The organism is Parapedobacter sp., assembly GCF_035556095.1.
Lineage (GTDB): Bacteria > Bacteroidota > Bacteroidia > Sphingobacteriales > Sphingobacteriaceae > Parapedobacter.
Window position 1 is genome coordinate 57,672 of record NZ_DATMFT010000010.1, and the last position, 42,991, is coordinate 100,662.

At 48.2% G+C, this 42,991-nt stretch carries 36 protein-coding genes, 5 tRNA genes and 1 pseudogene (1 of these 42 running past the window's edge); 18 read left to right on the plus strand and 24 right to left on the minus strand.

Features of this window, described 5'->3' with window-relative positions; all coding sequences use genetic code 11:
- The 3 genes from VNQ80_RS04615 to VNQ80_RS04625 all read left to right on the plus strand — a co-directional run.
- Positions 1-3,363, plus strand: partial view of an alpha-2-macroglobulin family protein gene (locus tag VNQ80_RS04615; RefSeq protein ID WP_325636283.1) — the 3' portion only. The gene continues 2,682 nt to the left of window position 1, outside the view; the window shows 3,363 of its 6,045 coding nt (coding positions 2,683-6,045); its start codon lies off the left edge, out of view; it ends in the stop codon at positions 3,361-3,363.
- A gap of 8 nt (positions 3,364-3,371) precedes the next feature.
- Complete coding sequence (locus VNQ80_RS04620; protein WP_325636284.1) at positions 3,372-4,349, plus strand: YafY family protein; 978 nt, start codon at positions 3,372-3,374, stop codon at positions 4,347-4,349.
- A 96-nt stretch (positions 4,350-4,445) separates the two neighbouring features.
- Complete coding sequence (locus tag VNQ80_RS04625; RefSeq protein ID WP_325636285.1) at positions 4,446-5,348, plus strand: VOC family protein; 903 nt, start codon at positions 4,446-4,448, stop codon at positions 5,346-5,348.
- A 9-nt stretch (positions 5,349-5,357) separates the two neighbouring features.
- On the opposite strand, the gene VNQ80_RS04630 is transcribed toward VNQ80_RS04625, so the two are convergent.
- Positions 5,358-5,825, minus strand: a complete 468-nt coding sequence (locus VNQ80_RS04630; protein ID WP_325636286.1) for a DinB family protein — start codon at positions 5,823-5,825, stop codon at positions 5,358-5,360.
- Between the two features lie 153 nt (positions 5,826-5,978).
- Here VNQ80_RS04630 and VNQ80_RS04635 point away from each other — a divergent pair, with 153 nt between their 5' ends.
- From VNQ80_RS04635 to purU, 4 genes are read left to right on the plus strand one after another with little or no spacing between them, the layout of a single operon-like run.
- On the plus strand, positions 5,979-6,185 hold the full coding sequence (locus tag VNQ80_RS04635) for a hypothetical protein (protein WP_325636287.1): 207 nt from the start codon (positions 5,979-5,981) through the stop codon (positions 6,183-6,185).
- A gap of 7 nt (positions 6,186-6,192) precedes the next feature.
- The gene (locus VNQ80_RS20925) at positions 6,193-6,477 is read left to right on the plus strand and encodes a type II toxin-antitoxin system RelE/ParE family toxin (RefSeq protein ID WP_414692977.1); all 285 of its coding nucleotides are present in this window, start codon (positions 6,193-6,195) and stop codon (positions 6,475-6,477) included.
- A 22-nt stretch (positions 6,478-6,499) separates the two neighbouring features.
- Positions 6,500-8,359: a DNA topoisomerase IV subunit B gene (locus VNQ80_RS04640; RefSeq protein WP_325636288.1), complete on the plus strand. Its 1,860-nt coding sequence runs from the start codon at positions 6,500-6,502 to the stop codon at positions 8,357-8,359.
- A 6-nt stretch (positions 8,360-8,365) separates the two neighbouring features.
- Positions 8,366-9,208 (plus strand): formyltetrahydrofolate deformylase, encoded by an 843-nt coding sequence (gene purU / locus VNQ80_RS04645; RefSeq protein WP_325636289.1) that lies wholly within the window; start codon positions 8,366-8,368, stop codon positions 9,206-9,208.
- A 68-nt stretch (positions 9,209-9,276) separates the two neighbouring features.
- Here purU and VNQ80_RS04650 read toward each other — a convergent pair whose 3' ends face one another.
- From VNQ80_RS04650 to VNQ80_RS04660, 3 genes are read right to left on the minus strand one after another with little or no spacing between them, the layout of a single operon-like run.
- Entirely contained in the window at positions 9,277-10,194 is a 918-nt protein-coding gene (locus VNQ80_RS04650) for a class I SAM-dependent methyltransferase (RefSeq protein WP_325636290.1), read from the minus strand.
- Between the two features lie 7 nt (positions 10,195-10,201).
- Positions 10,202-10,954 (minus strand): ABC transporter ATP-binding protein, encoded by a 753-nt coding sequence (locus VNQ80_RS04655; RefSeq protein ID WP_325636291.1) that lies wholly within the window; start codon positions 10,952-10,954, stop codon positions 10,202-10,204.
- 22 nt (positions 10,955-10,976) lie between these two features.
- Positions 10,977-11,711: an ABC transporter permease gene (locus tag VNQ80_RS04660; RefSeq protein WP_325636292.1), complete on the minus strand. Its 735-nt coding sequence runs from the start codon at positions 11,709-11,711 to the stop codon at positions 10,977-10,979.
- On the opposite strand from VNQ80_RS04660, the gene VNQ80_RS04665 reads away from it, so the two are divergent.
- From VNQ80_RS04665 to ispG, 6 genes are all read left to right on the plus strand, one after another.
- A complete protein-coding gene (locus tag VNQ80_RS04665; RefSeq protein WP_325636320.1) occupies positions 11,688-11,897 on the plus strand; it encodes a hypothetical protein in 210 nt (69 codons plus the stop codon). The two genes, VNQ80_RS04660 and VNQ80_RS04665, sit on opposite strands and share 24 nt — an antisense overlap.
- A 21-nt stretch (positions 11,898-11,918) precedes the next feature.
- Entirely contained in the window at positions 11,919-12,638 is a 720-nt protein-coding gene (locus VNQ80_RS04670; protein WP_325636293.1) for an SDR family oxidoreductase, read from the plus strand.
- Positions 12,639-12,651: 13 nt separating this feature from the next.
- On the plus strand, positions 12,652-13,251 hold the full coding sequence (locus VNQ80_RS04675) for a PspC domain-containing protein (RefSeq protein WP_325636294.1): 600 nt from the start codon (positions 12,652-12,654) through the stop codon (positions 13,249-13,251).
- Between the two features lie 10 nt (positions 13,252-13,261).
- Positions 13,262-14,215 carry a LiaI-LiaF-like domain-containing protein gene (locus VNQ80_RS04680; protein ID WP_325636295.1) on the plus strand — a complete coding sequence of 318 codons (954 nt, stop codon included), beginning with the start codon at positions 13,262-13,264 and terminating at the stop codon, positions 14,213-14,215.
- Between the two features lie 3 nt (positions 14,216-14,218).
- A complete protein-coding gene (locus VNQ80_RS04685) occupies positions 14,219-14,836 on the plus strand; it encodes an RDD family protein (protein WP_325636296.1) in 618 nt (205 codons plus the stop codon).
- 83 nt (positions 14,837-14,919) lie between these two features.
- Entirely contained in the window at positions 14,920-16,926 is a 2,007-nt protein-coding gene (ispG, locus tag VNQ80_RS04690) for a (E)-4-hydroxy-3-methylbut-2-enyl-diphosphate synthase (RefSeq protein WP_325636297.1), read from the plus strand.
- A gap of 27 nt (positions 16,927-16,953) precedes the next feature.
- Here the strand turns inward: ispG and VNQ80_RS04695 are convergent, their stop codons facing one another.
- The 3 genes from VNQ80_RS04695 to VNQ80_RS04705 form a co-directional block, all read right to left on the minus strand.
- Positions 16,954-17,409, minus strand: coding sequence for a T9SS type A sorting domain-containing protein (locus VNQ80_RS04695; RefSeq protein ID WP_325636319.1), 456 nt, complete (start codon positions 17,407-17,409; stop codon positions 16,954-16,956).
- A gap of 249 nt (positions 17,410-17,658) precedes the next feature.
- Positions 17,659-19,359 carry an amino acid permease gene (locus VNQ80_RS04700; RefSeq protein WP_325636298.1) on the minus strand — a complete coding sequence of 567 codons (1,701 nt, stop codon included), beginning with the start codon at positions 19,357-19,359 and terminating at the stop codon, positions 17,659-17,661.
- 107 nt (positions 19,360-19,466) lie between these two features.
- Positions 19,467-20,141: an ACP phosphodiesterase gene (locus VNQ80_RS04705; protein ID WP_325636299.1), complete on the minus strand. Its 675-nt coding sequence runs from the start codon at positions 20,139-20,141 to the stop codon at positions 19,467-19,469.
- 123 nt (positions 20,142-20,264) lie between these two features.
- Between VNQ80_RS04705 and tyrS the strand changes: the two genes are divergently transcribed.
- Positions 20,265-21,548 carry a tyrosine--tRNA ligase gene (gene tyrS / locus VNQ80_RS04710; RefSeq protein ID WP_325636300.1) on the plus strand — a complete coding sequence of 428 codons (1,284 nt, stop codon included), beginning with the start codon at positions 20,265-20,267 and terminating at the stop codon, positions 21,546-21,548.
- A 22-nt stretch (positions 21,549-21,570) separates the two neighbouring features.
- On the opposite strand, the gene VNQ80_RS04715 is transcribed toward tyrS, so the two are convergent.
- The gene (locus VNQ80_RS04715; protein WP_325636301.1) at positions 21,571-22,311 is read right to left on the minus strand and encodes a DUF4397 domain-containing protein; all 741 of its coding nucleotides are present in this window, start codon (positions 22,309-22,311) and stop codon (positions 21,571-21,573) included.
- A gap of 210 nt (positions 22,312-22,521) precedes the next feature.
- On the opposite strand from VNQ80_RS04715, the gene VNQ80_RS04720 reads away from it, so the two are divergent.
- Both VNQ80_RS04720 and VNQ80_RS04725 read left to right on the plus strand, forming a co-directional pair.
- Positions 22,522-25,068 (plus strand): DNA translocase FtsK, encoded by a 2,547-nt coding sequence (locus VNQ80_RS04720; protein ID WP_325636302.1) that lies wholly within the window; start codon positions 22,522-22,524, stop codon positions 25,066-25,068.
- Positions 25,069-25,145: 77 nt separating this feature from the next.
- Positions 25,146-25,805: an outer membrane lipoprotein carrier protein LolA gene (locus tag VNQ80_RS04725; protein WP_325636303.1), complete on the plus strand. Its 660-nt coding sequence runs from the start codon at positions 25,146-25,148 to the stop codon at positions 25,803-25,805.
- Between the two features lie 24 nt (positions 25,806-25,829).
- On the opposite strand, the gene VNQ80_RS04730 is transcribed toward VNQ80_RS04725, so the two are convergent.
- On the minus strand, positions 25,830-26,642 hold the full coding sequence (locus VNQ80_RS04730; protein ID WP_325636304.1) for a lytic transglycosylase domain-containing protein: 813 nt from the start codon (positions 26,640-26,642) through the stop codon (positions 25,830-25,832).
- A 587-nt stretch (positions 26,643-27,229) separates the two neighbouring features.
- Here VNQ80_RS04730 and VNQ80_RS04735 point away from each other — a divergent pair.
- Both VNQ80_RS04735 and VNQ80_RS04740 read left to right on the plus strand, forming a co-directional pair.
- A pseudogene (locus VNQ80_RS04735) lies at positions 27,230-27,946 on the plus strand (pseudouridine synthase); the annotation flags it as partial.
- 39 nt (positions 27,947-27,985) lie between these two features.
- A complete protein-coding gene (locus VNQ80_RS04740) occupies positions 27,986-28,462 on the plus strand; it encodes a nucleoside triphosphate pyrophosphohydrolase family protein (protein ID WP_325636306.1) in 477 nt (158 codons plus the stop codon).
- A 4-nt stretch (positions 28,463-28,466) separates the two neighbouring features.
- On the opposite strand, the gene VNQ80_RS04745 is transcribed toward VNQ80_RS04740, so the two are convergent.
- The 15 genes from VNQ80_RS04745 to VNQ80_RS04815 all read right to left on the minus strand — a co-directional run bounded on the left by VNQ80_RS04745 (position 28,467) and on the right by VNQ80_RS04815 (position 42,904).
- Positions 28,467-29,420 carry a TIGR01212 family radical SAM protein gene (locus tag VNQ80_RS04745; RefSeq protein ID WP_325636307.1) on the minus strand — a complete coding sequence of 318 codons (954 nt, stop codon included), beginning with the start codon at positions 29,418-29,420 and terminating at the stop codon, positions 28,467-28,469.
- Between the two features lie 176 nt (positions 29,421-29,596).
- Entirely contained in the window at positions 29,597-33,877 is a 4,281-nt protein-coding gene (rpoC, locus tag VNQ80_RS04750) for a DNA-directed RNA polymerase subunit beta' (RefSeq protein ID WP_325636308.1), read from the minus strand.
- 34 nt (positions 33,878-33,911) lie between these two features.
- Positions 33,912-37,721, minus strand: coding sequence for a DNA-directed RNA polymerase subunit beta (gene rpoB / locus VNQ80_RS04755; protein ID WP_325636309.1), 3,810 nt, complete (start codon positions 37,719-37,721; stop codon positions 33,912-33,914).
- Between the two features lie 180 nt (positions 37,722-37,901).
- On the minus strand, positions 37,902-38,282 hold the full coding sequence (gene rplL, locus VNQ80_RS04760) for a 50S ribosomal protein L7/L12 (RefSeq protein ID WP_325636310.1): 381 nt from the start codon (positions 38,280-38,282) through the stop codon (positions 37,902-37,904).
- 76 nt (positions 38,283-38,358) lie between these two features.
- Positions 38,359-38,877 carry a 50S ribosomal protein L10 gene (gene rplJ, locus VNQ80_RS04765; protein ID WP_325636311.1) on the minus strand — a complete coding sequence of 173 codons (519 nt, stop codon included), beginning with the start codon at positions 38,875-38,877 and terminating at the stop codon, positions 38,359-38,361.
- A gap of 2 nt (positions 38,878-38,879) precedes the next feature.
- The gene (rplA, locus tag VNQ80_RS04770) at positions 38,880-39,578 is read right to left on the minus strand and encodes a 50S ribosomal protein L1 (RefSeq protein ID WP_325636312.1); all 699 of its coding nucleotides are present in this window, start codon (positions 39,576-39,578) and stop codon (positions 38,880-38,882) included.
- Positions 39,579-39,600: 22 nt separating this feature from the next.
- Positions 39,601-40,044, minus strand: a complete 444-nt coding sequence (gene rplK, locus VNQ80_RS04775) for a 50S ribosomal protein L11 (protein WP_325636313.1) — start codon at positions 40,042-40,044, stop codon at positions 39,601-39,603.
- A 189-nt stretch (positions 40,045-40,233) separates the two neighbouring features.
- Complete coding sequence (nusG, locus tag VNQ80_RS04780; RefSeq protein ID WP_325636314.1) at positions 40,234-40,779, minus strand: transcription termination/antitermination protein NusG; 546 nt, start codon at positions 40,777-40,779, stop codon at positions 40,234-40,236.
- 17 nt (positions 40,780-40,796) lie between these two features.
- Positions 40,797-40,991, minus strand: a complete 195-nt coding sequence (gene secE, locus VNQ80_RS04785) for a preprotein translocase subunit SecE (protein WP_325636315.1) — start codon at positions 40,989-40,991, stop codon at positions 40,797-40,799.
- A gap of 16 nt (positions 40,992-41,007) precedes the next feature.
- Positions 41,008-41,078 (minus strand) — tRNA-Trp (locus VNQ80_RS04790).
- A 78-nt stretch (positions 41,079-41,156) separates the two neighbouring features.
- Entirely contained in the window at positions 41,157-42,344 is a 1,188-nt protein-coding gene (gene tuf / locus VNQ80_RS04795; protein WP_325636316.1) for an elongation factor Tu, read from the minus strand.
- A 62-nt stretch (positions 42,345-42,406) separates the two neighbouring features.
- Positions 42,407-42,478, minus strand: a tRNA-Thr gene (locus VNQ80_RS04800).
- A 78-nt stretch (positions 42,479-42,556) separates the two neighbouring features.
- Positions 42,557-42,629, minus strand: a tRNA-Gly gene (locus VNQ80_RS04805).
- A 111-nt stretch (positions 42,630-42,740) separates the two neighbouring features.
- Positions 42,741-42,821 (minus strand) — tRNA-Tyr (locus VNQ80_RS04810).
- Positions 42,822-42,831: 10 nt separating this feature from the next.
- Positions 42,832-42,904 (minus strand) — tRNA-Thr (locus VNQ80_RS04815).
- Positions 42,905-42,991: the final 87 nt, after the last annotated feature.

The window sequence follows — 42,991 nt, forward strand, 5'->3', positions numbered from 1 at the left end:
AATTACATGAATTGGGCTGTCGGTAAAACGAGCTGGTCGGCCACTACCCATACCGGAAAACAGCAACCCATAGAACTACCCACCTCAGCTTGGAAGTCGGAGGGATGGCATGTGATCACGCTCACCACGGCGGACCCCCAGGGCAATGAAATCATCGAGAAACTATATACCTATGCGGCCAAACCGGTAGCGGATGCCAAACCGCAACAGCCCCTACTGGTATTGGCCGACAAAACGTCGCTGGAGCCGGGCGACACGCTGGACCTCATCGTGAAAACCGGCTTTGATAGCACTTATGTACTGGAAACAAACACCGATATCAAACCCGAATTCACGACCTTTTCCGAACGTCGCAGCATTAACCGCCCCATCGTTGAGGCGGACCGCGGCGGCCTAGGCTTCGGTTGGTTATATGTGCACAACAACCGGGTATACCAAAGTAATAAACAAGTGGATGTACCCTGGTCTGATCGTGACCTTCAGTTGGAATGGGCAACCCACCGCGACAAACTATTACCGGGGGCTGCTGAAGAATGGCAATTGACTATCAAAGGAAATAAAAAGGAAGCCGTCGCGGCAGAGCTGTTGGCAGGCTTATACGATGCATCGCTGGATGCCCTGAAACTTCATCGTTGGAACTGGAACCGACTCACACCCAACCGCTGGTTGCGAACCCACTGGGGAACCAACTGGACATTCACGACCGTTACCGGTAACCTGTGGCTGAATAGTATCAATGGAGATCTGCCCACCGCTTACGAAAAACGATACGACGAACTGCTCAATTATCCCGTGCAACAGGTTCTCTCCAAACAACACGGCAATTTCATGATAAGAGGTGTAGCAGCAGCGGCACCAGCAGCACGGGAAGAAGCTGTTTTCCAAAGTGTGGAGCTCTCCAATGGGCGCCAAAACGAAAATAGCCTCGATGAAGTCGTGGTAGTGGGATTTGGGCGACAGGAAAAGCAGGCAGTTGTCGGTTCCGTGACGGTGGTTGAGACTGAACAACCAACGATATCTATACGGGCCAACTTACAGGAAACTGCCTTTTTCTTTCCCCAACTGCAAACGGATGCCGAGGGCAACGTCACCTTTAAATTCACCATGCCCGAAGCACTCACCGAATGGAAGCTGATGGCTTTCGCTCATACCACCGATTGGAAAACGGGCTACCTAGAAGGAAAGATCAAAACCCAAAAAGACTTCATGGTGATGCCCAATCTACCCCGCTTCCTGCGGCAGGGTGACCGCATCAGCATCAGTGCAAAGGTGAGCAACATCAGCACGCAAGCCTTGCAGGGCACGGCTTACGTGGAATTGCTTGACGCCACTACATTGCAACCGCTTTCGGACATTGGCAACGGTCTGGAAAATCAAGATTTTGCCGTAGATGCGGAACAAAGTACCGATGTGGCTTGGACATTCGCCGTTCCCGATAACCTCTTCAACGCCGTGGTGGTACGGATCTCCGCCAAAGCGGGCAACTTCACCGATGGCGAGGAAACCACCCTACCGGTAGTAACCAACCGCACATTGGTAACCGAAACCCTGCCATTGCCTATTCGCGGTAATGAAAGCAAAACCTTTACGCTGGATAAGCTAGCGAACACGACGAGTGAGACCCGGGTAAACCATGCACTCACCGTGGAGTTTACGGGCAACCCCGCATGGTATGCCGTGCAAGCACTCCCTTACTTGATGGAGTACCCCTATGAATGTGCGGAACAAATTTTCGGCCGCGTGTATGCCAACGCACTGGCCGCCCACATCGTTGACCAGGCACCGCGCGTGAAAGCTATTTTTGAACAATGGAAAACCAGCGATACTACCGCCCTGCTTTCCAACCTGGAAAAAAACCAGGAGCTTAAATCGGCTCTTCTCGAAGAGACACCGTGGGTGATGGAAGCCAAGAATGAGCGGGAGCAGAAACACCGTATCGCCCAGCTGTTCGAAAACCATAAGCTTGCGCATGGCCTTCAAGAAAACCTGACCAAACTGGCAGAGATGCAGCTTAGCGACGGCAGCTTCCCGTGGTTCAGGGGGATGTATGGCAACCGTTACATCACGCAGTACATCACCACGGGCATCGCCCGGCTACAACGGCTGGGTGTGGAGGCCGCCGCATCGGAAACGGCCAAGCAGATACTCACAAAAGCGGTGGATTACTTAGACCTTCAGGTGAAAGACGATTACGACTATCTGATGAAGAATAAAATGGACCTCAGCCAACGGCACCTGAGGTATACCCATGTCCACTACCTGTATATGCGCAGCCTCATAGCGGATCTGCCGATACGTCAGCAAAATCGTGTAGCTTACGATTTCTACCTCGAACAGGCCGCTAAATTCTGGAACACCTTCAACCCATACCTAAAAGGGCAGCTCGCGCTAGCCCTTCATCGAGCGGATGACGGCCAAACAGCCGAAGCCATCATCGCGTCCCTGCGTGAAACAGCCGTGCAAAGTGAAGAAATGGGCATGTACTGGAAGATCATGCCCCGCGGTTATTGGTGGTATGAAGCACCTATCGAGGCCCAGGCTTTGCTTATAGAGGCGTTTGCCGAAGTAGCATCTGACCAACAAGCGGTAGACAACCTGAAGGTCTGGCTCATCAAGCAGAAACAAACCCAGCATTGGAATACCACCAAAGCGACAGCCGATGCGATCTATGCACTATTATTGCAAGGAAGCGATTGGCTCGTAAATGAACCCGAGGTAACCATTGCATTGGGCAAGGAAACCATCCGGTCTACCGAATTGAAAACTGAAGCAGGTACCGGCTATTTCAAAAAACGCTTTGATGGCGATACGGTGACTCCCGGTATGGGCAACATCTCCGTAAAAGTAGCTAAAGCCGAGAATGAAGGAGTAGCTTGGGGTGCCGTGTATTGGCAGTATTTCGAAGACTTGGATAAAATAACTAAGGCGGAAACGCCCTTAAGTTTACGCAAACAGCTTTATATCCAACGGAATACCGACCGCGGGCCGGTTTTGGAGGAAATCAACGCGGACAACCCTTTGCAGATAGGCGATAAGGTGACCGTACGGATTGAATTGCGCGTAGACCGCGACATGGAATATGTACACCTCAAAGATATGCGGGCCGCGTGTTTTGAGCCTATAAACGTATTGAGTGGTCATCGCTACCAGAACGGGCTCGGCTACTACGAAAGTACGCGTGACGTGGCAACCAATTTCTTCTTCGATTACTTGCGTAAGGGCACCTATGTGTTTGAGTACCCGGTATTCGTATCGCAAGCGGGCGACTTCTCCAACGGCATCAGCACCATCCAAAGCATGTACGCACCGGAGTTCAGTAGTCATAGTGAAGGAATCAGGGTACAGGTTAAACAAAAACAATAGCCTGCACCATGGCTGTTGATACGACGAAGCGATTCGACCGGATTGTGAGCATTTATATCCAGCTCCAATCCAAACGCGTGGTAAAGGCACAGGAACTCGCCGACCGGTTCGGCGTGAGCCTACGCACGATTTACCGCGATATCCGTAGCTTGGAACAGGCAGGGGTGCCGATATTCGGCGAAGCCGGCGCGGGTTACAGCATTGTGGACGGTTATCGGCTCCCGCCCGTGCTCTTCACCCAGGAAGAGGCCATGAGCTTTGTAGGTGCCCAGAAATTGATGGGCAAGTTCATGGATCGTCGGCTGCAGGAGCATTACGAAACAGCGCTCTATAAGATCAAGGCGGTGTTGCGGATGAGCGAGAAGGACTCGTTATCCGCTATCGAATCAAAGATCGTGATGGCGAAATCGGGGTATGAGGTCTTTAACAGCAACGTACCCCATGCGCTTAGCAGTTTAATTGAAAGCATTGCCCAACGGCGGCAGGTGTTTTTATCATATAAGGGAGTGAATGATGAAAGACCGAAGCCACGTACTATTGAACCAGTAGGGCTTTTCCATGAAATGAACTTTTGGTACGTATATGCATATTGCCACACCCGAAAGGATTACCGCCAGTTCCGGGCCGATAGGATTGCACAGCTACACCTCCTCGACGGACCGTTTGAGCGCGAACATCCCTCGCTTGGCGAATTTATGGCTGAACGGGAGCGTGCGCACAGCAACCTCCCGAAAATGACGATCCGCGTCCGCGTAGAGAATCCTTTTGCCGCCCATATGAAATGGGACCGGCGCTATTGGGGGTTCGTCTCCGAACACGATTGCGGGACATATACCGAAATGGTATTCGAAACACGGGACTTCCAAGAGGGTTTTCCGCGTTGGCTCCTCATGTACGGTGATGGCGTACAGGTACTCGAACCGGACGCTGTACGCCAACGCGTTGGTGAACTGATTGAAGCCGTCGCTGCGAATTTTCGGAAGTAATCGTCGCAAACACCCCCCAAAATTGGCATTTATGCCCTTAACGTTTCTTTTAGTTGCGCCCTATATTTGTAATAGAATAATAGAAAGGAGCTTATCATGCAAAAAATCATGCCTCATTTGTGGTTCGACCGGGAAGCGAAAGAAGCGGCCGAATTTTATACCACGATATTCCCCGAATCACGCATCACCGGTATTACCACGCTGAGCGATACGCCGTCAGGCGATGCCGACGTGGTGTCTTTTCAGCTTTGGAACTATTCCTTTATGGCCATAAGTGCTGGGCCCTTATTCAAATTCAACCCGTCCGTTTCCTTCATGGTCAATTTTGATCCATCGCGCGATGGGGAAGCGGCAAACCGGATAAATGACATTTGGGCAAAGCTCTCCGATGGTGGAAAGGTATTGATGCCGCTCGACACATATCCTTTCAGCGAGCGGTACGGATGGATACAGGATAAATACGGTCTTTCGTGGCAGCTGATACTTACCGATCCGAAAGGTGAGGAACGCCCACCGATCATTCCAACGCTATTGTTTGTCGGCGATGTTTGCGGAAAAGCGGAAGAGGCTACTGATTTTTACCTTTCGGTATTTCGGGACACGCAGCGCGGTAACATTGCCCGCTATCCATCGGGCATGGAACCCGATCAGGAAGGTACCGTGATGTTCTCGGACTTCCAGCTCCAAGGCCAGTGGTTTGCGGCGATGGACAGTGCACGGGAGCGCGGCTACGCCTTCAACGAGGCCGTTTCGTTGATGGTTAATTGTGACACGCAGGAGGAGATTGATCACCTTTGGGAAAAGCTATCGGCCGTGCCCGAAGCGGAGCAATGTGGCTGGCTGAAAGACCAGTTCGGCCTATCCTGGCAAATATCGCCTGCTATCTTCGAGGAGATGATGCAAGACCCCGACCCGGAAAAAGTAGCCCGGGTTACCCGGGCCTTTATGCAAATGAAAAAGTTTGATATCGAGCAGTTAAAGGGTGCTTACCGTGGGTAAGCCCATACGCTATCGTTCCCAGAAAAATGGTGGCTGGATGCCCAGTGCCCGGAGATACACGTAGCCCTGTCCCCGGTGATGGATTTCGTTGTCAATAAAATACAGGATATTTTCAATGATCGGAAAATTGAACTGCCCGAAGAGGTTGAATGTTTCGTGGAAATCAGTTTCTGGAATCCGGTTGAACAACGCATCGATTTGAGGCGTGTCTTCATCCCATTTCTGCAACAGTGCGCCTTTGGTGGTAACCCCACCCAGTCCGCCCTCGGTGTAGGCCCCCTCACCGCGGTCAACAATACCCTGTAGGCCGGGCACGGCGATAGCCAGTAGTTCTTTTGCCAGTTCGCCGAAAGGCCGCATGCCAGCAACGGAAAAAGTAAACAGCTCCTTCTCGGGAAATGCCTCGATAACCCGCCGTGTCAATGCGCGGTGCCCTTGCCAATGTTTCAACAACTCGTCTTTGGTGATGATGCTCATGATAATTGATAATTGATAGTGGATAATTACTTTGTTCACTGCAAAGAAACGAAGTGTTGTTGACAGCGTTTTGTCAATAGCATCAGAAAAAATGGAAAATGGAAAATTGAGATAATTTAGTAACTTTGGCTAAATCAAACAATGCAGGTGACCATGGATACGCAAGCAGACATCAAATGGATACAGCGTGAGTTGAGCAAGGTTAGGGGCCCAGATTTGATAGAAGTTTTCAAACGGCTATTGCAGTTCAGAAAAAAAAATATGGCGGCTACAATCCAGGAATACAACGACGATATCGAAGCGTCTGAAAAGGATATTAAAGCTGGCAGGTTTATTCCCAAAACGAAGTGGATAAACTAAATGAAGTATGGAAGAGATCACTGTAATTTGGACAGAAACAACCAAGAAGCAATTACAGGAAATATATTTATACATCGCTGAAGAATCCATACTACAGGCAGACAAGGTTTTCAATAAACTTGTTGAATCTACAACAGGGCTATCCAATCATCCTAAAAAACATCCGTTGGATAAACACAAGATTAACAACAACGGAGATTACAGGGCCTACGAACTATTCCATTACCGGATTTCGTACCGAGCAGCTGATACTGCAATATACATACATTGTCCGAATAAGGAGTACCCATAAAAATCCAGAAGAATATTAATACATGACCGCATATAACGAAGATAGTATACGCTCGCTCGATTGGAAAGAACACATTCGGCTCCGGCCGGGGATGTATATCGGCAAGCTGGGTGATGGTTCAGCGTATGACGATGGCATCTACGTATTACTCAAAGAAGTGGTGGATAACTCAATCGATGAGTTTGTGATGGGCGCCGGGAGAACCATCGACATCAACATGAGCGAACAGAAGATTGCCGTGCGCGACTATGGCCGGGGTATCCCGTTGGGCTCGGTGGTAGATGTGGTGTCGAAGATCAATACAGGGGGTAAGTACGACAGTAAAGCCTTCCAGAAATCGGTCGGCCTCAACGGCGTCGGTACCAAAGCGGTCAACGCACTTTCCACATCGTTCACCGTGCAGTCGTACCGCGATGGGAAGACCCGGATTGCCGAGTTCGGCAAGGGAGAGCTGGTAAGGGACGAAGAGAAAACGACCACCCAACGAAACGGGACTGCCGTGACGTTTTACCCCGACGATAGTATTTTCAAAAACTACCACTACCGCGCAGAGTTCGTGGAAAACATGATTTGGAATTATGTCTTCCTCAACTCGGGGCTAACCATCAATTTCAACGGCCAGAAATTCGTGTCCGAAAACGGGCTTAAAGACCTACTTGAACGGAATATCGATGCGGAGTCCATGCGTTACCCCATCATCCACCTTAAGGGCGAGGATATCGAAATTGCGATGACCCACGGCCAGCAGTATGGAGAAGAGTATTACTCGTTTGTAAATGGGCAACATACCACGCAAGGGGGCACACACCAAGCGGCTTTCCGCGAAGCATTGGTGAAGACGGTGCGCGAGTTTTACAAGAAGGATTACGATGCGTCCGATATCCGGGCCTCCATCATTGGGGCTGTTGCCATCAAGGTGCAAGAGCCCGTATTTGAATCGCAAACGAAAACCAAATTGGGCTCGCAGAGCATTGGTCCCGAAGGCCCAACCGTCCGCACCTTTATCAACGATTTCCTCAAAAAAGCGCTCGACGATTACTTGCACAAGCACAGTGAAACGGCCGACGCTTTGCTGAAACGGATCATGCAGTCGGAACGCGAACGGAAAGATATCGCCGGCATCAAAAAGTTGGCCAACGAACGTGCCAAAAAGGCTTCGCTGCACAACCGTAAGTTGCGCGATTGCAAAGTGCACTATGGTGACAAGCATGAGTTAGCCCAGGAAACCACCCTGTTCATCACCGAGGGTGATTCGGCGAGCGGGTCGATTACCAAGTCGCGCAACGTGCAGACCCAAGCCGTATTCAGCCTCAAAGGCAAGCCGCTCAATGCATTCGGCCTCACCAAAAAAGTGGTGTATGAAAATGAGGAATTCAACCTCCTCCAGCATGCGCTCAATATTGAAGACGGATTGGATGGGCTCCGTTATAACCACATTGTCATCGCCACCGATGCCGATGTGGACGGCATGCACATCCGCCTGCTGTTGATGACCTTCTTCCTCCAATTTTTCCCCGACCTCGTGAAAGCGGGACATGTATCGATTTTACAAACGCCGTTATTCCGGGTGCGCAATAAAAAGGAGACCATTTATTGCTACAGCGATGAAGAGCGCCAACGTGCCATTATGAAATTAGGAGGCAAGCCGGAAATCACACGTTTTAAGGGCTTGGGAGAGATTTCGCCGGAAGAGTTCGGGCTGTTTATCGGCGAAGATATGCGACTTGATCCTGTCATCCTTTTAAAGGAACTGAAAATAAAGCAACTATTGGAATATTATATGGGCAAGAATACCCCCGACAGGCAAAAGCACATCGTAAACAACCTACGTGTAGAAATGGATATCGCCGAGGAATCGAAAACCGAAGAACTGGTGGCTTAATAGATCATGATAAACCAAACCCTTATTCTTATCCAGTGCCACGATGCTGTGGGACTGGTTGGCCAGATTGCCAATACGGTAGCACACCATTCCCTCAACATCGTCACCATGCGCGAATACGTGGACGAAGCAGCCGAACGTTTTTACGTGCGGATTGTGTGCGCCGGGAAAGCAGAAAACAACGAGCTGCTCACCGCCGACCTTATCGAGGCATTGCCAGTAGGCGCTACAGTAACGGTTAACCCACCGCAGCAGAAGCGGCTGGCCATTCTGGTAACCAAAGAACACCATTGCCTCGGCGACATCATTGTTCGTTACTTTTTCAATACGTTGGGTGCCGAAGTATGCTGCGTGGTGGGAAATTACGACGAGTTGAGTGCATTTACCCAACGATTTAACATCCCATTTTACCATGTAACCCACGAAGGGAAATCCAAAGCGGAATTTGAGTTGGAGATTGCGCACCTATTGGATTCGCACCGCCCGGACTACATCGTACTGGCTAAGTTTATGCGGATACTTTCGGCCGATTTCGTCAATCGTTATACAGGTCGTATTATCAATATCCACCATTCGTTTCTTCCAGCGTTCATTGGGGCCAGCCCATATAAACAGGCACACCAACGGGGCGTGAAGCTGATTGGCGCTACGGCCCATTTCGTGACCAGTGACCTCGACCAGGGTCCAATCATTGCGCAGGATATACGCCCTGTAAACCACAGCTACACCGTAAAAGATATGGTACGCGCTGGCAAGGAAGTCGAGAAATCGGTACTAAGTAAGGCATTGCGGCTGGTCATCGAAGACCGGGTTATCATTACGGGGAATAAGACGGTGGTTTTTGAGTAGGATAAAAAAATTGGACGCGGATTACACCCGATTAAGTGGATTTACACAGATTTTGCGGGAGCGACCCGTTAGCCTAACTTTTTAAACTTTCCAAATACGCCCAACGGCAACTTACTCCCTGCAGTAGACTGCAAATATAGCTCGCCCGTTTCGAGGTTTTGTACATCCGGCAACGCCGCCTTGATCAGGTTTTCGACAATGACCGACGAGAATCCTAATGAATACGTGTTCAAGATCAAAAAATGCTCTTGCGGGTCGAGTAGCTGGACAACATCGCGCATCATCTCGGCAATATGGTCTTCCAACTTCCATTTCTCACCCTTCGGTCCGTGCCCGTAGGCCGGTGGGTCGAGGATGATGCCGTGGTACTGGTTGCCACGCTTCAGCTCGCGCTTCACGAATTTAAGTGCATCTTCGACAACCCAGCGCGTATCTGAGAGGCCTGACAGCTCCTGGTTTTCGTTGGCCCACGTAACCACCTGCTTAATGGAGTCCACGTGTGTGGTAACCGCACCCGCAGCACGCGCAATCAGGGACGCCCCGCCGGTATAGGCAAACAGGTTGAGCACCTTGGGGCGCGGCGTACGAAATGATTTTATAGCCCCGGAAATATAGTCCCAATTGACCGCCTGTTCGGGAAAAACCCCGACATGTTTGAACGAGGTAAGGCCGAGGCGCATTTTGATGGCAACATCGTGATTACGGTAGCTAATATGCCAGCGGTCAGACAGCTTAGGATTTTTTTTGATCCAATCGCCACTGGTGGCGGACCGTCCCCTAAATCGGATATCGTGCCTTTTCAGCCATTCCGCTTCTGCAAGTCCCTTCGCCCACACCGCCTGCGGTTCGGGCCGGATCAGTATGCGGTCGCCAAACCGCTCCAGCTTTTCAAAATTACCACAATCGATGAGCTCGTAGTCTTCCCAATACTGGGGCGTAAGAAGTTGGATGTCGTTGTTCGCTGCCAAAGTAAGCTTATCTTCCATTTCCGTTCTAAAACCGTTCTTTTGCCGCTTTCATAAAGGGACTTGCGAACACAAAACTGTTCAATTCCTTCACATCTGAGTGGGCGATTTCCTTATTTGAGCCTTCCCACCATTTCTGCCCTTTGTATAAAAAGATGATGTAGTCACCGATACCCATCACCGAATTCATATCGTGGGTTACCACCACGGTAGTACATTGATATTCTTCGGTCAGTTCGGAGATCAATTCATCAATCACGATGGCTGTTTCTGGGTCGAGGCCGGAGTTCGGTTCATCGACAAAAAGATATTTCGGGCTCATGCTGATGGCACGGGCAATACCAACGCGCTTCTTCATCCCGCCCGAAAGCTCGGCTGGATACAGCTTGTTTCGCCCCGCAAGATTTACACGTTCCAAGCAAAAGTTGGCTCGGTCAATTTTCTCACTTCGGCTCATATCCGTAAACATCTCCAGCGGAAAGATGATATTCTGCTCTACAGTCATCGAATCAAACAAGGCCGAATTCTGAAATAACATCCCGATCTCCTTGCGGATGGGTATACGGTCTTCAAAATCCATTCGGGTAAAATCCTCGCCTTGGTAAAGAACTCTCCCCTGTTCGGGACGGTGCAACCCGACCATACATTTCAACAGCGTGCTCTTTCCCGATCCCGACCCACCGATAATCAAGCTGATCCGGCCCGGCTCGAACTTCGCATCAATGCCGCGTAATACATGGTTGTCACCGAATGATTTATGGATGTTTTGAACTTCAATCATATGATTCTATTGGTAAAAAGGGTTAGAGCATGAGGGCCGTTACAATATAATCGGCCACCAAAATGGTAATACAACTGATGACCACGCCACGCGTGCTGGCTTGGCCTACCTCCAACGCGCCGCCACGAACGTAAAACCCTTTGAAAGCCGAAACCGACGTGATAATAAACCCAAATACAAACGCCTTCACCAACGCCACCGCAACGGTATAACCAATAAACCCGTCAGTAATTCCGTTGATATAATCGGCCGGGGTAACTGCCCCCGAAAGTGAACCACCCAGAAGTCCGCCGACCAACGCCAGGAAAATGGACATGATCACCAATACCGGAATCATCGTAATGCCCGCCAATATTTTTGGAAGGATAAGGTATCCGGGTGCATTGATACCCATGATCTCCAATGCGTCAATCTGCTCCGTCACCCGCATGGAGCCGATCTGCGACGAAATAGACGAGCCCACTTTCCCCGCCAACACCAGCGCCGTGATGGTCGGACTCAACTCCAGAATACTCGAATCGCGGTTGATCTGCCCGATAACCGAAGTAGGAATCAAATCAGAAACCAATTGGAAAGCAATCTGCATGGTCATTACAGCACCCACAAAGGTAGAGATAATGCCAATTAGTCCCAGTGAGCCCACACCAATCTCGTTCATTTCATGGATGATTTCTTTCCAGTATATGCGCCATTTTTCCGGTCGCCGGAAGACCGATTTTAATAACAATAAGTATTGTCCGAAGTAGGTGAAAAACATATATTACTTGGGTATATTCAGTATGATATTGGATGCCATATAGTGGTTAAAGATACATGTTTTACGGTTATGAACGAAAATAACCGTGCTATTGTTTGGGATGCCAATAACAATCCTTGGGGCGACACCTTATTTAAAGAGCAAATGGAGCATTACCGAATTGCATTTAAAGTTCAATTTCGTTAAGTTTGATTAGAAAAAAAAAGTATGTCGTTATACAACAATTATACCGCTTTAATCACAGGTGCTACCAAAGGGATGGGACGTACCATCGCCGAAAAACTCGCCCAATCTGGCTATAACCTGTTGCTGATCGCCCGTGATAGCCAAGCACTTAAAGCACTTAAGGGAAGGCTCGAAACGCTGCATGTGGGTATCAATGTAGCCTATTTGACATGCGATTTTTCCAAACACGAACAGGTGAGTACGTTGATTACCACAATAGAAAACCTAGCAACGGATGTAGATATACTGGTTAATAATGTTGGCATATTCAAGCCTGCCTCCATACTGGATGAATCGGACGCTGATTTCAATCAGCAAATGCAAATCAACTACTACACGCCCCACCTCCTATCGCGCGCCATCGGCCGCCGCATGCGGCAAAACCGGCGTGGGCATATCTTCAACATCAGCTCGATAGCCAGCCGGGAGCCCGTATCATCCGCAGGCACATACACTGTAACAAAATTTGCAGTGCGGGGTCTAACCCATGTATTGCGGGATGAATTGAGGCCATACGACGTGAAAGTGACCGAAATCATCCCAGGTTCAACACTGACTTCCTCGTGGAAAGGCACCGAAGTCCCTGCCGACGAGTTTATACTGTCGACAGACATCGCTGAGGCTATCGTCACCTGTCTCCGGATGAGTAAAGGTGCCAATGTGGACGAAATCGTGATAAAACCAAAATACGGTAACAGTTAAAAAGGGATAATCCATGGAAAAGAAACTTCAACGCATACCGCATGAAGGTGCAGTGGCAGGTGTTTGCGCCGGTTTGGGGGCGTATTTCGGCATAGATAAGACTTGGGTACGAATAGCTTTCATCGGCAGCGTCTTTTTTTCCGGCTACATGGGAATTGGACTTTTGGGCCCTCTGGCCTATATCATTCTTTGGATTGTGCTTCCCATAAAATCTTTTGTGTTGCCGCACGACCCTTTTAACGTGGATTACAGAGCGCCGTCCGCCCAACCAATGGAGAGTTTCGAAGCCTACCCACCCCATGCGTGGGATAATGCTTCCAGGCCCGTAACACGCGGCACCAAGGTAAGCAAAGACCGGTACGTAGCGGGATTAATTTTAGTGATATTGGGGGTGTTCTTTTTGTTGCACCAGTTGGATATTTTCTATTGGCGCGATTTTGCCCGGTTCTGGCCTGTCCTCATCATCATCATGGGCCTAATCACCATCTTTGGCGCATTCAAGCAACAGAAGGCTAAACCGTTCTCGGTGAACGACACAGATGCGCAAGCGCCCCAAAATAAGCCAGACGACCCCGCCGACAATACAGGTAACGATCAGGCTTACACCAAATAATTGAATTGTTATGAACAAACAAAAACTAAGCTGGGGACTCATCCTACTGTTTGTAGGCGGTGTCTTGTTATTGGATAACCTCGACGTTATCGATTTCTACTGGCGGTCGGTGTTTAGCATGTGGCCCGTTATCCTCATCATCATCGGTGTCAACCTATTGGTACCCAAGCGTGGTATCGGAAATATCGTGTCGATCATTGTAACCGTTGCGGCATTAGCATTCCTTGCATTCCGAGGTACATTTCCACCGCACGACAACTGGTGGAACTTCGACAATAAGGGGTGGAAAGCAGAAAGAAGAATCTCGTCGAATAACAACGAGAGGCGGCAAAAATCGAGTGGGGTATTCACACATGCATATGACAGCACCATCACTACGGGGCACCTACACATTAAAGGCGGGGCGGTGGAATATGAAATCGAGGGGCTGACAGACGATTTGTTCCATGCTGAAGCCACAAGCACCATCGGAGCACACCAACTGGAAACCATAACTAACGGCTCCGATGCCAACCTCACGTTCAGTATGCGAGATACCGAGAAAGGGAATTGGAATATACGGGGTGATGAAAATTGGGCCAAAATCAGCTTAAACCGCAACCCGATATGGCGTATTTCACTCGATATGGGAGCAGGTACAGCGGAGTTCGACCTCACCAAGTACAAGATAGCGAGCCTTAATTTCAATGGTGGCGCTGCATCATTCGAAGCGAAACTGGGCATGCCACTTGACGAAACCACAATAACGGCCGAGTCAGGCGTAGCCAGCGTGGAAATCGAGATACCGCGTGCCGCGGCTTGCAAGATTGTTATTAAATCAGGGCTATCTTCGAGGGATTTCCCCGGATTCGTGAAACAAGAAGATGGTTCCTATACAACCGATGGCTATGACCGAGCCAGTCACCGGTTTGTTGTCAATCTAAAAGGTGGGCTGAGTTCATTCGCAGTGAAACGTTATGACTAAGCGATGAGCGCACTTCCCGATCGGTACGACGTGGTCATCCGGGGAAAACCCGAAGGGCCTTTCTCACTCGATGAATTACGCGGCATGAACCTGCTTCCTACCGACTTTGTGAAACCGGCTGGACAGCCCGAGTTTAAGGAATTACGTGAAATTGCCGAATTAAGTAACTTGTTGAATATCCCCTATCAAACCACTCGCCCGCAATATTTTGCTACCTTAGATATGCGCTTGCTTGCCACGGCAATGGACTATTTTATTGCGTTTTGCATATATGCGGTATTGGCCGCCATTTATCTCGGGGGCACGTCAAATGCAAAGGAAAGCGTCCCTACATTATTAATCGGGCTGGTTATTGTCCCCTGCACCAAATTTATCCTATGCGTGGCTACCGAAGGATCGAAAAAACAGGCTTCTATCGGCAAGATGCTTATTGGCGTAAAAGTGACCGATGAACAGGGCAGGCCTATCGGCTATGGAAAAGCTTTGGGCCGGAATCTTGCCAAATTAGTAGGGATTGCTACGTTGGGTATCGGGTTTTTTACGGGATTCTTCGATCGGCGGCAACAATGCCTGCATGATAAGATTGCCGGAACGCTGGTTATTAAAGACCGGTTGATTTAATTATATCATCCATTATCCCTAAGTTTCGCCTGACAGCTCATAATTTGCCTATTTCTGGCAATTTAGCTAAGTTTGCAGTACGCATGGACACGAAAATCGGAAACTCGCTCCCTGGGGGCTATTGCAACTCGTTAACGGAATATTCCAGGTGGCATACCCGTGAAGTGCCCATTGGCTATATACCGATGGGCGGCGACAACCCTATCCGTATCCAAAGCATGACTACGGTAGACACCATGGATACCATCGGGTCCGTAGAACAGACCATCCGGATGGTTGACGCCGGCTGCGAATACGTGCGTATTACCGCCCCCAGCATCAAGGAAGCCAATAACCTGGGCGAAATAAAAAAGGAATTGCGTAAGCGGGGTTATGATGTACCCCTTGTCGCCGATATCCACTTTACGCCGAATGCGGCTGAAGTCGCCGCGCGTATCGTGGAAAAGGTGCGCATCAATCCCGGCAATTATGCCGACAAGAAAAAGTTCGACCAACTGAATTATACAGCGTCGGCCTACCAGTCGGAGTTGGAACGTATTTATACGAAGTTTGCACCACTGGTTAAAATATGCAAAGAATACGGTACGGCGATGCGGATTGGCACAAACCATGGTTCGCTTTCCGACCGTATCATGAGCCATTACGGCGATACTCCAGAGGGGATGGTCGAATCGGCAATGGAGTTTATCCGCATTTGCGAGGACCTCGATTATCACCGCATTGTTGTGTCGATGAAATCCAGCAATCCACAGGTAATGGTACGTGCCTACCGACTCCTGGTAGAGACCATGGTGGCTGAAGGGATGAATTATCCACTGCACCTTGGCGTAACCGAAGCCGGCGATGGCGAAGATGGCCGCATCAAGTCGGCAGTAGGTATCGGCACGTTGCTGGAGGATGGACTGGGCGACACGGTACGTGTATCCCTCACAGAAGAGCCGGAACTTGAAGCACCGGTGGCAATAGCACTGGTAAACCGATATAAAGCGCGTCAGGAAATATATGCCCGGAAAGCGACAAACTTGCCCAGCGAACGCTCGCCAGCGAACGCTAGCAAACCGGTCGGCTATGCTTCACGTGAAGTCAATGTATTCATTGGAGGAGCTCAGGTGCCGCGAGTGGTAGTGGATATTTCACAAAAGAATCTCAAAGACCCCCATATCCTAACCGATGTCGGATATAAATACGACCCATGGCTCGACAAATACCACATGGGCGAGCAGTCTGTCGATTTCGTATACCTTGGCGATGCACTTCCTTCGTTTGCCATGCCTGGCAACCTGAAGCAACTGTATGACTACACCACATGGTTGGATATCAAAGACAAAACCAACATTCATCCATTGTTTTCATTAAACCAGTTTGTCGAAGCAGACGAAAGGGACCCGAACTTGAATCTGGTAAGGGTACGGTATACCGATGTGGGAACGCCTGCATTTGAAGCACTGCCGTTAGACCAAACGATCGTTTTCGTGGTAGAGACCGATGAGCCGCATGGCATGGCGGACCAACGTCAATTTTTTGGTGTACTCTCCGATTTAGGTCTGGACAATCCGGTAATCATCCGACGGCACTACCCTGCCACTGAATTCGCTGGGCCAGCTGGCAACCTGATGGATCCGGAGGAACCGTTATCAAAATTGCAATTATACGCCGCTACGGACATGGGGGGATTACTGGTAGATGGAATGGGCAGTGGGATATGGATAGATTCGCCAGCCACCCCTACTGACAAATTGGTGTCTGCATCATTTGGTATCCTCCAAGCGACCCGCTCGCGCATTTCAAAAACAGAATACATTTCGTGCCCCAGTTGTGGTCGTACGTTATTCGACTTGCAAGAAACCACTCAAATGATACGCGGCAGAACAAACCACCTCAAAGGTCTCAAAATCGGAATCATGGGGTGTATTGTAAACGGGCCGGGCGAGATGGCAGATGCGGATTATGGATATGTCGGCGCAGGCCCCGGCAAAATCACGCTCTATCGTGGCAAGGAAGTAGTTAAACGAAACGTCAGCACAGCCAATGCGCTAGACGAACTCATAGAAATCATCAAGGAAGACGGTCGATGGATCGATCCAGAATAGCACGGAAAGAAACAGATAATCCAAAAATTAAAGCACCGAAATACGTTTCACCACGGTTTCCGAACCCGCGGATACCCGGATGAAATAAAACCCATTTGTCAGTTTATTGTTGGTTTCAAACACATGGCTTTGAGGCCCGGAATCCAACTCCTGATTAAGTAACGTCATCACTTCATTGCCCAGCGCATCCATCACCTTAATAGATACCGTACTCTGTTTATCCAGTCGATAGGAAAGACTGATCTGATCAACAATAGGATTCGGGAAAACTTTCACGCTGCTCAGCAGCTTTTCGTTGGGAACGTCGCTCGTCTTAAATGGAAAGAAACTTTTGAACGAGGAAAAGAACGACCGCTGGGCACGCTTGTCGGTAGATGAAGAGGCCAGTTCGGTTACTTTAGCATCAGCATCCTTCGCCACACGACTCGTATCCGCAGCAACCGCACGCTCCTGCGCAGCATCTGCACTCCCCACGAGAATCACCGTGCTCAACGTTAGTATTGTAATAATGTGATGTAAAAACTTCCTCATAGGGTCTCAATCATTCGATTCAAGGTATCATGCGTTGGCTCTAATTTAAGTTCTCTAAATCACATCCCATGCCCTTACCTCATACAAAGATAGGCCATCGTGCCCAATGCACCTAGACAAATATAGGTTTTTTTATTAATTTAACAATTTTTAACAACATATTACGTTGCCCCCTACTTTGCCCCAACTAAGCACCCCAGATCATGCATCGACCTCCGCTGTAGAGGCAGCATTGAGCTTAGAATGCCGATAGCCGTATCCGAAATAAACCACCAGTCCCATGGCCAGCCATACGAGGAAAATAAACCAATTGCTCGCCCCAAGCTGCGACATCAGGTAAAGGTTTACCAGAATACCGGCAACCGGTAAAAGGGAGAACCGGTGACGGTACCCCATGACACAAAGAACAACCCATACCAGCCAGAAGATGATAATCAGCAGTTTGTGTTCAACAATATCAGCAATTGACATATTGCGCCACTCCGCAATAGTGTCTTGCCCAAAATGGTAAACACCGTAAATCGCAACTAATAGCGCCGCGGTGATGAGGTATCGGCCATTAATATAGGGCACTTTGAATTTGGATTGTTTGGAAATCCCCGAGTAATCCATATAGAGTACGCCGGAACACACCAGTATAAATGCGAAAAATGTACCCACGCTGGTGAGATCCACGAAGAAATCCATCTTGAAAAACAACGCCGGCACAGCCACCATGAAGCCCGTCACAATCGTTGCGAACGAGGGTGTCTTATATTTAGGGTGGATGGTAGCAAACCGTTTCCAAAGCAACCCATCCCGACTCATGGTCATCCATATCCGTGGCTGAGCAAGCTGGAAGACCAATAGCGCACTGGTAATGGCTACCACCGATGTTACCGAAACAATTCCCGCCATATAGTCTACCCCTACATACTCAAAAACAAAAGACAACGGATCCTTTACATTAAGCTCGGTATAGTTAACCATTCCGGTTAGTACCAACGTTATCAAAATGTATAAGACAGCACAGATCAACAGGCATAAAATCATAGCTTTGGGTAGGTCTCGCTGTGGGTTCCTGCATTCTTCGGCTGTTGTAGATATGGAATCAAATCCGATGAAGGCGAAAAACACGGCAGCTACGCCACTAAGCACACCCTCCACACCATTGGGAGCAAACGGCACCCAATTTTCGGGCTTTACAAAAAAAGCACCACCAAAAATAACGAACAAAATCACACCGATTTTAATCGCAACCATCACATTGCTCGCCGTTCTCGATTCCTTGATACCGATATAGACCAGCCAAGTGACCAAAAAGGTTATCAATCCAGCGGGCAGGTCAAAGATGATCGGAATATCACCAAGCCGGGGAGCTTGCTCGTAAGCCATCGCCGCCGTCCGATCTGCTGCAGATAAGGTATTTATCCCCTGTTCCTGCAACCGCGCGAAAGCTTCCGAAGCATAGGCGGGCGCCATCGTCATCCATCCTGGCAAATGGATCCCAAAGCCACCGAGCATACTTACAAAATACTGCGACCAAGAAATGGCTACCACCATATTGGACACCGCATATTCGAGGATAAGTGCCCAACCGATAATCCACGCAAATAATTCGCCAAAAGCCACATAAGCATACGTATAAGCACTCCCTGAAACGGGCACCGTACTGGCAAATTGTGCATAAGACAGGGCCGTAAATACACAAGCGACGGCCACGAAAACGAACAATAGCGACACGGCAGGGCCTCCATTAAAACTAGCCAAGCCGATGGTACTGAATATGCCTGCCCCCACGATAGCCGCCACGCCTAACGATACTAAGTCGCGTACGCCTAACACCTTCTCGAGACCCCCCGTCTTAGCCGACGTCTTTATAATCTGTTCTACGGTTTTTTTGCGAAAAAGCCTGTTTGCCATACCGCCAATTGTTGGCTTAAATTGAGTTCCAACGGCTCAAACATAATAAAAAATATTTGTCAGCCCCGCGTTAGCGATATTATTTTACGAGTAAATCGAAGCAGATGTTAAGAGAGGTGAGCCTCAATGTCGTCAAAAATAGACCGGAAGTCCTCATCCAATACGGTCGCATAATCCGCAAGTGCCGCAGTTATTAAAACCCGTTGTTCGTCAGGAAGTTGTACATCCCAAAGCCTGCGGCAGATATTGATGATGGCATAGGTTATCTGATCAAAGTGCCGATAGCTGCCGATATACTGTGCCCGCATAAAACTATTGAAATAGGTGAAAAAAAATGTGGTATCCGGCACTTCACACAAGGTCAGGAAGCGAGCAACCATGTCCCGGTCTACCGCAGCCAAGCACCCGTAAAAATCCGACTCATGCACCGATTGATGACGAAGGAGCAGGTGATCAAGTAGAAGCTCAAGGGCAATATGCGACAGAAACGAAGGTCTAATCGGCGTATTGGCCACCGTAGGCGTCAGCAGTAGTTTCAACCCGTGCGTATGGGTGTAAAAAAATGGTGCATTATGAAAGTAACGGTCTGCTTCCACATGACGGCCCCACCCACGGTAAATATTGGCCAGCTTTGGGTTGCCGTCAAAACGCTGTTCGTATTTATGTGGCAATACATTAATGTCCTTATCTGCATTCTTAATCAAATCCGGCAGTACACACCCTACCACCAGTTCGGGGTTGCGGTTGTAACGCTCGAAATAATAATGCGAGAGGAAATTCATGCAGCCATTTAATACACATTCAACACTTATTGTGCCAAGGTAACGAATTAACCTGATAATTTTATGGCGCATTCTGCTATCTTTGCCGTCGTATTGATTACGCATTGAATAGTTAAGATAGCAATGGGTTTCGTTGATGAATTACGTTGGCGGGGTATGCTGCACGATATCATACCCGGCACGGAAGAGCAATTACTCAAAGAAAAAACAGCAGGATATATTGGTTTCGATCCCACCGGTGATTCACTTCACGTGGGACACCTCACACAACTGATGACACTTATCCACTTCCAACGGGCAGGCCATCGGCCGGTGGCGTTGGTAGGTGGCGCTACAGGTATGGTGGGTGATCCATCGGGGAAGTCAGCCGAGCGTAACCTCTTAGACGAAGACACACTGGCACATAATGTTGCCTGCCTAAAAAAACAGCTTGCTAAGTTCCTCGATTTTTCTGAAGGGGAGCATGGCGCAACAATGGTCAATAACTACGATTGGTTCAAGGGATTCGGCTTTTTGGATTTTATCCGCGATGTGGGTAAACACATTACGGTAAACTACATGATGGCTAAAGATTCGGTGAAAAAGCGGCTTGAAGGTGAAAATGGCCTATCATTTACCGAGTTCTCTTACCAATTGATACAGGGTTACGATTTCTTCTACCTATGGAAAAACCACGGCTGTGCCCTCCAGATGGGCGGATCAGACCAGTGGGGCAACATCGTCACCGGCACGGAGCTCATCCGTCGGAAGGAAAGTGGCACGGCTTACGGCCTCACCACTCAGCTTATCAAGAAAGCCGATGGCAACAAATTCGGAAAAACGGAAAGCGGGGCCGTATGGCTCGACCCCGAAAAGACCTCGCCTTATCGGTATTACCAGTTTTGGCTCAATGCGAGCGATGAAGATGCTAAAAACTGGATCAAAATATTTACCCTGAAATCAAAAACGGAGATAGATACGCTTATCGCAGAACACGATGCTTCACCACACCTGCGGATCGTCCAGAAAGCATTAGCAAAAGACATCACCATCCGTACCCACTCGGAATCGGATTATGAAACCGCTGTAAAAACGTCCGACTTCTTGTTTGGCAATGGCTCACTCGAATTCCTAGATAGCCTATCGCATACTGCCGTGCTGGATGTATTTGATGGTGTACCACAGTTCATCATCTCACGTCGTTCATTGGACAGTGGTTTACCTGTATTGGATTTATTGGCTGTTGATAGCACCGTTTTCCCGTCAAAGGGCGAGGCACGCAAAATGATACAAGGTGGCGGTGTATCTATAAATAAACTCAAAATCAACGATATTACACAGGAATTTCGTGCAGACGATCTGGTAAACGATAAGTACTTGATTGTACAGCGTGGAAAGAAAAATTATTTCCTTTTGATTGCGGAATAAAGAAATGGAAAAATCCGCTCATTCAATGGGAAATAATACCGTGGCCGAAAGCCAACGTGGCATCACCGGCATTGTCAATTAATCCGCTCACCCACACCGTGTAAATCATACCCGCTTCGGGCACAAATTCGAATGTATGTAACAAGGCCTCACCATCGTGTTCAATGAAATTGATGGTATAGGTGATGTCGCCCTCAACGGCTGCGAAACCCGTGGTCTCCTTAAATGCTTTATCATCGATGCGCAACGTGTTTCCATCGCTCCCGGTGTAGACCTCGAAATCCAACGTCGGTGCGTTAGGACTTAAATGGACGAAGCGAACCTTTGCTTTTCCTTCCGTAGGATGAGTCAGATCGTCTTCCGTAGCCAACACTTCGATATCATCGTATCCTACCACATATAAAGAATAAAACTTGCCTGGTATAAAATTCACCGTTTTCTGAACAATCGGTTTAGCATTGGGGTAATCCATCGGATTAACTATACTTACTACCCTGTTATTTGGCCACGCATTTTTATAGGGTAATGTATCCGAATACGCAAATTCCTCGTCCTGCCAAATCTCATTGTCGAAATTGAGTTTATTTTGGCCCAAAAATACATCCAATTGTCCCGACCCGGGTATGGCGTTCAACGCCCGCACCGCAGCAACTTGATACACTTGGTTATCATCTTTGAGGCACCCTCCCACCAGTGCGCCCATAGCCAGCATCGCTATAGTCAAAAACCACCTTTCTATTCTTACCTTTCCAAATGGCTTCATTTAGTCTTTAACCTTAATCGTTCAAAAATTCAGCAATCAGCTTTTCTAAGCCTATCTTGTAAGAAATAACGAGGCACTAGGCTTCATTGCTACAGCCCCGATGGAGATTTCACCCGCATGGCTGTTGCGTGGTTGTTGCCCTACAATGCAGTACGGTCGATAATCGGCAAAAAATACGTAAGTTTGTCTCAAACAAAACGTGTGCTTTAGATGTCCGGAAAAGCGAATTCATTCAGAAAAAATATTCGAAATGATGCGGAAGGTCAACCCTCCCGACGTAGGAAACGTGACTCGAAATCACCAAACCTGAGGTCTGTAAGCCTTTTTGGCGACAAGGCTATTAAAATAGTAGGACTGTTCCTCCTCATTCTGTCTGTATACTTCCTTATTGCGTTTATATCCTACTTATTTACCTGGAAAGAAGATCAAAGCTACGTGTCGGTAGCAAACGGTGGCTGGCACACCTTGTTCAAAACCCGTGAAGAACTCGACCTCGCCGGCATAGAGGCCCCTGTTGTCCAGAATTGGATGGGCAAAGTCGGTGCCCTACTTGCTCACCAATTTATTTACAAATGGTTTGGTATCGCTTCTTTCCTCTTTGTTGGGATCTTATTTACCATCGGCTACCGGCTGCTATTCAAAGTGAAGATCATTTCTACATGGAAAGTACTGGGATACGCATTGTTTTCGTTGATTTTCATTTCTGTTACCCTCGGTTTTATACATGGGTTCGTGAGCGACTACCCACATTTTTTAGAAGGTGAATTTGGTTTTTGGTCTAACCGGTTGCTCGAAGCGCAAATTGGCACTGCCGGCGTAGCCGGCTTATTGATTTTCACCATTTTTACCACGCTCATCGTTCTGTTTAACTTCGATTTCAAATTAAGCCCGCGCCGTAGTAGGGCCACATCGGACCCGGCAGGCGATGCCACGGCAGGCAACAGCGTTGTGCGCAATGAGGAACGCTATGTGCAGGAGTCGGAATATCGAGTCGACCCGGTGGAATTCAGCCTTAATCGGGCAAAGGAAGCTGAACAGCAGAACGAAAAACTGCAACAAAACATCAACACACCCAAGCCCACGTCAGTGGAAGACGACGTAACTCCCGATTTTACCGTGGAAGAACCGCGTGAAAAAACAGCGGTCAAAAATGAAATAAAAACACCGGCATTGACCGTTGCCGCCATTAAAGAAGAGAAACCCAGTACAGCTGACGAACTCGTGGAAAAAGTAGGCCAATATGATCCGAAACTCGACTTGTCGGGCTATCAATACCCCACCCTAGACTTGCTGCGCGACTACGGATCGGGCAAAATTACAGTGAATAACAATGAATTAGAAGCCAATAAAGATAAGATTGTAGACACGTTGGGCAACTATAACATCGAAATATCAAAAATCAAAGCGACCATCGGCCCCACCGTTACACTCTACGAAATCATTCCCAAACCGGGAGTGCGCATCTCCAAAATAAAAAACCTTGAAGATGATATCGCACTGAGTCTGGCCGCTTTGGGTATCCGTATCATTGCCCCTATGCCCGGCAAGGGAACAATTGGTATTGAAGTGCCCAATAGCCACCCCGAAATGGTATCCATGCGGTCCGTACTGGCAACCGAGAAATTCCAACATACAGACATGGACCTTCCCATCGCACTGGGCCGCACCATATCGAATGAAGTATATATTGCCGACCTTACTAAAATGCCCCACTTATTGGTAGCAGGTGCCACTGGCCAAGGTAAGTCGGTCGGCATCAATGCCATTCTCACATCGCTGCTCTATAAGAAACATCCGGCAGAACTTAAATTTGTACTGGTAGACCCCAAGAAGGTGGAACTCTCATTATTCAGGAAAATTGAGCGCCATTTCTTGGCAAAACTGCCCGGCGAGGAAGATGCGATCATAACCGATACCAAAAAAGTAATCAATACGCTCAATTCACTGTGCATTGAAATGGATACCCGGTACGACTTGCTGAAAAACGGTCAAGTACGGAACCTAAAGGAATACAATCAGAAATTTATTAATCGGCGACTCAATCCAGAAGAAGGACATCGGTTCCTTCCTTTTATTGTACTGATTGTCGACGAATTTGCCGACCTGATGATGACGGCCGGCAAAGAAGTGGAAACACCTATCGCCCGGCTGGCTCAATTGGCACGTGCCGTAGGCATACACCTCGTTATTGCCACACAACGCCCCTCCGTAAACATCATCACCGGAACCATTAAGGCCAACTTCCCAGCACGATTAGCATTCCGGGTACTTTCTAAAGTCGACTCGCGCACCATTCTCGACTCGGGAGGCGCAGACCAGCTCATTGGTCGTGGCGACATGTTATTGTCTACCGGAAGCGATCTGACTCGGATACAATGTGCGTTTGTGGACACGCCTGAAGTGGAAGAAATATCCGACTTCATTGGCAACCAACGTGGGTACCCCTCGGCGCTACTCCTGCCCGAATATGTTGGCGAAGATGGTGAAGGCGGAATGGACGACTTCGATATGGCCGACCGCGATGTGATGTTCGAAGATGCAGCCCGCCTGGTGGTACTTCATCAGCAAGGCTCAACTTCACTTATCCAACGCAAGCTCAAGCTCGGTTATAACCGTGCCGGTCGGATTATCGACCAATTGGAGGCCGCGGGAATAGTCGGACCATTTGAGGGCAGCAAAGCGCGAGAAGTGTTATTTCCAGACGAATATTCATTGGAACAGTTTTTGGACAGCTTGAAGAAAGAAGGTGAGAAATGAAACCTGCCACAACAGTGACATCGCAGTGGACGTACATGCAGGTTCCATGAGGTAGTTAAAAAGTAACTGGTTTTCAAATGAACAAGTCCATATATACAGTAATCATACTGGTCACGCTCGTTATAAATACAGTTTTTCCGGGCTATGCACAAACGGACGCCGCCGCAAAAACACTGCTCGACAAGGTTGGCCAAACCTATGAGGCATATAAAACCATGCAGGCGGAGTTTTCGCTTGAGATTAAACAAGCGCAGCAAGCGCCCCATACCGAGTTGGGGAAAATTTACATGGATAAGTCGACAGGCAAATACCGTATCACCACAGCTAGCCAAGACATCATCAGCGATGGAAAAACACAATGGATGGTGCTCAAGGACGTTGGCGAAGTTCAGATTACCGATGTTGCACCCGCTTCCGATGCGATATCACCAACCAATATTTTTTCCTTTTATAAAGAAGGTTACAAATACGTCTCGTCGGCCGATGAACATGTGGGTGGCAAGCCACTCGCTGCCGTTGAACTCATACCGGAAGATACCAATACGCCGTATTTCAAAATCAAGCTCCGCGTCGACGAAAAAACACACCAGATACATGATGTCACTATCTTCGACAAAGGCGGGAACCGATTCGTTTACACCATAAAAAATGCCAAGGTAAATCCATCGCTTGCAAGCAACCTATTTGCTTTCCGACAAACGGATTATCAGGATGTGGAAATCGTAGACCTCCGGTAAGCGCCAAAGACCAGACCCTAAAGTCTACAACGTGCTGTTGTTCTGTGAATCGGCAGCGGATGAAACGTCAGCCAAACGTACGCCGCTGCGACGGTAACCATGTATATTTGGATGCTCTATGATTTCCTTCACGGAGATCAGTTTATACACGTAGCTTCCCGTTTCCCTGTTCAATTTTAACCGAAAGTAATTGTCTTCCCGCTGCCGGTTGATGGCCCTTAGTAGATTACCTTCACCAATATTGAATGCCGCGGCTACCAGCGTCCAGCTATTGAACTCCCTGTATAGCGCCTTGATGTATTTCGCGGCTGCTGCCGTGGACTTCTCGATATCCTGCCGTTCGTCAATGACACCGTCAACACGCAATCCAAATGACCTCGCCGTAGCGGGCATAAACTGCCAATATCCCGAAGCACCGCGGTGCGATGTCGTACCACTGGTAAAACCACTTTCGACCAAGGGGATATACTTGAAATCTTCAGGAACACCGTGTGCACGAAGGATTGCCGCTACCTTGGGCAGCGCATGCAGCGCTTTGCGGTGCAACCCATGGGAACGCCGTTTAGCGTAGGAATATTCACGGAGATACCGCATCATTTTCTGTTCTATCTGCTGATCACCAAGCGGCACGTTTTCATCAGCGAAAGACAATGATGCAAAATAAGGGGTGTTTCGGATAGCACTGATATCCTCTTGCATGAGTATCTGTTGAGTCAACGAATCATCAGACCATGCTTCGGTGTGCAACTCATCGGCTGACACTTCGTGGGTGTACAGCTTGGAGAGCGACACCGCCAGGAAAACCGCGCCGAAACAGAGCAGTTGTTTTTTTATCATTCAATACCTTTTCTGCAACTTAACGGTCATAAACCGACACGATAAATTGCTTGTTCCAAAAAGCTGGCGACAAAAATAAAAATTATATTGTTAATATACAAATAGTTACAAAAACACGCCTTGTACTTTAACATATTTTAACGTAACTTTTCCAGTTATTTCATCGTAAAAAAAGACCTATAAGCCATTTAACCGGTATTTTTTGACTACTTTTGCAGCTTACATTTTTACGGTAAAAAATCATGCCATTTAGTAACAAAAGGAACAGTCGCGATGACAACTCCAACCGCCGGCGCCGGTCAGCCTCCGACTCCTCACATGCAAAAGGCCGCAAGTTTCATAGCCACAATACATCCGATAATGAAAAACGGGGACCTCATGACAGGTCAGGCAGATCCGACGAACGACGGAAAGACACAGGCACAAATACCCCACCCAATAACGATTTTAAACGAAGCGGACAGTCACGCTATAATTCAGAGCGACGCACGTATGGCAACAAGTCTTATGACCCGTCCAAGAAGCGGCGCGAACGGACGGATGTCCGTACGAAACCAAACACCACCGTTGGGGAAATCAAAGAAGACGGACTCATACGGCTTAACCGATACATAGCCAATGCAGGCATTTGTTCCAGACGGAAAGCCGACGAACTGATAGAAGCAGGCGTCATTACGGTCAATGGGAATGTGGTCACCGAGTTGGGCAGTAAAGTAGATCCTGCAAAGGATGAAGTGCGGTACAACGGTGAGCGCTTACGCCGGGAGAAAATGGTCTATGTCCTGTTGAATAAACCGAAGGACTACATCACTACTACAGACGACCCCCAAGAAAGGCGCACCGTAATGCAACTGGTGGCTAAAGCTACCCGCGAACGCATTTACCCGGTTGGAAGGCTAGACCGCAATACCACAGGTCTGCTGTTACTGACCAATGATGGTAGTCTTGCCGAAAAACTGTCCCATCCCCGCAATAACATTGCTAAGATATACAACGTAGAACTGGATAAAAACCTGACACAAGGTGATCTGAATAAAATTGAATTCGGTTTGGAACTTGAAGATGGATTTGTCAAGCCCGATGCGATCAGCTATGTGCAAGGAGCAAGCAAACGGGAAATCGGTATCCAGATCCATAGTGGTAAAAACCGGATTGTTAGACGGATATTCGAACATCTTGGTTATGACGTCATCCGATTGGACCGTGTGGTGTATGCAAATCTCACCAAAAAGGATCTCCCACGCGGGCGGTGGCGCTACCTCGAAGAAAAGGAAATCATCCAGCTCAAACATTTTATCCGGTAATTTTAGATTTACGATTTTAGATTTTTTACGACCAACATCATGACTGACCCGAAATCACTTACGTCCGTAGCTGCTTTTCACAAGACTTTTAAACATCCTATATTACCGGAACCGACGATTCCTGATGAAAAGCGTTGTAAATTGCGCGTAGCTCTTCTTGCGGAAGAGCTTAACGAGCTGGAAGAGGCGATTGCGGACCGAGACCTTATCGAAATAGCTGACGCACTTTGCGATTTGCAATACGTATTGTCGGGCGCAGTACTGGAATTTGGGTTGGCCGATAAATTCGGTCAATTATTTGACGAAGTACAACGGTCGAACATGAGCAAAGCCTGCAAAACCGTACAGGAAGCCGAAGAAACCGTTGCTCATTACCAAAATAAAGGGGTATCTTGTTTTTACGAAGAGGCAGACGGTCATTACCTCGTTTACCGCACGGAAGATCGGAAGACACTTAAATCTGTCTATTATTCCCCGGCCGATCTGCAAGGAATATTGAATAAAAAAGACGCTTAGTCGCCTAGCCCAACGGTTCATAATTACAGCCTTGATAGGCACCCCGACGCTCCAGCTCTTTGTCGATGTACGTCTGGATGGCCGACTTGCCTTTTCCCCAATTTGGGGCAATCAAAAGCTCTTGGTCTGCCAATCCGAATAGCCGCTGGATAACGATGTCGGGACGTAGCAACGGGATAAATTCACATAAGAAATCGGTGTACTCCTCCAAGCTGAATACATGAAACGGCTCGCGCTTATAGTGCACGCCCATAATTGAACCCTCAACAATGTGAAGATGGTGAAGTTTCACGAACTTAATCTGCGGAAACCGATTAATCTCATCAGCATAGCGCAACATCATCTCGCGGGTTTCCCAAGGGAACCCAAAAATGGTATGCACACAGATATCCAGCGGGCTTCCTTTGACAAGCCCAAGAGCGGTCTCTAGCTCTCGATGGGTACAGCCCCGGTTGATTCGGTTTAGCGTCTCATCATAGATCGATTCCATCCCCATTTCCAAATCTACGTCATATCGATCAGTATAGCTTTCGAGTAATGCTATTTTTTCAAAGTCGATGCAATCCGGACGTGTACCTACAGATAAACCAACCACATGTTCAGGCGCCACATTTAAGGCTTCGTCATACATCGCTTTGAGGTAGTGGACCGGCGCATAGGTATTGGTATTGGGTTGGAAATAGATGATGAACTTCTCTGCTCCATAACCATTCACCGCACGCTGGATACCCTCTTCCACTTGCTGACGAATAGTGGGCAGTTTCCGTGCAGAGTCGGGCGTAAAAGAATCCACATTACAATATGTACAGCCGCCATAGCCCTTGCTACCGTCGCGATTCGGACAAGTGAATTGACCGTCTACAATAATCTTGAATACGCGCTTACCGCTATACTTAGCCCGCAGGTAAGCACCATAATGATTGTACGGCTTTTGCCCGATATCGAGGAGTGTTCCCATGATGGATGCAAAGATACAGGTTTATCGTAAGACATGAGACATCAAACATGAGACATCACACCTTACCAGCACGCAAGTACAAAAAAAACCGCCAGGTACAAAGCCCTGACGGTTTTATAAGCTTATTAGCAAACAGCATCCGCTGACACTATCGGTCACCGGCTACCGACGCCCAATTAATCTTCCTCTTTGGAGGCTAGCAATTGATCGTACTCCTCCTGGGACCCAACGATGATGCCTTCGTAATCGCGTAGACCTGTTCCCGAAGGGATCAAGTGACCCACAATGACGTTCTCCTTCAATCCGAGGAGGTTGTCGCGCTTGCCAGCAATCGATGCTTCGTTCAATACCTTGGTGGTTTCCTGGAAAGAAGCCGCCGAAATAAACGACTTTGTACCCAACGACGCACGGGTAATCCCTTGCAATAACGGGCTCGATGTAGCTGGTATCGCGTCACGTACTTCCACCAATTTCAAATCGCGCCGCTTCAATGCGGAATTCACATCCCGCAATTTCCGCATCGAAACAATCTGCCCTGGCTTCAGTTCCTCAGAATCGCCCTCATCAACAACAACTTTCTTATCGTAAATAGCATCGTTCTCTTCAACGAAATCCCACCTGTTCACCGCCTCCCTTTCCAAGAACCGCGTATCACCTGGATCTGCAATTTCTACTTTCTGCATCATTTGGTGCACAATCGTCTCGAAATGTTTGTCGTTGATCTTCACGCCCTGCAGGCGGTAAACTTCCTGAATCCCGTTAACGAGATATTCCTGTACGGCCGATGGCCCTTTGATAGCCAGAATATCGGCAGGGGAAATCGATCCGTCAGACAGCGGCATACCGGCTTTTACAAAGTCATTATCCTGAACAAGGATGTGCTTTGACAACGGAACGAGGTACTTCTTGATCTGCCCATCGCGCGATTCGATGGATATTTCACGGTTACCACGTTTTACACCGCCAAGCGTTACAACACCATCTATCTCGGTAACAACCGCAGGGTTAGACGGATTACGTGCTTCAAACAACTCGGTAACACGTGGCAAACCTCCCGTAATATCTCGTGTCTTCCCCGTAGAACGAGGAATCTTCGCGAGAATTACCCCTTCTTTTACCGCAACCCCGTCATTTACGGAGACGTGAGCGCCAACAGGGATATTATATGTCCGGATCACCGCACCCTTACTATCCAAGATCTTAATCGCAGGGTTCTTGGTTTTATCGCGCGTGTCAATGATCACCTTTTCACGGTGCCCGGTTTGCTCATCGGATTCCTCACGGAAGGTGACACCCTCAATGATCGACTCAAACTCAACCTTGCCTCCGAATTCAGAGATAATCACCGCGTTGTACGGATCCCATGAGCATACCCGTTGTCCCTTCGTTACCGTATCACCGGCATTCACGTAAAGGAAGGAACCATACGGAATATTATTTGTCATCAATACCTTCTTCGACTCGGGATCGATAATCCGGAATTCGCCTGAACGTCCGATAACTACCTGATCCGGGCCTTCTTCGCCTTCGTGTGGAACCGAACGGATGTTCTCCAACTCAACGATACCGTCAAACTTGGCGAATATCTGCGATTCCGCCGCGATGTTCGATGCGGTACCACCCACGTGGAACGTACGGAGCGTAAGCTGCGTACCCGGCTCACCAATAGATTGGGCAGCAATTACACCGACAGCTTCACCTTTTTGTACACGCTTACCCGTTGCGAGGTTCCGCCCATAGCACAATGAACAGACACCGCGCTTGCTTTCACAAGTCAGCACCGAGCGGATTTCCAGTCCTTCCACCGAGGAATGTTCAATTTTTGATGCCACCTCTTCGTCAATGTCCTGATCGGCAGCGACCAGCAAGTCGCCTGTTACCGGATCGTGCACATCGTGAAGCGACACCCGGCCAAGTATACGATCATACAACGGTTCGATAATGTCTTCATTATCTTTCAATGCGGTGGTATAAACACCTCTCAAGCCTCCGCAATCCTCATCAACCACAATCATATCCTGGGCTACGTCATGCAAGCGTCTGGTGAGGTAACCCGCATCAGCCGTTTTCAAGGCCGTATCCGCAAGACCTTTACGCGCACCGTGAGTAGAAATAAAGTACTCCAGTACGGACAACCCTTCCTTGAAGTTCGAGAGGATGGGGTTCTCAATGATTTCACCGCCAGACGAGCCTGATTTTTGCGGCTTCGCCATCAGACCCCGCATACCGCAGAGCTGACGGATCTGCTCTTTGGAACCACGGGCCCCCGAGTCAAGCATCATATACACCGAGTTGAACCCTTGATTATCGGTCGATAGGATTTCCATCACATTTGCAGTCAACCGATTATTAATACGGGTCCAGATATCGATAATCTGGTTATAACGTTCGTTGTTGGTGATGAAGCCCATATTATAGTTATTCATCACCTCTTCAACCTCTTTCGTTGCCTGCTCAATGAGGTCAACCTTAGCATCAGGAATATTCAAGTCCTGAAGATTGAACGATAGTCCACCCTTAAATGCCATCTGGAAGCCCAGTTCCTTGATGTCATCGAGAAACTTCGCTGCACGTGCCATACCGGTGATTTTCACCACCTTGCCAATTGTATCGCGCAACGACTTTTTCGTCAGCAACTCGTTCACATAACCAATCTCTTCGGGAACAACCTGGTTAAACAAAACGCGCCCAACGGTCGTTTCAATAACCCGCTCTTCTATACTATCGTCCGCACCCCTCACCCTGGTCTTCACCTTAATGAAAGCATGCAAATCGATTTGTTTTTCGTTATGTGCAATAATCACCTCCTCGGGCGAGTAGAAGGTCATTCCCTCGCCTTTGACTACCCGACTCTCATCGGTTTTACGGCCCTTGGTCATGTAATAAAGCCCCAGTACCATGTCTTGGGAAGGAACCGTAATCGGCGTACCATTCGCAGGGTTGAGGATGTTGTGGGAAGCAAGCATCAATATTTGGGCTTCCAATATCGCGGCATTGCCTAACGGCAAGTGCACCGCCATCTGGTCACCGTCAAAGTCGGCGTTGAAGGCTGTACATACCAAGGGATGTAGCTGGATTGCCTTTCCTTCCACCAACGTAGGCTGAAACGCTTGGATACCCAAGCGGTGCAGCGTTGGCGCACGGTTAAGCAGTACTGGGTGTCCTTTCAATACGTTTTCAAGGATATCCCACACCACCGGATCCTTCCGATCCACAATTTTCTTTGCTGATTTAACCGTCTTTACAATACCGCGCTCAATCATCTTACGGATAACGAACGGCTTGTACAGTTCCGCGGCCATGTCTTTAGGCAGACCGCATTCATGCAGTTTCAGGTTTGGCCCTACGACAATGACCGAACGGGCGGAGTAGTCTACCCGTTTACCCAATAGGTTCTGGCGGAACCGACCTTGTTTCCCTTTGAGGATATCCGACAATGATTTCAACGCACGGTTACCCTCAGTCTTAACGGCATTCACCTTACGGGAGTTGTCAAACAGCGAATCTACCGCTTCCTGCAACATCCGCTTTTCATTCCGCAGAATCACTTCGGGAGCTTTGATTTCCATCAGGCGCTTCAACCGGTTGTTACGGATGATGACCCGACGGTAGAGATCATTAAGGTCGGACGTTGCAAAACGACCACCTTCCAAAGGCACCAATGGCCGTAGTTCGGGCGGAATAATAGGTACGATTTTCACAATCATCCATTCCGGCCGGTTCTCAATCCGATCTCGCGAACCACGGAAGGCTTCAACCACCTGTAAGCGTTTGAGCGCCTCGTTTTTGCGTTGTTGCGACGTCTCATTGGCAGCCTGGTGGCGCAAGTCATAAGACAACTGATCAAGGTCAAGCCGTTTCAACAGTTCTTCAAGCGCTTCAGCACCCATCTTGGCGATAAACTTCTGTGGATCTGTATCATCAAGGAACTGGTTTTCCTTCGGCAACGTATCCAAAATGTCGAGATACTCTTCCTCAGTGAGGAAATCCATGTAGTTGATACCATCCTCTTCCTTCACCCCTGATTGGATGACCACGTACCGCTCGTAATAGATGATCATATCGAGCTTTTTGGTGGGAAGCCCCAGTAAGTAGCCGATCTTGTTGGGCAACGAACGGAAATACCAAATATGAGCTACCGGCACAACTAAGCTGATGTGTCCCATACGCTCACGACGTACTTTCTTTTCAGTCACTTCTACACCGCAACGATCACATACGATGCCTTTATACCGAATACGCTTGTACTTACCGCAGTGGCACTCATAATCCTTTACCGGACCAAAAATACGTTCGCAGAATAAACCGTCACGCTCCGGCTTATACGTCCGGTAATTAATCGTTTCCGGTTTGACCACCTCGCCGCTTGAACGTTCGAGAATGGTCTCGGGCGACGCCAAACTGATTGTAATGGAGGTGAAGTTGCTTTTTATCTTATTATCTTTTTTGTAAGACATACTTTCGTTTCTAAAGTTAACGCGCTATGCTTGATTAATCCAGCGTGATATCCAAACCTAAACCTCTCAATTCGTGCACGAGTACGTTGAACGATTCGGGCACCGACGGCGTTGGGAGGTTGTTGCCTTTCACGATGGCTTCATACGTCTTGGCCCTACCTACTACGTCGTCGGATTTAACCGTCAGGATTTCCTGGAGGATGTTTGACGCACCGAATGCTTCCAGTGCCCACACTTCCATCTCACCAAAACGTTGTCCACCAAACTGGGCTTTACCGCCCAACGGCTGTTGGGTGATGAGCGAGTATGGACCGATGGAGCGAGCGTGCATCTTATCGTCAACCATGTGCCCCAATTTGAGCATATAGATGATACCTACCGTTGTCGGTTGGTCAAAACGCTCACCAGTTAGCCCGTTATAGAGGTAAGTCCTTCCCGATTCCGGAAGCTCAGCCTTTTTCACCCATTCTTCCACCTCTTCGGTAGAAGCACCATCAAAAATCGGCGTTGCGAATTTGACACCCAGCTTCTTCCCGGCCCAACCCAATACGGTTTCGTAAATCTGGCCGAGGTTCATCCGTGAAGGTACCCCCAACGGGTTCAGGACGATATCGACAGGTGTACCGTCTTCGAGGAACGGCATGTCCTCGTCACGTACAATCCGTGCAACAATACCCTTGTTTCCGTGACGGCCAGCCATCTTATCCCCTACTTTAAGCTTACGCTTCTTAGCAATGAATACTTTGGCCATCTGCACGATTCCTGACGGTAGTTCGTCACCTACACTGATCGCAAATTTATCGCGTTTATAGGCTCCCAACTCCTCATTCAACTTGATGTTATAAAAATGAAGTGTTTGTTTGATTAACTCATTTTTGTCCTCGTCAGTAGTCCATCCCGTGGGGTTGATATTGGTATACTCCAATTCCGTTAGGATACGCTGCGTAAACTTCGACCCCTTAGGCACCAACAGTTCCTTATAAACGTTGTAAACGCCCTGAGATGTCTTCCCATTCACAATGGTAAACAGCTTCTCAATCAATTTATCCTTCAACGCCTTCAATGCCTTCGTATGTTGGGCGTCCAGTTGGTCGAGTGCCTTTTTCTCTTCTTCTTTAGCCACTTTCTTCGCCCTCGAGAACAACTTGGTGTCAATGACTACGCCATTGATAGACGGCGGAGTTTTCAACGAAGCGTCTTTCACGTCGCCGGCCTTATCACCAAAGATGGCGCGGAGCAGTTTTTCCTCAGGCGACGGATCGGATTCGCCTTTGGGCGTAATCTTACCGATGAGGATATCGCCGTCGCGCACTTCAGCACCCACACGGATGATACCGTTTTCATCCAAATCCTTGGTCGCTTCTTCAGAAACGTTCGGGATATCGGCAGTAAGTTCTTCCTCGCCACGTTTCGTATCACGCACTTCCAGTTCGAACTCCTCGATATGCAATGATGTGAAAATATCCTGGCTTACTACACGTTCCGAAATCACGATAGCATCCTCAAAGTTAAACCCTTGCCATGGCATGAACGCCACTTTCAGGTTACGACCCAATGCGAGTTCACCATCCTGCGTAGCATAACCTTCGCACAGCACCTGCCCTTTCTCTACCTGCTGACCTTTCTTAACAATCGGTTTCAGGTTAATGCAGGTACTCTGATTCGTCTTTTTGAACTTGATCAGGCGATAGGTTTTTACGTCATCGTCAAACGAAACCAGCCGGTCATCATCCGTACGTTCATACCTGATCTTAATTTCATTGGCATCTACATATTCCACCACACCTTTCGCTTCCGCGTTGATCAGCGTGCGGGAGTCGCGTGCTACGCGGCCTTCCAAACCGGTACCAACCACCGGAGCCTCGGGACGCAACAACGGCACCGCTTGGCGCTGCATGTTGGAGCCCATCAGGGCACGGTTCGCATCGTCATGTTCCAGGAAAGGAATCAGCGAGGCTGCGATTGACGTGATTTGGTTGGGTGCAATATCCATCAGGTCCAGCTTTTCCGGCTCGATAACCGGGAAGTCACCCTCGTACCGTGCCTTCACCTTGGGGGTAATGAAATTCCCCTTGTCGTCGTATTCGGCATTCGCCTGCGCAATGGTTTTACCATCCTCATCTTCTGCAGAAAGGTAAATTACCGGTTCTTCAACCACAACCCGTCCTTCATCAACGCGTCGGTAAGGCGTTTCAATGAAACCGAGATTATTGATTTTCGCATGCACGCAGAGCGACGAAATCAACCCGATATTCGGTCCTTCCGGCGTTTCGATGGTACATAATCTACCGTAGTGTGTGTAATGCACGTCGCGCACCTCAAACCCAGCACGCTCACGGGAAAGCCCCCCTGGCCCCAGAGCCGATAACCTACGCTTGTGCGTAATCTCGGCCAACGGGTTTGTCTGGTCCATGAACTGCGATAGCTGATTGGTACCGAAGAACGAATTGATGACGGACGACAACGTACGCGCATTAATCAAATCCGTAGGCGTAAACACCTCGTTGTCACGGATGTTCATCCGTTCACGGATGGTACGGGCCATCCGGGAAAGCCCTACGCCAAACTGGGAGTACAATTGCTCCCCAACGGTACGAACCCGGCGGTTAGACAGGTGGTCGATATCATCGACTTCCGCTTTCGAGTTGATCAAGTTGATCAGGTACTTCACAATGGCTATGATATCCTCACGCGTAAGCACCTTGGTCTCATCCGGGGTATCCAACTGCAACTTGCGGTTAATCCGGTACCGGCCCACATCGCCAAGGTCATAGCGTTTATCAGAGAAGAACAAGCGCTCGATAATGCCACGCGCCGTTTCCTCATCGGGTGGTTCGGCATTACGCAATTGCCTGTAGATGTGCTCCACGGCTTCTTTCTCTGAGTTGGATGTATCCTTCTGTAGGGTATTGTAAATGATCGAGTAGTCAGCGTTGTTAGCGGTATCTTCCTTGGTAAGGATGATAGACTTCACACCGGCATCGATAATCAATTCGATGTGGTCATCTTCCAATACCGTTTCCCGTTCCAAAACCACTTCGTTCCGGTCGATGGAAACCACTTCGCCGGTATCTTCATCTACAAAGTCCTCAATCCATTTCTTCAATACCCTGGCGGCCAACCTACGGCCTACATATTTTTTAAGTCCCGACTTGCTCACCTTCACCTCATCGGCCAACTCAAACAGTTCCAAAATGTCCTTGTCCGAATCGTAACCGATGGCACGTAAAAGGGTCGTCACCGGGAATTTCTTTTTACGGTCTATATACGCATACATCACGTTATTCACGTCTGTAGCGAATTCAATCCATGACCCTTTGAACGGGATTACCCGGGCAGAGTACAACTTCGTGCCATTGGTATGGCGGCTCTGGCCGAAAAACACACCGGGCGACCGGTGCAGTTGCGATACAATAACCCGCTCTGCACCGTTGATGACGAATGTACCCTTTGGGGTCATGTAGGGAATGGTACCCAAATAAACGTCCTGTACGATGGTTTCGAAGTCCTCATGCTCCTCGTCGTTACACGAAAGACGAAGCTTCGCCTTAAGCGGCACGCTGTAGGTCAACCCACGTTCGATACATTCCTGGATACCATAACGTGGTGGATCAATGAAATAGTCCAAAAACTCAAGTACAAAGATGTTCCTTGAATCAGAAATGGGGAAGTTCTCGGAAAACACCTTAAACAGCCCTTCTTGGTGGCGGTTGTCGGAAGTTGTCTCGAGTTGAAAAAACTCCCTGAAAGATTCCAATTGCACGTCCAGAAAATCCGGGTAATCGATTACCTTTCTGCTGCTTGCAAAATTCACTCTTTCGTTTCGAATATTTTTGTTTGCCAAGGGAATAAGATTTTAGTTTAACTATTTAAACTGCACTTTTGATGCTGCTTTTGCTATGTTAAGGCGCCCATACAGCCGGGACATGGTATTGGTAATGTGAGGAAAAGTCATAAACAGGAATAGACTCTGACGAAATTCACGTCAGAGTCTACCCCATTCAGGTGTGTTGTATGAACTGAATTAGTTGATCTCAACAACAGCTCCTGCTTCTTCAAGTTGTTTCTTCAGAGCTTCGGCTTCGTCCTTAGCAACACCGGTTTTGATTTCTTTCGGCGCACCGTCAACCAAATCCTTTGCTTCTTTCAGGCCAAGACCGGTCAAGTCTTTAACCAATTTAACCACAGCTAATTTCTGACCGCCAGCTTCTTTCAAAATCACATCGAAAGCTGATTTTTCTTCCGCTGCGGCAGGCGCATCACCGCCAGCAGCCGGACCAGCAACAGCCACTGCAGCTGCAGCAGGCTCAATGCCGTACTCGTCTTTCAAGATTTGAGCTAACTCGTTAACTTCCTTTACTGTCAAGTTTACCAACTGCTCAGCAAACGCTTTTAAATCTGCCATTTTATTTTTAATTTTTGAATTTACTTTTTAAAAAACTATTAACAATCCTTCGGGTATTGTGATTCGGGGCACCCAATTAGCCCCGTTCTTGTAAAGTTTTAACCAAACCGGCCAATGTTCCACCTCCAGATTGGAGTGCAGAGACCACATTCTTAGCAGGCGATTGCAACAAGCCGATGATGTCTCCGATAAGCTCATTCTTCGATTTGAGCTGGCTCAGTGCATCTACTTGGCTATCTCCGATAAATACAGCCGCATCGATATAGGCACCTTTCAAAACCGGCTTGTCGCCTTGTTTACGAAGTTCCTTAATCAACTTAGCCGGTGCGTTACCCGTTTCGGAAAACAGCATCGTCGATGAGCCTTTCAAAACAGCCAACAGCTCTTCCGAATCAACTCCGGCCTCTACAAGTGCTTTTTGAATCAAGGTATTCTTCACCACTTGCATAGCAATACCTTGGTCAAAGCATTTACGACGTATGCCATTGATCTTCGCTACAGTCAGGTCAGCAGTATCGGTGATGTAAAAATTACCATACGATTTAATCTGCTCAGCTAAAGCTTTAACAATTTCTTGCTTTTCTTCTCTTTTCATGATTAAATTCCCGCTACTGATTTCGTTTCAATTTGAACACCTGGACTCATGGTGGAAGAAAGGTAAATACTCTTGAAATACGTGCCTTTGGCGGCAGACGGTTTCAACTTGGAAATTGTCTGCAACACTTCAAGGGCATTCTCGTAAATCTTTTCTGCAGGAAAAGATGCTTTACCAACAGACGTATGGATAATCCCTGTCTTGTCCACCTTGAAATCAATCTTACCTGCTTTCACGTCGGCTACCGCTTTACCGATATCGGTAGTTACCGTACCTGTTTTGGGGTTAGGCATGAGGTTCCGCGGACCGAGGATACGGCCCAACCTACCCACCTTTGCCATCACACTCGGCATGGTAATAATGATATCGATATCGGTCCATCCGCCTTCGATTTTGCTGATGTAATCGTCCAATCCAACATGGTCTGCTCCTGCCGCCTTGGCCTCTTCTTCCTTATCGGGTGTACAAAGAACCAACACACGGACCGTTTTGCCCGTACCATGTGGCAGAGTGGCGATACCACGTACCATTTGATTTGCCTTACGGGGATCTACGCCGAGGCGCACATCGATATCCACCGACGCATCAAACTTAACATTGGTTATATCTTTTACCAAGGCAGCAGCCTCTTCCAAAGAATACGCTTTACCAACTTCAATCTTGGATAGTGCCGCTTTCTGATTTTTTGTTAATCTTGCCACTTTCTTAAACTGATTTCGTTAATTAATTATTCCAGGGCGCGCTACCGCTTACGGTAATCCCCATACTACGTGCCGTTCCAGCAACCATACGCATGGCCGATTCTACCGTGAATGCATTCAAATCAGTCATTTTATCTTTGGCAATGGCCTCCACTTGTTCCCAAGTGACCGCACCTATCTTCTTGCGGTTAGGTTCGCCCGACCCCTTTTTCACGCCGGATACTTCCACCAACTGGACAGCAACGGGAGGGGTTTTGATGATAAAATCGAATGATTTGTCGCTATATACGGTAATCACGACGGGCAATACCTTGCCTGGCTTGTCTTGCGTACGGGCATTGAACTGCTTACAAAACTCCATGATGTTCACCCCTTTTGCACCCAAAGCAGGTCCAACTGGAGGAGATGGATTCGCAGCGCCACCCTTCACTTGTAATTTTACTAACGCACTGACTTCTTTTGCCATTTCTCGATCTTAAATTTAATTAAATAAATGTTTGTTAGTAAGTTGGAAGCATTTAACGTAACATTTAGATTTTGAAGTGCTTATCGCCTAATTACGCTCACACCCCAAAATGGAGTGCAAAGGTACAACTTTTTTATTAATATCAAGCACAACGGAAAAAATAAGCCCACACCTCTTCTCGGCATGATCTCATTCTTTCTCTACTTGTATATAATTCAATTCAAGTGGTGTTTTGCGGCCGAATACTTTTACCATGACCTTCAACTTCTTCTTTTCCTCGTTCACTTCTTCGATCTCACCCGTAAATCCGTTGAATGGACCATCGTTAACTTTCACCAACTCGCCCACATAAAACGGCACATTCATCAACTCTCCCTGTTCAGACATCTCGTCTACCTTACCTAGGATACGGTTGATCTCTGCCGGCCGCAACGGAATCGGATTCCCTGCCTTATCGCCCAAAAAGCCTACCACACTGTTGATGTTCTTAATAACGTGCTCCAATTCGCCGTCCAATGCCATTTCCAGCAATACATATCCCGGATAGAAATTACGCTCTTTGGCCACCTTCTTGCCATCGCGCATCTGATAATACTTTTCCATCGGAATCAGCACCTGGGGAACAAGATGGCTGACGCCCAAGCGGTTCACTTCAGCTTCAATATATTGCTTTACCTTTTTTTCCTTACCGCTTACGGCCCGTACAACATACCATTTCAGTGCTTGATCTGCCATTTCTTCTTTCCCAACGATTAAGACCCAATATTATAGAACAATTCCAGCACGTTACTCGACGCCTTATCCATACCGAAAATAAGTAGTGCTATTATGATGGATGCAACCAATACAACCACGGCCGAATTCTGCAGCTGCCCCCAAGTGGGCCAAGTAACCTTTTGGGTCATCTCGATATAGGAGTCTTTAATAAATTCAAGTACGTTCGCCATGCTCTGTCGATATTAGCACGGGCACCAGGATTCGAACCCAGATCAAAGGTTTTGGAGACCTCTATTCTACCATTGAACTATGCCCGTGTATTTTAGACACGATTAGCTAACCAGCACAATTACTGATTAGCTAATCGGTCGGATAAATCCAATCCAAGGACGGATTTATTTAATGATTTCAGTTACTTGTCCGGCACCTACCGTCCGACCGCCTTCGCGGATAGCGAAACGGAGACCTTTCTCCATTGCGATAGCGTTGATCAGCTTCACCGTGATCGTTACGTTATCACCGGGCATAACCATCTCTACGCCATCAGGCAATGCAATTTCGCCCGTTACGTCTGTGGTACGGAAATAGAATTGCGGACGGTATTTGTTGAAGAATGGCGTATGACGACCACCTTCTGCCTTCGACAATACATAAACTTCGGCCTTGAATTCAGTGTGCGGAGTTACCGAACCTGGTTTACAGATAACCATACCGCGGCGGATATCGGTTTTTTCAATACCACGCAGCAACAAACCTACGTTATCACCAGCTTCGCCATAATCCAAAATCTTACGGAACATTTCCACTCCTGTTACGGTAGACTTCAGGTTCTCGGCACCCATTCCAAGGATCTCAACCGGATCACCCGAGTTAATCACACCACGCTCGATACGGCCAGTGGCTACCGTACCACGTCCGGTGATGGAGAATACGTCTTCGATCGGCATCAAGAACGGAAGATCTGTCAACCGCGGAGGAATCGGGATGTGCGCATCTACCGCGTCCATCAATTCCATGATCTTGTCTACCCATTGCGCTTCGCCGTTCAAACCGCCCAGGGCAGAACCACGGATGACAGGGATATCGTCGCCAGGATATTCGTAGAATGACAACAATTCGCGGATTTCCATTTCCACCAGATCCAGCAATTCGGGGTCGTCCACCAAATCCACTTTGTTCATAAACACAACCAAAGCAGGAACGCCTACCTGGCGAGCCAACAGGATGTGCTCACGCGTTTGGGGCATCGGACCGTCTGTAGCAGCTACCACGATGATGGCACCGTCCATTTGGGCAGCACCTGTAACCATGTTTTTCACATAGTCGGCGTGACCCGGGCAGTCAACGTGCGCATAGTGACGACTAGCAGTTGAGTATTCTACGTGTGAAGTATTGATAGTGATACCGCGCTCTTTTTCTTCTGGAGCAGAGTCGATGGAATCGAAAGAACGGGCTTCTGACAAACCTGCATCAGCCAACACTTTCGTGATAGCAGCTGTGGTCGTTGTCTTACCGTGGTCAACGTGACCGATCGTACCAATGTTTAAGTGCGGCTTACTGCGGTCAAATTTCTCTTTTGCCATGTTTATGCGAATTAGTAATTTAAAATTTTAATGTATAATGTTAACCTTATGTTGCCCTTACGAGCCAATGATGGGACTTGAACCCATGACCTCTTCCTTACCAAGGAAGTGCTCTACCGCTGAGCTACATCGGCTTTTGTGTCTACAATCAAATCCCCGTCAATTCACCAACTTGATGGGCTGACGGAGCTTGAACGCCTAAACACCTTATGAGCGGAAGACGGGTCTCGAACCCGCAACCTATAGCTTGGAAGGCTATCGCTCTACCAATTGAGCTACTTCCGCTTTGTGCCTTATTTCCTTTCGAGCTTACCCGGCATTTTGGGCCTCGAATCAGTAACCTGTAGCTCGGATCCGCCAGCTGGCGGACTACCAATTGAGCTACTTCCACTTGTGTGGGGGGAGAAGGATTCGAACCTTCGAAGCCGAAGCAACGGATTTACAGTCCGTCCCATTTGACCGCTCTGGAATCCCCCCAGTTTTTTTGAGCCCCCTGCCGGGATCGAACCAGCGACCTACTGATTACAAGTCAGTTGCTCTACCAGCTGAGCTAAGGAGGCAAAACTTCAAAAAACACCCCTTTTCTTAGGGACTGCAAAGATATACAAACTTGGTTTAATACAAAAATTATTTACAAAAATCTAAAA

What these genes read in the sequence shown, in the direction of transcription:
- VNQ80_RS04650 (WP_325636290.1), bottom strand. Translation starts at nt 10,194, where the DNA reads ATGGAAGATAAGCTTACTTTGGCAGCGAACAACGACATCCAACTTCTT.
- VNQ80_RS20925 (WP_414692977.1), top strand. Translation starts at nt 6,193, where the DNA reads ATGGAAGAGATCACTGTAATTTGGACAGAAACAACCAAGAAGCAATTA.
- VNQ80_RS04630 (WP_325636286.1), bottom strand. Translation starts at nt 5,825, where the DNA reads ATGAGCATCATCACCAAAGACGAGTTGTTGAAACATTGGCAAGGGCAC.
- VNQ80_RS04705 (WP_325636299.1), bottom strand. Translation starts at nt 20,141, where the DNA reads ATGAATTTCCTCTCGCATTATTATTTCGAGCGTTACAACCGCAACCCC.
- secE (WP_325636315.1), bottom strand. Translation starts at nt 40,991, where the DNA reads ATGGCGAACGTACTTGAATTTATTAAAGACTCCTATATCGAGATGACC.
- VNQ80_RS04635 (WP_325636287.1), top strand. Translation starts at nt 5,979, where the DNA reads ATGGATACGCAAGCAGACATCAAATGGATACAGCGTGAGTTGAGCAAG.
- VNQ80_RS04620 (WP_325636284.1), top strand. Translation starts at nt 3,372, where the DNA reads ATGGCTGTTGATACGACGAAGCGATTCGACCGGATTGTGAGCATTTAT.
- VNQ80_RS04730 (WP_325636304.1), bottom strand. Translation starts at nt 26,642, where the DNA reads ATGATAAAAAAACAACTGCTCTGTTTCGGCGCGGTTTTCCTGGCGGTG.
- rplJ (WP_325636311.1), bottom strand. Translation starts at nt 38,877, where the DNA reads ATGAAAAGAGAAGAAAAGCAAGAAATTGTTAAAGCTTTAGCTGAGCAG.
- VNQ80_RS04725 (WP_325636303.1), top strand. Translation starts at nt 25,146, where the DNA reads ATGAACAAGTCCATATATACAGTAATCATACTGGTCACGCTCGTTATA.
- rplK (WP_325636313.1), bottom strand. Translation starts at nt 40,044, where the DNA reads ATGGCAAAAGAAGTCAGTGCGTTAGTAAAATTACAAGTGAAGGGTGGC.
- VNQ80_RS04720 (WP_325636302.1), top strand. Translation starts at nt 22,522, where the DNA reads ATGTCCGGAAAAGCGAATTCATTCAGAAAAAATATTCGAAATGATGCG.
- VNQ80_RS04700 (WP_325636298.1), bottom strand. Translation starts at nt 19,359, where the DNA reads ATGGCAAACAGGCTTTTTCGCAAAAAAACCGTAGAACAGATTATAAAG.
- VNQ80_RS04745 (WP_325636307.1), bottom strand. Translation starts at nt 29,420, where the DNA reads ATGGGAACACTCCTCGATATCGGGCAAAAGCCGTACAATCATTATGGT.
- tyrS (WP_325636300.1), top strand. Translation starts at nt 20,265, where the DNA reads ATGGGTTTCGTTGATGAATTACGTTGGCGGGGTATGCTGCACGATATC.
- VNQ80_RS04640 (WP_325636288.1), top strand. Translation starts at nt 6,500, where the DNA reads ATGACCGCATATAACGAAGATAGTATACGCTCGCTCGATTGGAAAGAA.
- tuf (WP_325636316.1), bottom strand. Translation starts at nt 42,344, where the DNA reads ATGGCAAAAGAGAAATTTGACCGCAGTAAGCCGCACTTAAACATTGGT.
- VNQ80_RS04680 (WP_325636295.1), top strand. Translation starts at nt 13,262, where the DNA reads ATGAACAAACAAAAACTAAGCTGGGGACTCATCCTACTGTTTGTAGGC.
- VNQ80_RS04670 (WP_325636293.1), top strand. Translation starts at nt 11,919, where the DNA reads ATGTCGTTATACAACAATTATACCGCTTTAATCACAGGTGCTACCAAA.
- rpoC (WP_325636308.1), bottom strand. Translation starts at nt 33,877, where the DNA reads ATGTCTTACAAAAAAGATAATAAGATAAAAAGCAACTTCACCTCCATT.
- ispG (WP_325636297.1), top strand. Translation starts at nt 14,920, where the DNA reads ATGGACACGAAAATCGGAAACTCGCTCCCTGGGGGCTATTGCAACTCG.
- VNQ80_RS04685 (WP_325636296.1), top strand. Translation starts at nt 14,219, where the DNA reads ATGAGCGCACTTCCCGATCGGTACGACGTGGTCATCCGGGGAAAACCC.
- nusG (WP_325636314.1), bottom strand. Translation starts at nt 40,779, where the DNA reads ATGGCAGATCAAGCACTGAAATGGTATGTTGTACGGGCCGTAAGCGGT.
- purU (WP_325636289.1), top strand. Translation starts at nt 8,366, where the DNA reads ATGATAAACCAAACCCTTATTCTTATCCAGTGCCACGATGCTGTGGGA.
- VNQ80_RS04625 (WP_325636285.1), top strand. Translation starts at nt 4,446, where the DNA reads ATGCAAAAAATCATGCCTCATTTGTGGTTCGACCGGGAAGCGAAAGAA.
- VNQ80_RS04660 (WP_325636292.1), bottom strand. Translation starts at nt 11,711, where the DNA reads ATGTTTTTCACCTACTTCGGACAATACTTATTGTTATTAAAATCGGTC.
- VNQ80_RS04715 (WP_325636301.1), bottom strand. Translation starts at nt 22,311, where the DNA reads ATGAAGCCATTTGGAAAGGTAAGAATAGAAAGGTGGTTTTTGACTATA.
- VNQ80_RS04740 (WP_325636306.1), top strand. Translation starts at nt 27,986, where the DNA reads ATGACTGACCCGAAATCACTTACGTCCGTAGCTGCTTTTCACAAGACT.
- VNQ80_RS04655 (WP_325636291.1), bottom strand. Translation starts at nt 10,954, where the DNA reads ATGATTGAAGTTCAAAACATCCATAAATCATTCGGTGACAACCATGTA.
- VNQ80_RS04675 (WP_325636294.1), top strand. Translation starts at nt 12,652, where the DNA reads ATGGAAAAGAAACTTCAACGCATACCGCATGAAGGTGCAGTGGCAGGT.
- rplL (WP_325636310.1), bottom strand. Translation starts at nt 38,282, where the DNA reads ATGGCAGATTTAAAAGCGTTTGCTGAGCAGTTGGTAAACTTGACAGTA.